Raw genomic sequence first — 57,671 nt, forward strand, 5'->3', positions numbered from 1 at the left:
CCAATCTCCTGAATCGGCTTCTTCTTCGCCTCACGCGCAATTTCGATGTCAGATTTATAGCTCATTGGGTTTCGGTCCCTGATTGAATTCCGTGCAAACCCGACGCAGAACGCCGGCGCTGCTCACTCCATACCGTTGTGTACCAAATTGGTGGCTATGGATTCCGACATAATTGCGCCTTGAAACGTCGTAGCGTCACATCGGCACCTTCCGATCGGAAATTGCGGTCCCTTATGGTGTCCAGGCTCTCTGATCGGGGACAAACAGTGTAAGCTCATCGCCCAGGTTCAGCTCTCCGGGTCTTTCGACCCAAGCCGTGACCCCCCGCCGTCCCTGCGCTGCAGGCTTGAAGGCCGCACCATACCCGGGCAAGTCAGCCTCGATCTCGCGCCCCGGCAGGATACAGGGCCGGTTTTCCATGTCGATCGTCAGCGCCACGCCATTTTCCACCTGCAAACGAGACGAGGGCGGAATATGGGTGAAATCCGGAATGCCGCGCAAGACAATGCTGACCCCCAGATGGGACGGGTCCAGCTTACCCAAGCCCATTTCCTGCGCGATGGCATCAAGTTCTTCTGCGGACAGGATCGATAACTGCCGCACATTGCGAATTTCGGTGCCTACCGGGTACAGGTTTTTGACTCGCACGCAAGAGGTACGATTCACGCCTTCGTGACGCGCGCCTTGATCACCCGAGAAACCCAAATCCAGACTGTCCACGGCATTGGCCCGGAGAGTTTCACCTGCTGGTACGTGGCCCAACCAAACAACTTCTCCCGTGAATTCGGTTTCGCGCAATACCGGCATATTTATCCCTTTTTCAGAACTGACATCTGATGCGGAATAGAGGGCAAACCTTCGCGATTGAAAAGAAAAAAGACCCGGGACAGGCCCGGGTCTTTGAAAGTTTAAGCCGTTGGTTCCGGCTCCATCCCGCCATCGGGCGGAGTTTTCTTAACCTTGGTTTTCGGAATGGCTGTCACGCTGGGGGCGCTGCCCTCATCAGGTTTATCGCCCTCGTCATCGCTTTCGCTGGGCGGCTCGCCATTCATGACGCGTTTGATCTCGTCACCGGTCAGGGTTTCATATTCCAGCAGCCCTTGGGCCAGACGTTCCCATTGCTCGTTCTGTTCTGAAAGGATCTGATGCGCACGCTCATATCCTTGCTGGATCAGGCGCTTGACCTCTTCCTCGATCAGTTCCTTGGTATGGGCCGAGACCGAGAACCCGGCAGTGTTGCCTGAATAGCCATCATGCGCTTCGGCATAGTCGATATTGCCGACCTTGTCCGACATGCCCCAGCGCATCACCATCGCGCGCGACAGTTGGCTGGCCTGCATGATATCGCCCGCCGGACCGTTCGAGACATGGTCCTCGCCATATTTGATCACCTCAGCCGCCTTACCGGCCATGGTCATGGCCAGCTTTTGCTCACACTCATCGCGGTGATAGTTCAGGCGGTCCATTTCTGGCAGTGACACCACCATGCCCAGCGCACCACCACGCGGAATGATCGTTGCCTTATAGACCGGATCACACAACGGCAGCGTCATACCAACAACGGCATGCCCTGATTCGTGATAGGCAGTCTTTTCCTTCTGGTCCTGGGTCAGCACCATCGAGCGGCGCTCGGCACCCATCATCACCTTGTCCTTGGCATTCTCGAAATCTTCCATGGTAACAAAGCGGCGACCGACGCGGGCGGCCATCAGCGCGGCCTCATTCACGAGGTTGGCCAGATCAGCACCCGAGAAGCCCGGAGTCCCGCGCGCGATGATGCGCAGATCGACATCAGGTCCGAGGGGCGTCTTGCGTGCGTGAACGCCCAGGATCTTCTCGCGGCCTTTGATGTCGGGGTTGCCGACAGTCACGTTGCGGTCGAAACGGCCTGGACGCAGCAGCGCAGGGTCCAAAACGTCCTTACGGTTGGTGGCCGCCAGGATAATCACGCCCTCATTGGCCTCGAACCCGTCCATCTCGACGAGCAACTGGTTGAGCGTTTGTTCACGTTCGTCATTACCCCCGCCATAACCGGCACCACGATGGCGGCCAACGGCGTCAATCTCGTCAATAAAGACGATACAGGGAGCGTTTTTCTTGGCCTGTTCGAACATGTCGCGGACACGGGATGCACCGACACCGACGAACATCTCAACAAAGTCCGAACCCGAAATGGTGAAGAAGGGCACACCCGCCTCACCCGCAATGGCGCGGGCCAGCAGCGTTTTACCGGTCCCCGGAGGGCCCACCAACAAAGCGCCTTTTGGAATCTTGCCACCCAGACGACTGAATTTCTGCGGATTGCGCAGGAATTCTACGATCTCTTCCAGTTCTTCCTTGGCCTCGTCGATGCCAGCGACATCATCAAAAGTTACACGGCCATGCTTTTCGGTCAGCATCTTGGCTTTGGACTTGCCAAAGCCCATCGCGCCACCTTTGCCGCCACCCTGCATCCGGTTCATGAAGTAGACCCAGACACCGATCAGCAGCAGGAAAGGAAGAAGAGTGACCAGGAAAGACTGAATGCCCGATTGCTGTTGTTTCACAGCCTGAACCGGGATGCTTTCATCGATCAGCAGTTTGGTCACCTCGGCATCGCCGGGCTTGATCGTGACATAGCTTGCGCCGCTTTGCGTGGTATAGCGAATTTGCTCGCCATCCAATGTCACGTTTTTGACTTCGCCGCCTTCAACAGCGGTCACGAAATCAGAATAGGTTCTTTCATTGCTCTGAAGCGTTCCACCTGGTCCGCTGAACAGATTGAACAGTGCAAGGATCAGCAAAAACAGAACGACCCAAAAGGCGATGTTACGAGCGTTGCCCAAGAAAAATCTCCCAAAAGATTTCGGCAGATGGGGATCTGCCGGGTTGCTCTTTAAAATAGAGATGATTCAAGCAGGTTCAATGCGATAAAACCGAAGAGTGAAACTCGGGCTCTTCTGGCGTCAGTTCTGCAAGCCAACCATTTGAGAAACCCACCATAGGTGCAGATACCAAGACCTCTCCACTCCAGACGGACGGAGACGCCAGAAGCGCGGCGCGCGGTTTTCCAAGTGCACGCCAATCTGGCACGGCCTGCAAACCAGCCGCACCTAACGGGTGAACCTGCGCGTCGGGAATCGCCGGGCCAGACAGGATCCACCGTCCATCCCAAATCTGACCGGGTGCGCCGGTTTCGCTCTCAACGGCATTTAGCTCTCTGCAAATCCACATTTTATCGGCTTTTGGGATCAAGAGGCATCCACCTATCGTCGCCGCCTCACCCTGATCAATCGCGAGCAGCGCCCGGTCTGTTGCAGCCTGACGCGGTGGATATCCGCGGCCCGCAATCCAGCGGACACAACCTGTAAGAAGACGACGTCGAATTTCCGCAGGCAGAGTGGAAAATTGCGCGCGATCGACACAGATATCGCCGCCATCGACACTCAGGACCTGACGGGCGGAATCCTGCGTAATCTGCTCTAATGCTTCACGGGCTTGAGCAAGGTTTTCAGCAACGCGGGACAGAGAATGCGCCGAAATCCCAATTTCGGACAAGCCGGTCAACGCGTCGCGCGCCTTGATACGATCAAACCGCCGGTCGTGATTCGATGGATCCTCGATCCAATCTGCCCCAATCTTGGCAAGATAATCGCGCAGTTGTTGCCGGGTGATCCCCAACATCGGCCGCAGCAGCATGATCCCTTGATAGTTCCGCATTGCGGGCATGCCGGACAATCCCGTCACACCAGCAGCGCGCGCCAATCGCATCAGCATGGTTTCGGCTTGATCATCGGCGGTGTGTCCCAGGGCAATCGCGCCGATCTGCCTGTCACGCGCCCAGTCTGACAGCAACTGGTACCGGGCCTGCCGCGCCCTATCCTGCAGGTTACCTGTCTGGTCCCACCCCTGCCAGTGCAACGTCTCATGTGGAAGGCCCAGACCCTGGGCAAGCTGCGCCACCCAATCTGCCTCCGCCACCGCTTCGGGGCGCAGATTGTGGTTCACCGTGGCGACAAACAGCTCAACCTGTTCCTCTTGGGCGATGTGCTTCAACAAACTCAGCAAAGCAACTGAGTCACCGCCACCGGATACCGCAACGCCTAGACGGCGCGGAAGGTTTTCCGGCAATCGCGCGCGGAGTTCGGATTTCAGGAGTGTGCCTTGTGTGGTCAAGTACAACCCAGTGACGTCATTTCCTGCGTGGCACTGGAGACCAATACCGAGGCCGGGAACCGGACGCTAACCTCGCTCAGTGTGATACACGCCTGTTCGGTCTGTCCCAGACGGCCCAGCGCAGCACCCAGTTCGAACAAAGCCTCAGGCGCATAGGCGCCTTCGGAATCACCCGTGAAGCTGGCCAGAAAAGCCCTTGCAGCTTCGCGGGTGTCGCCAATGCCTTCCAACGCCTGCCCGCGCTTTAGGTGTGCTTCGGGCGCAAGCGGGCTTCCGGGATATGATGTATCGAATACTGCGAACTGATCCGCGGCGGCCTGGAAGTTTCCATCGGCCAGCGCCTGAGCAGCAGCATTGAAATCCGCTTGCTCGCCTACTGCCAACTCACCCAGGTCGGAATCGGTTGGCGCTGTCGGAGCAGCAGGGGCTGCGGATGTGATGTCCGTTTCTCCGCCCAGAGTTGTTGTATCACCGAGCGTACTCAGGTCGCCGCCTTCCAGTTCGACCAAGCGAAACTCAAGATCACCGATGCGGTTGGTGCCGTCGGTTACAATATTCTGTACACGCTGGTTCAACTGCTCGGTCTGGCGCGTCAGGCGCTGCAACTCGGCCTCTATGGCATCAACGCGTTCAAGTATCGAACTGCCGGACAGGTTCGGGGCCGGAGAGCCGGTTGTTGAAAACTCGCGCTTGAGCCGCTGAATTTCCACATGCAGCACCGTCAGTTCCTGCCGGATATCCGCCAAGGTTTGCTGATCCTGTGCTTGTGCCAAACCGGCGGTCGCCAAAACTGCGGCCAGAACCCATCCTGCTAGTTTCATCGGCTTATCCCAACGTTGATCCGGTCAGCACCGTCACTGCACGACGGTTTTTCGAATAGCAGTCCTCGGTGCTGCAAATCTCGATCGGACGCTCTTTGCCAAAGCTGACAGTTGTCAGCCGGTTGCCCGCTACTCCGCGGGAAATCAGGAACTCGCGGGCGGCATTTGCCCGGCGCGCACCCAGTGCGAGGTTATACTCACGCGTGCCCTGCTCATCCGCATGGCCTTCGATCGTTGCCACAAAGTCGGGGTTGGCCATCAGCCAGTCGGCCTGCCCCTGCAGCACTGACTGCGCCTGCGGAGTAAGCGTCGACTGATCGACCGAAAACAGAACCCGGTCACCAACAGTTTGCTGGAAATATGCAGGCGAGCGCGGATCACTTGGAGAGCCCGCGGCCAGCCCGCCGTTTGCGCCATTGCCAAAGCCGCCGCCCAGCGCAGACGGATCGTTATTGGTGCAGGCTGCCAACGCGCCAAACACACCTAGTGCTAGGATTTTGCCCAATACGTTCATCTCAGGTGCCTCGTTGTTTTTTCTCTTTATTGCCGTCTCTGTAGCACAGTGCAGGTTCCTTGTGAACTTTTCCTGCCAGCAGCCGTGATCAATTCTGCAGTGGGCCCCATGACGGATCGCTGCCCCCATCCGGGGTGCGGATCGGGCGCAGGTTGCGTCCCGAGATATCCACCGAATACAGCGTCGCCCGGCCACTTGCGCCCTGGGTTTCTCGGGTGAACATGATCACGCGACCATTAGGGGACCATGTCGGTCCTTCGTCCAGAAACGACGAGGTCAGCAAACGCTCTTCGCTGCCATCTGTTCGCATGACACCGATATGAAATCGGCCTTTGTTCTGCTTGGTAAACGCAACCAGATCGCCACGGGGGGACCAGACCGGCGTTCCATAACGGCCCTGACCAAAGCTGATCCGCGTCGCCTCACCCCCGTTTGCGGGCATGATGTAAAGCTGTGGCGTGCCCGAACGGTCGCTTTCAAACACGATCTGGGAACCGTCTGGCGAATAGCTGGGGGCGGTTTCGATCGCGGGCGTATTGGTCAGCCGCACGCTTTGCCCGGAAGCCAGATCCATTTTCCACAGGTCCGTATTGCCGCCCTGAATAAGTGAATAGACGATCGACCGTCCATCCGGCGAAAACCGGGGCGAAAAGCTCATCGTGCCGCCCTGGGTGTTCAACTCAGTCCGCCTGACCCGCTCGATATCCAGAACATAGATGCGCGGTTGACCGGATTCGTAACTGGTATAAAGCAGTTGATCACCGGCAGGTGAAAAGCGTGGTGCCAGAACAATGGCTGCACTGTCGGTCAGGTACTGCACATTCGCGCCGTCATAATCCATGATCGCCAGGCGCTTCAGGCGCTGATCCTTGGGACCACTTTCAGAGACAAAGGCAACACGACTATCGAAATAGGCGCCCTCGCCCGTTACACGGTTATAGACTTGATCCGCCACTTTATGGGCCATGCGCCGCCACCCTTCAGTCGTCCCGGCAAACTGCAGACCGTTGCCCAGCTCCTGCCCAGAAAACACATCCCAGACCCTGAACCGCACCGTCAGGCGATTGCCCGACACATTCACAGCACCTGTCACCAAAGCCTCGGCATTGATGGCTTTCCAATCCGCGAACCGAACGGGATCTTCAAAGCTGGCCACTTGGCTGATGAAAGCATCAGACAGAATTTCGCGGAACAGCCCTGTTCCGGTTAGATCGGCGGCCACAACCCGCGAGATATCCTGGGCATATTGCGCAGCTGCTGTGCTGTCCGGCACAAAATTCGGAACCGAAAAGGGCAAGGGTTCGATAATCCCCTGATCCAATTCCAAGCGAAGCGGTCCACTTTGGGCGTGAACAGGTGCCGACACCAGTGTCAGGCCAAGCAACAGGCTGGTCAGAAGTCTCATCATTTGATCCGCATCCTCTCGGGATTGAATGTAATCTCAATATCCTGCCAATGCTCGTATTTATCGGTTGGCAGGTCATAACCTTTGGCTCCACAGCGCAAGATGGCACGTCGAGCGGCCTCATAGGCTTGTCTGGCTGCGCCGTCAGAACCGCCTGAGCTGTCGATCATGCGCAAGCTGCCACCAACCACCTTGCCATCAGGGGTCAACGAAAATCCGACAACAACAACTGTCTGCAGAGCATCCGTGGACAAGGACCCAACGTTCCAGCATTGGGAAACAGCCAATCGCATCGCGTCCTTTTCGCCGCTGGTCAAGGGCGGACCAGAGGGTTCACTCCCTTGTCCCAACGCCTCGGCCAGCGCATCGTTGATGGCTGTTTCCGTCTGCGCGGGCTCTGTGGGTTCGGGCTCGGGCGTCTCCGCCACTTCGGGCTCGACCGGCGGTGTCGGGCGGTTGGGACGGGTCCGCGGGCGCGGCGATGTTCGGGGAGCGTTTTCCTTGGGCTCTTCCGCTTCGGTCACAATCTCGTCAGCCTTTTCCTCGGGGGCGGTCTGATCCTGCTGTTCCTGCTGGGTCTCGGCTCCCTCGTCCAAAGATACGGCCGGGGTTTCGATTTCATCAGGCGCGGCCTCGGGCGGAGGCGGCGCAACCGGCACCGGCGCAACATTCTCGGCCGGGCTGGGCTGTGCTTCTGGCCCAGAAGGCACCGTAACGTCGACGATCTCGGGGTCAGGCGTGTCCAACACCGGTGGCTGTTCAATCACCACCGGTTCTGGCGGCGGCTCAACCGGTTCAGGCTCAGGATCCGGGTCCGGGTCGGGTTCAGCAGGTTCCGCCTCTTGCAACGAAGGCTGCTCCTCCACTACCGGTTCCGGCGCTGGCTCCTCTTCTGTTGGGGCTTCGGGCGGCTGTAGCGCTGTTGGCGTTGGCACTTCGGGCGCATCCCGCTGAGCGGTCATTGCCGCAAATTGCTCAGCCGAAATGACCGACACGTCCTGCACGGCCATAGGCAACGGTTCGGACCGGAAGGTACCGCCAAAAAATGCCCAACAAATCAGACTGACATGGGCAATCGCCGAGATCTTGGTGCCGGTATCCACCGTGCGGCCTCACTCTCCACCGTCGTCCAGTGTCGGGCCGCCCGTATCGGTCACCAGCCCCACATTGGAGAACCCACCCGCATTAAGCGCGCCCATTACCTGCATCACCTGCGCATAAGGGATCGCACCATCCGCGCGCAAAAACACTCGGTCGCTACTGCGTTCTGCTGCGATGGCGCGTAGTTTGCCAATCAGCTCTTCGCGCAGAATATCCGTGGTTTGGATTTGCACCCTGCCATCCGCGGTCAGCGTGACGGTCAAAGGTTCCTCGTTATCGCCGGGCAGCGCACTGGCCGCCGTTTTGGGCAGATCAACAGGCACACCAACAGTCAGCAAGGGCGCGGCCACCATGAAAATGATCAGCAGCACCAGCATAACGTCCACAAAGGGTGTGACGTTGATCTCAGCCATCGGCTGCGCGCGACCGCGACGCCGACCCCGCCGGCGTCCATTCCCGCCCGAGGATTGCTGAACCGCAGCCCCCATCTCAGCTGTCCAGCTGGCGCGACAGAATGGTGGCGAACTCATCGGCAAAGGCTTCATAGCCTCCAACGATCCGATCACTATCTGCGCTGAGTTTGTTATAGAAAATCACCGCCGGAATCGCGGCCAACAGGCCCAGGCCGGTGGCCAGCAACGCCTCGGCAATACCGGGCGCGACAACAGCCAGGTTGGTGTTCTGCTGCTCGGCTATCTCGATGAACGCATTCATGATACCCCAGACCGTTCCGAACAGACCAATGAAGGGTGCAGTTGAGCCGACAGTGGCCAGAATGGGCAGGCCCTTTTGCAGCGCCTCGGCCTCTTTCGCGATGGCCACATCCATCGACCGATCAATGCGTGCGGTGGCACCAGATATCAGCCCGCCATCAGTGCGGTGCGAGCGGCGCCATTCGATCATGCCCGAGGCAAATATCTTCTCCGAACTGCCATCGGGTTGGGTACCGATCTGCTCGAACAGTTCATCCAAGGGGTTCCCGGACCAGAAAGCCTCATCAAAAACCTGAGCTTCACGCCTTGCAGCACGGTAATTGATCAGTTTCTGGATGATGATCCCCCAGGACCAGACTGATGCGCCAATCAGCATCAGCATTACCAGTTTAACGATAAAAGTCGCGCGGGCAAAAAGCCCCCACATGGAGAAATCGATCTCCTGCGCCAGCGCCAGCGTTTCAGCTTCCATGAACCTGCTCTTTGTTTTGCCTGACAGCCTTACGGCCTTGTTTTGTCAAACGCTAACGCAGATGGGGGCGAATTGCCAACAGAACCACCCGGGCCCTGCAAATTGTTACAACAATGCGCGAATCTCTGCCGGAAGGCGTACGGGCTTGCCCTGCGCATTCATACAGACGGCGGTAACGATGGCGCGAAAAATCTCCTCTTCGCCCCGTTTGACCACTTGCGCCATGATCAGACGGACACCGGACAGAGACTTGATTTCGGTCTCGATCTCCAGATCGTCGTCAAATTTGGCCGGGGCCAGGTATTCCGCCTCGATCCGGCGCACGACCCAAACGATACCTGCGTCACGCATGGCATTCTGGTCATTGCCCAGGCGCCGCACATAGTCCGACCGGGCGCGTTCGATGTATTTCAAATAGTTAGCGTGATAGACCACGCCGCCCATATCGGTGTCTTCGTAATAAACTTTAACGGAATAGACGTGCTTCATTGCGGTTGATCCAATCTGGCAAACAATCTCAGCGCATGAGAGGCATCCTGCGCCGCGCCCGGCAGGACAGGATCGTATGCCGCCCGGATCAACCCGGCAATGTCTGGTCGCAATATCGTCGCGTCACCCGCCACTGCCAAGGGCGACTGGTTGCGAAAAGCGGTATCGGACCAGAGCAGCACCGTTTGCACCACCTGGCTGAGCGCAAGCGTTTCAGCGGGGACTTGCGACAATTCATTGTCCATCCGCAAAAACACAAAGGCCGCACGAATGGCGCCGTCTTCTTCAAAACGGAATATCCGGTACTGGTTGGCATCGGCCGCGATCAACCGATCAACCAACGGCCCCAGATCAGGGACCAAACGGTCCAGATCGGGCACTTCTGTCAGTTCTTTCCAGTCGCGGAAGAAAAAGACCATGCAGTTGGCGCCAAGCTCGGGGTCGGTTTCTGCCATCTGATGCCCTGCCAGTGTTACCACTGCCTCGAACGCGCCTTTGACCGTGGCCAAACTTTCATCTTCGACCCCAAAGACGATCGGCACGATGGGGCGGCCCCAGCGCGCAAACAGGAACTCTCCGCTTTCGCGGGTGAACAGGGCTTGAATGTCGTCGGGTGTCACGCGCAATCCTCGGCAATCGGACAATGTTTGGCGAAACCCTTAAAAGCTCGCAGGCTCGGCTTCAACCAAACAGATCGTTTTGCCCCTTGGGTGCGGCCATGCCCAGATGCGTCCACGCCTTCTGCGCCAGCATCCGGCCACGCGGTGTGCGTTGGATCAGGCCTTGCTGCAAGAGGAAGGGTTCGATCACCTCCTCCAGCGAGTCCCGGCTTTCCGACAGAGCTGCCGACAAGGTTTCGATACCTACCGGCCCGCCCGCGTAATTCTCGGCGATCAGCTTCAGATACCGGCGGTCCGCGCCGTCCAGCCCCAGATGATCGACCCCCAGCCGCGTCAACGCCCCATCAGCCAAATCGCGGGTGATCCGTCCATCGCCTTCGACGATTGCGAAATCCACCACCCGCCGCAGCAGGCGCCCGGCGATCCGAGGCGTTCCGCGTGACCGGCGCGCGATCTCTCGGGCGCCGCTGTCATCAGCCGGTGCCCCAAGCTTGCGCGCGTTGCGGGTGACAATCTCGTGCAGTTCATCAACGGTATAGAACTGCAGACGTGTCGGGATGCCAAAGCGGTCGCGCAGCGGCGTGGTCAGCAGCCCCATCCGGGTGGTGGCCCCGACCAGAGTAAACGGCTGCAACTCGATCCTCACCGTGCGCGCGGCCGGGCCTTCACCAATCACCAGATCCAGCTCGAAATCCTCCATCGCCGGGTACAGGACCTCTTCGACCGCTGGATTCAATCGATGGATTTCGTCAATGAACAGCACATCGCGCGCTTCCAGATTGGTCAGGATCGCCGCCAGATCGCCCGCCTTTGCCAGAACCGGGCCAGATGTCATCCGAAAATTCACCCCCAACTCACGCGCGATGATCTGCGCCAGCGTGGTTTTGCCCAGACCCGGAGGGCCATGGAACAGCGTATGATCCATTGCCTCACCCCTTTGGCGAGCGGATTGGATAAAGATACGCAGATTGGCGCGCGCCTCGGCTTGACCGATGAATTCGTCCAGTCCCTGCGGGCGCAAGGCGCGGTCATTGTCTTCCGGCAACGGCTCGGGGCGCAGGGTGGGATCGGCATCTACCATTCAATCACCCTTTCGGAGCCAACAGTTTCAACGCAGCGCGGATCAGGTCCGCCTCACCCGCTTCGGGCAAGCTTGCCGCGGCTTCGGCCACGGCTGACGCGGCCTCGGACGGGCCATAGCCCAGATTGGAGAGTGCCGACAATGCCCCGGCAGATGCTGCTGCATTACCTGATGCGCTTATGGTGAGCCGCTTTGGTACAGGTGTCGGTTCAGTCAGTTCCACCACATCCAGCGCGGGGCCATCCAATGCCTCGGTCACCGTGCCGCCCATGGCCATAACGCCGGGTGCCTTGTCTTTGAGGTCCAGCACGATCCGCTGCGCGGTTTTTGGGCCCACGCCCTTGGCTGCCTTGACCGCCCCCCAATCGCCCAGAGCAATCGCCCTGCTGACACCATCGGGGCCCAAGGCGCTGAGGATTGCAAGCGAAACCTTGGCCCCGACCCCTTGCACCGAGCACAGCAGGCGATGCCATTCCTTCTCGACCAGCGAAAGGAACCCGTAAAGCTGCATCAAATCCTCGCGCACCACCATGTCGGTGTAGATCGAGATCGCCTCACCCACGCCCGGCAGCGCAGCCATCGTACGGTCCGAGCAATAGACCAGATAGCCGACCCCACGCACGTCGATCAGCACGTGATCCGCCGCGCGGTAATCCAACCGGCCTGTCAGCTTGCCAATCATGCCCGCACCTGTTTCATCCGCGACTGTGGCGTTGCCCCGTAAAAGGAATGACAGATCGCTATCGCCAGCGCATCCGCGGCATCCGCGCCCTTGGGCTGACAGCCCGGCAGTTGCAACTTGACCATATGAAGAACCTGTTCCTTTTCGGCATGGCCCACGCCCACAACCGTTTTCTTGACTCGATTGGGCGCATATTCTCCCACTGGCAATCCGGCCTGCGCCAGCGTCAACAACGCCACACCCCGCGCCTGACCCAGCTTAAGCGTACCGGCCCCGTCCTTGTTCACAAAGGTCTGTTCGATGGCGGCCTGATCGGGCTGATGCTCGGCAATCACTTCGACGATCTGATTGTGGAGCGATAACAACCGCTCTCCCAGATCATCCCCGTCCGATTTACATAACCCATTGGCAACATGACTGAGACGGCTGCCATGTGATTCGATGACGCCCCATCCCAGGGTCCGTAGCCCCGGATCAATGCCCAGAATTCGCATATATAGCCTCGGCCTGCTCGGGTTTGTGTGTTCTTTTTTACCGACTAGCACGAAACAAGAACATTTTCCAAGCGAATTGACTGATGGTCAGATTGCGACACGGTCGTCCTGTCTCCGACAGAATGGGCTGATTACGACCGGAAAAGGTCGGGTTTCGAGCAGTTTGATGAAGGCAAAATTGCCAATAAATTAAGGCGTTTCCATGTTTTTCGAGCATTGCAAAAAACGCATAGGACACATGCAATTTCTATGCTTGTGCAGTCAGAAAACCATCCCTAAATGCCCGTCAGATCGCAAGATCAGAGTTTAACACAAACCGGAAGGAAACAGGATATGGCTGCACTGGACACAACCCGCACCACCACTGGCTCATTTGGCCTCGTCGGCCGTATCGGCGCGACTTTCGCAATGGTCGTAAACGCCGTTGTCGAATGGAATGATGCCCGCGTTACACGCAACGCGCTGAGCGGTCTGTCGGACCGCGAGCTGGAAGATATCGGCCTGTGCCGTGGCGACATTGAAATCGTCGTTGAAGGCCGCCGTTAAGGCAAAGCAAACCTACCGTTGATTTTCCCCTTCTCCCTCGGGGCAAAGAAGAACGCCGCGTATCCCCGGATACGCGGCGTTTCTATTCAAAACGGAAGAAACTTAGCGGAGAACTTTGCTGAGTTGAGACGAGAGGGCCTGTGATACCGGGTCGATCTGCATGATCCATGCCCCCGCCTTCTCCACTTCGGTCCCTTGCGCAAGGCTATCGACACGATACTGGTAGGCCGACGACCCCAAGCTGGTCAGCAAAAGCGTTTTGAAGGCGAACAGCCCAGCCAAGCAGATCAGCAGAGCCTTTGCAGGCACCGCGGACTGAACCCGCTGTGGTTTCATAACAACCAGGCCATCTTTGCGCATAGTCGCACGATAACCACGGGTCATCTTCGAATGTTTCTTGTTCAGCCGATGAACGCGCTGATCAAATTCAATTTGTTTTCCAGTCATGGCAGCCTCCAAATCAACCGCCCCCCAATTCCACGTCATTGACGGTAAAAACAGATTGCGACAAAAAAGAGGCGAAACCCCACAAAACTCCTGCAAATGGCCCGATTTTAGCCCTGTTTGGTTAAGACTAGCGACGTCCATTCACCAATTTGGTCATTTCTAGAGGCATTGAAGCCATTTTGGAGATAAACGGAAACAACGTCCTCGGCTTGCTCGTTAAGGATTCCCGATAGAATCGCCTTACCCCCAACCCGCAGATTCGCTGAAATTTCGGGCGCCAGGGCCACCAATGGGCCCTTGAGGATGTTGGCGAATATCAGGTCATAGGGCGCAAGAGATTTCAGCTCCGGATGATCAAACCCCGCAGCCTCGACACATTGAACCTTCCCTGACATGCCGTTTGCCTTCAGGTTGGCTTCGGCGACGTCGACGGCGACCTCATCAATGTCGCTGGCGATAATGTCGCCATCCCAAACGCGGGCTGCAGCCATCGCAAGAACGGCGGTGCCGCAGCCGATATCTGCAACTTTTGTCGCGGTAAAACCCTGATCGAGCAGAAAATCCAGAGCCTTGAGACACCCAAGGGTGGTGCCGTGATGCCCGGTACCGAAAGCCATTGCAGCCTCAATCAACAAAGGGATACGGCCTTCGGGCAGCTTGTCGGCATCGTGACAGCCATAGACGAAAAAGCGGCCAGCCTCGACAGGCGCCAATTCACGGCGGACATGGGCGACCCAGTCGGTTTCGGGCAGTTCCGAGATTACAAAGGGTTTGGATCCGAACGCAGCCGCCAGAACCGCCAGTGCCGTTTCATCCGGCGCTTCGGTGAAGTAACCGCCAATCTCCCACAGGCCCGAACCATCTTCGACTTCGAATACGCCCACGCCCGTGGGTTCGGGATCAAGACGCTCCATGGCTTCGCCCAGACCATCGGCTGATTTTTTGCCGGTCAGGGTGGTAAGCGCGGTGAATGTGGGCATGGGAGCCTCCTGTGTCAGCTGACACAGCGCCTAGGGTGCGGGCCCGCGAAGGTCAAGCATTGGCAGCTATTCCGCCGGAGCGGGCGCGTATTTCGACAGTATCGTCTCATTCCCAAGCTCTGGGTGGCGCGGGATCAGCAGCGACAGCGATAACGAAATCAACGCCATCGCTGCAGCCACCGCAAAGACCGCTCCGGGCGAGTACACCCAGAGCAGGCCCAGAAGCGCTGGTAGGAATACCGCGGCGATATGGTTGATCGTAAAGGCAACCGCTGCGGTTGGCGCAATATCTGCCGGATCGGCAATTTTCTGGAAATAGGTTTTAAGCGCCAGAGCCAGCGCGAAAAGCACATGGTCAATCACATAGAGAGTAGCCGCCAGAACAACGCCCCAACCGAACCAATAAATGCCGCCATAGGCTGCAAATACAACTGCCAGGCCTGCATATTCGAAAATCAAAGTGCGACGTTCACCGAATACGGACACAGCTTTGCCTAGCATCGGCGCAACCGAAATGTTGATAACCAGGTTGATCAAGAAAAGACCGGTGAGTTCGTGGACCTCAAACCCGAATTTCTCGACCATCATGAAACCGGCGAAAACGACAAAGATCTGACGACGCGCGCCCGCCATGAACTGAAGCGCATAGTACAGCCAGTATCGGCGGCGCAGCACAATTTTTTTGGTTTGCGGAGTCGGCGCGTCGAACTGCGGATAGGCGACCAGACAGAACAACGCCAGCAAAGCCGTCAGCCCACCCGCAGCCATGAATACAGTGTTATAGGACAGATCGAACCGATCCCACGTCAGGACAATCAGCCCATAGATAACCAATGTCGAAGCTGATCCCATGGCGACCATCCAGCCCAGAAATTGCGGCGCTCGGTCCTTGGGCAACCATTGCAGCTGAAGGGATTGGTTCACGGTTTCATAATAGTGGAACCCGATCGAGCTCAGCAGTGTGACGAACAACAAGCCACCAAGGCTTGGGAACCACGCTGTCACCGCAGTCGCAACACCCAGCATGATCAGCGAGATCATCGCCAGCACCTGCTCCCGAACAAACAAGATCACGGCAATTACGCCTACAGCCAGAAAGCCTGGGATCTCGCGCACGGTATGCAGCAGGCCGATGTCGGCACCGTCGAAATTCGCCACTTCAATAACGAAATTATTCAACAACGCGCTCCATGCGTTGAAAGCAATGGGCATGGTCAGTGCCATCACGAATAAAAGCGTGATGGGACGGCGCCAGAACGGAAGGCTTTGCGCCTCGGAAAGTGGCATGGGTTTCAGCATGAGAGTCCCTCTACGCCCATTTTCAGGTTTTGGCGAGTGGGAAGAAGGGCACGCACATTGGCTCTGCATGAATGCAGAGGTCAGTAGAAATTTTGCGGGTCAATATCAACGGTCAGCCTGATGTCGCCCTTCAGCCGCAGCGGTGCTATCCAACGGGCGATGGCATCCTGAATTGGCGCTCCTTTGGGGGCTTTGACCAGCAGCCGCACCCTGTGTCGCCCGCGGATACGCGCAATGGGCGCAGGCGCTGGACCAAAGACCAGCGCACCGATCTGCCGCAACGGGGCGTCGTTGCGGGCCATGGCGTTGCCGATGTCAAAAACGGGACCGACCTCGGGGCCAGACAGAACGATACCGGCCATGCGTCCATAGGGGGGAACTCCGGCTGCCAACCGCCCGGCCGCTTCGGCTTTCCAGAACCCCTCTTCATCGCCCGACAGGATGGCGCGAATGACGGGATGTTCCGGCTGGAACGTCTGCAACAGCGCCTGTCCGGGCTTATCCGCCCGCCCAGCGCGGCCAGCCACCTGCCGCATCAGCTGGAATGTGCGTTCGGCGGCGCGCAGGTCCGCCCCATGCAGGCTGAGATCGGCGTCAATGACACCCACCAATGTCAGTTTCGGAAAATTGTGCCCCTTGGCCACCAGCTGCGTACCAATGACGATATCGGCGTCACCGGCAGCAATCTCTTCGATCTTTGCTTTCAATGCGCGCGCCGATCCGAACAGATCGGATGACAGCATGGCAATATTCGCCTCGGGAAATGTTGCCTCAGCCTCTTCAGCCAGCCGTTCGATCCCCGGCCCGACCGGGGCCAGCTTGCCCTCGACCTGACAGGAGGGGCAGACCTCGGGCATGGGTTTGGTCTCACCGCATTGATGGCACATCAGACGCTTGAGAAACCGGTGTTCAACCATGCGTGCATCGCAGTGATCACAGGCAATCTGCTCGCCACAAGCCCGGCACAGGGTGACCGGCGCATATCCCCGGCGGTTAATAAACAGAAGGGATTGTTCACCCCGCTCGATCCGCTGATGGACGGCCTGCCGCAGCGATGGAGAAATCCACGTCCCCGGCTGCATCTTCTCGGCCCGCATGTCGATGGGCTTCATCTCGGGCAACACCGCATCGCCAAAGCGCGAAGTCAAATCGAGCCGTTCATACTTGCCCGCCTCGGCATTGGCCCAGCTTTCCAGCGAGGGCGTCGCGCTGGCCAGAATCACCCGCGCGCCACAAATGGCCGAACGCAGAACAGCCATGTCGCGGGCGCTGTAGTGCACCCCGTCTTCCTGCTTGTAGGACGTGTCGTGTTCTTCATCGACCACCACAAGCCCCAGATTGCGGAACGGCAGAAACAAAGCGGATCGCGCGCCGACAACCAGTTGTGCGTCCCCCTGCCCGACCATGCGCCAGACCCGGCGGCGTTCGGTCATGGTCGCGCCCGAATGCCATTCGGCCGGGCGCGCGCCAAACCGTGCCTCGACCCGCGTCAGAAATTCCGCAGTCAGCGCAATTTCGGGCAACAGGACCAAGGCCTGCCGCCCCATGCGCAGGGTTTCGGCGACGGCTTCCAGATAGACCTCGGTCTTGCCGGAACCTGTTACGCCCTTCAAAAGCGTCGTGCCGTAATCACCCGTCCGCTGCCCGGTTTGAAGCCGCAAAACCGCCGCTGCCTGATCTTCGGTCAGGTCCTTGCCCGGCAAATCCGGATCAAGATGCGGATAGGGCAGATCGCGCGGGCTGTTCTCTTCGCGCACGGCACCCTGTTTCACCAGCCCCTTGACAACCGAGGACGTCACCCCCGCCTGTTCGGCCAGTTCCTTCAGCGTAAAGGCCAACCCGCCGTAGTCGCGCAGCACCTCCAACACACGGGTCCGCGCGTCGGTCACCCTGTCAGGGTCCCTGTCGCCAAGCCGATAGACCTTGCGCATCGAAGGCGGATCGCCCAATCCGGGCGCGCGCGTGGCCAATCGCAACATCGCAGGCATCGGAGTCAGCGTGTAATCGGCGACGCGCCCCAGAAACAGGCGCATCTCTTCGCGCATCGGCGCGACCTCCAGAACCCGGATCACCGAGCGGGCCTTGGCAAGGTCAAAGCCACCCTGCCCCGGCCCCCAGACCACGCCCAAGACCTTGCGCGGGCCCAGCGGCACCTCGACAAAAGCGCCCAGAAAGCACCCGCCCTCGGGCGCCTTATAGTCGAGCGTCCGGTCCAGCGGTTGGGCGGTCAGCACCGCCACAAGCTCACCTTGATCGAAAAACTCCTGAGTGCTCAATGCATATCCTTGGCAAGGGGTTCCAGCATGGGTCTCTTTGAGGTAAAGCCATCCGCGACCAAGGCCAACCCATCAAAGGACTGCCCGCATGAAATTCTTCGTAGACACAGCCGAGATCGACGCAATCGCCGAACTGAACGATCTGGGCATGGTGGACGGTGTGACCACCAACCCTTCGCTGATCCTGAAATCGGGCCGCGATATTCTGGAAGTGACCAAGGAAATCTGCGATCTGGTCGACGGACCGGTCTCGGCCGAGGTCGTGGCAACCGAAGCCGACGATATGATCGCCGAAGGTCGCAAGCTGGCCAAGATCGCCCCGAATATCGCTGTCAAAGTGCCGCTGACATGGGCGGGCCTGAAAACCTGCAAAACGCTTAGTGACGAAGGCCAGATGGTCAATGTGACCCTCTGTTTCTCGACCAATCAGGCGATTCTGGCCGCCAAAGCCGGCGCAACTTTCATCTCGCCCTTCATCGGGCGTCTGGATGACATCAACCTAGATGGCATGGACCTGATCGCTGATATCCGTCAGGTCTATGACAATTACGGATATGAGACCGAAATCCTCGCCGCCTCGATCCGCACCGTGAACCACGTGACCGACAGCGCCCGCATCGGTGCCGACGTGATCACCGCACCACCCGCCGTGATCAAAAAGCTGGCCGATCATCCGCTGACCGACAAAGGCCTTGAAACCTTCCTGTCCGATTGGGCCAAAACGGGTCAGAAAATCCTCTGATTCTGCGCGAACCCGCGCGGCGCCAGGGGCGCCGCGCTCGGCCCAGCTGCTTTGAATCTGATCTCGGATCAGATCTCTGCAGACCGGAGTTTTCCCGACCACATTCCCCGCGAAATTCAAATTGACGCTCATTTTTCCCGAGGCAGATCCGGCAAGCCGTGCTATAAGGCCGAAAAATAAAAAAGACCGGACAGGACATGAGCAGCAACACCATACTCAAGGACACCTTGCGCGAGGCGATTCTGGCCGAACCAGATGCCATTCTGGATGACAAGGACCTGATGCAGGCCCTCGTCACCGCAAATGAGCAGGCGCGTGGGAATAACGTCATCGACCTGCGCGGCATAGCCATGCAACGGCTCGAGGCCCGGCTGGACCGGCTGGAGGATACGCACCGCTCGGTCATTGCGGCAGCCTATGAAAATCTGGCAGGCACAAATCAGGTTCATCGGGCCATTCTTCGGCTACTTGAACCGGTCGGATTTGAGGAATTCCTGCAAATACTTGGTGCAGATGTGGCTGACATACTACGTGTCGAACGCATTACGCTGGTTCTTGAAACGACGGCAGTCCAGAAAGACCCGGCTATCTCAAGACAGGCTGGCGTGCTGGCCATCGTCGAACCCGGTTTCGTCGACAACTATCTGACCTTTGACCACAGCGGCCCAGCACGCGAGGTCGTCTTGCGTGAAATCATCCACCCCGCGCACAGGATATTCGGCAGTGATGCGGATCACCTGCGCTCCGAAGCTTGTCTGAGGCTGGATTTGGGCGAAGGCCGCCTGCCTGGCATGATCATCATGAGCGCAAAAGACCCCAGGCACTTTACGCCAAAGCTGGGCACGGATCTTCTGACTTTCTTTGCTGGTGTCTTCGAACGGTCGATGCGCCATTGGCTGTCGTGAGCCTTATTTCTCCGGCTTGTCGTGACGCACTGCAAAACTGGCTTGATGGCCTGGGGGCCTTGTCAGGCCGGTCCGAAAACACGCTGACCGCCTATCGGGGGGATGTGTCCGAATTTCTGTCCTTCATGACACTGCACCATAGCGAAAGTCAGGGGATGGCGGCGATTGCACGGATTACGATCTCGGACATGCGGGCATGGATGGCCGATCAGCGCGCATCCGGCGTTGGCTCGCGCTCGCTTGCGCGCAAACTCTCCGCCGTAAAAACCTTCTACCGTTGGCTTTCGGAGCGTGAAGGGTTTGAGCCGACCGCAGTTCTGTCGACCCGCGCCCCCAAATTTACCCAAAAACTCCCTCGACCCATGGCCGAGGATGCCGCACGTGCGATGATTGAAACGGTCGAGATGCAATCAGCCAGCGACTGGGTTTCTGCCCGCGACGTTGCGGTCGTTACTCTTTTATATGGCTGCGGCTTGCGTATTTCCGAGGCTCTCTCACTGACCGGAGCGGATACCCCTTTGCCCAACTCGCTGCGGATCACCGGCAAGGGCAACAAAGAAAGGATCGTTCCGGTCCTGCCAGTCGCGCAAACAGCTGTAGATCAATATGTAAAGCTGTGCCCCCACCCCCAATCCAGGGAGAAGGCACTGTTTCGCGGGGTTCGCGGAGGCCCCCTGAACCCCCGAGCCATTCAGGGGGTGGTGGCCAAAGCGCGCCAGCAGCTTGGGCTGCCTTCCACTGTAACACCCCATGCCATGCGCCACAGTTTCGCGACCCACCTGCTGTCTGCGGGCGGTGATCTACGCACAATTCAAGAATTGCTGGGCCACGCATCGTTGTCCACCACCCAGGCATATACTGCGGTCGACACGGCGCGCCTGATGGAAGTTTACAACCGCACCCACCCAAAAGCCTGAGCAAACGCTATCCATATTGACCGGGCTTTTGGTTTGCATCTGGCCCGTGCATCATTCAAGAGACACCATGACACACAGATTCAAAGCTCTTTCCGTACATCTATTCACCGCGACCGGCGCCGTATTTGCAATGCTCGCCATGCTGGCCGCCGTCGAAGAGAAATGGAGCCTGATGTATCTGTGGCTGGTCGTCTCGTTTATTGTGGACGGTATCGACGGCCCCTTGGCGCGGCACTATCACGTCAAAAAGAACGCCCCGGAATTTGACGGGGTGCTTCTGGATCTGATCATTGATTACCTGACCTATGTGTTCATCCCGGCCTTTGCCCTGTTCAAATCGGGCTTGATGGACGGCTGGACCGGCTGGTTCGCCATCATCGTCATCACCTTTGCCAGCGCCATGTATTTCGCCGACACGCGGATGAAAACGAAGGACAATTCCTTTTCCGGCTTTCCGGGCTGCTGGAACATGTTCGTCATTGTGATCTTCGCGCTCGAGCCCAGTTTCTGGGTTATCCTGCTGCTGGTGACGCTGCTTTCGCTGGCAATGTTCCTGCCATTGAAGTTCATCCACCCGGTGCGCACTGAACGTTGGCGCAATGTGTCATTGCCGATGGCATTTGCCTGGACCTTCTTCGCCGGATGGGCTGCCTGGGTCGATTTCCACCCCGAAAGCTGGGCCCATTGGGGTCTGGTGATCACCAGCTTGTATCTGGTGTTCGCAGGAATTGCCCAGCAGGTGATCCCGCCACGCAAAGCATAAGGTCACAGGACCTCCTGCACCTCGAACTCGGTTCCGTTATGGGCGAACACATCACCCTGTTGCAGGCCAGCCATCGCCAGGTAAATCGGGCTTTGGGTTGAGATGCCCATATAGGTTTTGCCGTCCACTTCGAACCGCGTGGTCGAGACGCAGACCACAAAGCGCCGGTTGTTGAACTTGACCACCGCACCCGGTTGCACCCTGTCGGTCAGATCAAAATCCGTATTCTCGATTACATCGATCTTGGCATGATGCGCATGCACCGGCGCATCGAAGGCTGCTGCCAGATCGGCATTCTCGCGCGAGGCTGCGATGTCATCCTTGTCATGCCCTTCCCGGTCATCAAGCTGCGAATCTTTCAGGAAAGCGTCGTAATGCGCCAGTGCGGTCGCAAGCTCTTGCTCCTCAAGCGACATAAGGCGGTCGATGATGGCCTTTTTACGAACTGCCAAGTCTGGTTGATCGGTCATACCATGCGATCCTTTGAAATCTCTATTTGAAACAAATTGGGCATCAACCAGCGGGATTGCAACAGAATTCCGCTTGCTAGATCAGCAGACCGGCGGCGCGTTCATGGCGCAACAGCGCGACTTTGGTTTCAATCCCGCCATCACCTGAAAACCCGCCCAGCCCGTTTGCGGCCAGCACCCGGTGGCAAGGGATAATCACCGGAATGGGATTGGCGCCACAGGCCTGCCCCACAGGTTGCGGGGGCTGACCGAGTTCCTTCGCGAGATCACCATAAGTTCTGGTTTCGCCCAGCGGAATGGCAAACATCAGGTCGCAAACCTGACGCAGGAATTCCGACCCCTCGATACGGTAAGGCAGATCGAACCTGTCCAAACGCCCCTGATCATAGGCGCGCAGCTGCGCGGCGGCCTCCTGCAACAGGGGCGTGACTTCGCCCTGATTGCCGCCATTCCAGATCAGACGCGTCACCGCGCCATCTGTTTCTTCAACACCCAAAGTCCCGAAACGGGTCTCAACCGCAATCATTCCCATGCGAACAGGCTGACAGAAACCGCGCGCATCACAACCCGAATTCTGCGGATCCGGATCTTCATCTGGCCAAAAATACCTCGGAGCGCGAGGCAGAGCCTCGCAAAAGACTCCGCCTCTGCCGCAGAACGTCGACTAGTTCAGCGCGTCGTTACAGCGCCCGCACACGCCGTCATGTGCATGGCGCCCCACATCAGGCAGGATTTTCCAGCAGCGCTGACATTTCTCACCCTCAGCCTTTTCGAACACCACGGCCACGCCCTCGATTTCCGGCACGCGGAACGCCTCGGCCGGGGCCGGATCTCCGGTGACGGTCAAACCGGACGTGATGCACATGTCATCGACGTCAAACGTTGCCAGAAGATTGCGGGTTTCACCATCTTCGACATGCACGATCGGTGCGGCCTCAAGGCTGGAACCGATGACCTTATCCTGTCTCTGAACTTCGAGCGCGGCAGTCACAGCGCGGCGGACCCGGCGGATCTTGGCCATGCCAGCCTCAAGCTCGGTATTGCGCCAGTCGGCAGGCGTATCCGGGAAGTCCACCAGATGGACCGAGCTGTCGTCACCCGGGAAACGCTCCAGCCAGACCTCTTCCATAGTGAAGACCAGAACTGGGGCCAGCCATGTGGTCAGACGGTGGAACAGTATATCCAGCACGGTGCGCGCGGCACGACGGCGCAGATTGTCGCCGTCGCAATACAGCGCATCCTTGCGGACGTCGAAATAGAAGGACGACAGATCAACGGTTGCAAAGGTGAACACCGCACTGAACACGCCCTGGAAGTCGAAAGACGCATATCCTTTTCGCACCTGTTCATCCAAATCGGCCAGACGGCTGAGCACCCAGCGTTCCAGGCGCGGCATATCCGCAGGGTCCACCCGGTCGGCCTCAGAAAAATCAGCCAGCGAGCCCAGCATGAACCGCATGGTGTTGCGCAACCGACGATAGCTGTCGGCGGTGCCCTTCAGGATTTCAGGTCCGATCCGCTGGTCAGCGGTGTAATCGGTCTGAGCCACCCACAGGCGCAGGATATCGGCACCGTATTGCTTGATGACCTCTTCGGGCACGATGGTGTTTCCCAGCGATTTGGACATCTTGTTGCCCTTGGCATCGAGCGTAAAGCCATGGGTCACCACGTTGCGATAGGGCGCGCGGCCCTTGGTGCCGCAGGCCTGCAGCATGGACGAATGGAACCACCCACGATGCTGGTCGGTGCCTTCCATATATACATCGGCGATGCCGTCCTCGGTGCCGTCCTCACGGTCGCGCAGCACAAAGGCATGGGTCGAGCCCGAATCGAACCAAACATCCAGAACGTCGAACACCTGATCCCAGTCATCCGGGTTATAGTCATTACCCAGGAAGCGCTCTTTCGCGCCGTCAAGATACCAGCAATCGGCTCCGTCCTGTTCAAACGCTTCTTTGACGCGCGCATTCACGCCAGGGTCGCGCAGCAGAAAATCGGGATCGGTCGGCAAAGCGCCCTTCTTGGTAAAGCTGGTCAACGGTACGCCCCAGGCGCGCTGGCGCGACAGAACCCAGTCTGGCCGGGCCTCGATCATCGAATACAGACGATTGCGGCCGGTCTGCGGGGTCCATTTCACCAGCTCGTCGATCGAACGCAGGGCGCGTTCGCGGATGCTATCGCCCATTTCGCCCATGCCGTCGTCCAGTTTGCGATCGACCGAGGCAAACCATTGCGGCGTGTTGCGATAGATGATCGGAGCCTTCGAGCGCCAGGAATGCGGATAGCTGTGCTTGATCTTTCCGCGCGCCAGCAGCCCGCCGACCTCTACCAGCTTGTCGATGACCGCCTTATTCGCGTCACCTTCGCCACCCTTGCGGGACAGGATGTATTTGCCGCCAAAGAACGGCAGATCAGCGCGGAACGAACCGTCATCCATCACGTTATAAGTGATGACCTGCTCGAGCATGCCCAGATCGCGGTACAGCTCGAATTCCTCCATCCCATGCGACGGCGCGCAGTGAACGAAGCCAGTGCCTTCGGTATCGGTTACGAACTCAGCGGCGCGGAAGTCGCGGATGTCATCCCATTCGCCGTTGCCACCTTCGGCACCGGCCAGCGGGTGGGTCAGTTGAACATTGGCCAACTCATCCGTCGTCACGTCGCGGACGCGCGTCCACTGGTCGTCGTTCAAGCGGGCGCGGCCCAGCACGTCAGCGGCCAGATTGTCCGCCAGCAGGAACTTGTCGCCAACAGCAGCCCAGCATTCCTCTGGCGCATCAGTGACTTCGTACAGCCCGTAGGAGATGTCCTTGCCATAGACCACAGCCTTGTTCGAGGGCATGGTCCAAGGTGTCGTCGTCCAGATCACAACAAACGCGTCATCCAGATCGCCCGCATTCACAACCTTGAACTTCACCCAGATGGTGAAGCTTTCCTTGTCGTGATACTCGACCTCGGCTTCGGCCAGCGCGGTTTTTTCAACCGGCGACCACATGACTGGCTTGGACCCCTGATAGAGCGTTCCGTTCATCAGGAACTTCATGAACTCATCCGCGATCACAGCCTCGGCGTGATAGTCCATGGTGATGTAGGGATCGGCCCAGTTGCCGGTGATGCCCAGACGCTTGAACTCTTCACGCTGGATGTCGATCCAGCCCTCGGCGAACTTGCGGCATTCCTGACGGAAGTCGACAACGTTCACCTCGTCCTTGTTCTTGCCCTTCTTGCGATACTGTTCCTCGATCTTCCATTCGATCGGCAGACCGTGACAATCCCATCCTGGCACATAGCGCGCGTCGTGGCCCATCATCTGATGGCTGCGCACGATCATGTCTTTGATCGTCTTGTTCAGCGCGTGACCGATATGAAGGTGACCGTTCGCATACGGAGGGCCATCGTGCAGGGTAAAGGGCGTGCGGCCCTGTTTTTCACGCAGGCGGTCATAGACACCGATCTCTTCCCAGCGTTCCAGCCATGCGGGTTCGCGCTTGGGCAGGCCTGCGCGCATGGGGAAATCGGTTTTCGGCAGGTTCAGCGTGTCTTTGTAATCAGGTGTTTGGGTCGTGTCGGCGCACATTGGGGGCGTCCTTTGGATGATCTGGTCGTATTGGGATCGAAGCGGTCGGTGCGAGTTCTCAAACACCTTTGCCCGGCGTCTCAGTGGTCAGAGCGCCGGGGAAATAATTCGAATAATGATGGCCAGACGGGCATACATGGCCGCGCTTATAGGACGCCGACAGCTAATGGTCCAGAGGTTCCGCCCCTTGTGGCGATTGGCGCAGCTTTGCCCAACGATTCAGCCACGCCAAACCGGCCAGTGCAAGCCCCAGCGCCAGCAGCGAAAAGACCCGGATCAGGCCGCCCAGCCCGGCGATGTCGATCAGAAATACCTTAGCCACGGCCAGTCCGATCACAGCCAGCCCCACTTTGCGCAACAGGTCGGACCGACGGGCCAAAGATTGATAAAACAGCGCCGCACCTGCAATCAAAAGGGCCAAGGTATAGGTGTAAAGCTCTGGTTGGCTGACCCCAGCCTCGGCATACATGCCATCGGGACCCTGCCAGAAATGACGAATAGAAGCACCCAACCAATATGCTGCAAGCGCACCCGCAAGACCGAAACAGCCCTGCCGCAACCAAACCGGCATCTGTTCAATGCGCCAGGCTGACATGGCAAGGACCCCGGCAGGAAGAAGGTAGGCTATGGCAAGCGTGTTCATCAGCGCAGGTCCCAACACGGGATCACTGTGCAGATAAAGAACAGGATTTGCCTCGGTCAGCGCTTGCGCAAGTCGGAACAGGGCATGGGCGGCAAAGAACGCCGCCAGCCCATAGCGGACATAGTTCAACGGCCCGCCCAAATCGAACCGCCGTATCTGTGCCGCCGCCAACAGCAGCCAGATCACTGCCATCAGGCCCAACCCCCAATGGCTATCCTCCATCCCGCCTTGACCGAACCCTTCCAGCCATCGCAGCAGCAGCAATGACAGCAATATCCCCGCGGTTGCCCAGGCTGCGCTTTCCAGTAGCAAGATTGCAACGGGGCGGTTCAATCCCCGGATCAGGCCCCAGGCGAGAACATATCCAAGGGTGGCGGCGCCATAGACCAACGTCATTTCACCGACCGGCACCGTATTGGCCCAGTACAGGCCCGGGTTCAGGATCAGCCGCACAGTCACCGTGAAGACCCCGGCCCAGATAAACCAACTGAGCTGAGGCAGGTTGAACCGACGATCCAGCGCGGCAGCGGCTACAACGGTCACAACCAGCGCAATCGTCAAGGCGCCAGAACTCAGCACGATGACACAGGCAAATGCAAGACAGGACAGCGCGGATAACGTGGCCAGCGCAGGACGTATACGTTGTTCACCATCCACGCGCGCATAGCGTTCGGCAAAGACCACCATCAAGGCACCCAGAGCCATTGCGTGCAGCCCCCAGAAATACGCGCCCAAAACCTCGGCCGGGCGCCAAGCGATTTCAAGCGCGATGGCAAGTATCGGTGCGGTTATAACCGCCCCAGCCGCCCAGACCACGCCATAGCGCCCCTGCTGCATCGACCGCCACGCCGCCGCAACCGACTGGGCTGCACCCAGTGCCACAAGCAATGTCACGACAAAGGGAAAATCCGCCTCGGGGGTTTCGGCATAGGTCTCAGCAAAACGCTGTGCGACTTTGCCCCGATCCCACCCCTGGAGAAATACGAGCCAGACAAGGCCAACAATCGAGAAAACACTGATGTCCTGAAGCGCCCTCGCCCCGCTTGTCCAAACGGTCATCGCAAAGGTCAGACCAGCCAAAAGCGTCAGGCTCAACCAGAACTCACCGGCAGAATCCGGCCAGTGCAGCGCCAGGATGGCCGAGCTGACCGCAACCGCACCAAATGCCAGACGCGTCGGAAACTCGGGCCATGCCTCGCCGCTTTGGCGTCGGATCATTTCGCTGACCATCGGGCCGGTGTGATCTGGCCAAATTCGCCGGACCGGAATCGCAATAGTGATGAGCGCAAAGGCGGTGATGCAGGTCAGATAGCCCGGCTCTGTCATCGGTTCCGACAGGACCAGCAGCAGACACGAAGAATAACCTCCGACCAGTGTCAGAACCGAAATCCACGCCCATCGGCGGACGGTGTCTATGCCCAGGCCCAGAACCGTTATGGTTAGGAAGTAGCCATATAACCAGGTCGGATCATCCGAAGAGCCACCGACCAAGAACGGGGAGGCAAAGGCACCTGTCAGTCCGACAGCTGCCAATAGCGGACCATGGAACCAACCCAAAACCAACCCGACAGATGCAACTCCAATCATGGCGACAAGCGCAAATTCAGGGCCGATCAAGCCATATAGTTGCCGCGCCGCCAGAACACCGCCAAACAGTGTGACCAGCCCCGCGCCTGAGAACACCGAAGGCAAATAGGCGCTCGCGGAGTCCACGCCATCGCCATAGCGCCTGCGAATGACCTCTCCGCTGACAATCAGCGCCGCGCCAAACAGCAATGCGGCAACGACACGTGCCGACGGCGGCAGTAACCCGTTCTCGACGCCGTATTGCACCAAAAAAATTCCCGCCAGTGCCAGCGACAGTGCCGAAACGACATAGAACCAGTTTTCCTGCAGCCATTCCTGCAGCAACGCGAAACGGTCAGAGCTGAAAACCAGTGCTTCTTGAGGAGATTGCGGGGGGATTGGCTGTTCGGTCTCAGGTTGGTCGGCTATCGGCCACACTGGAGGCGCTTTGGCCGGAATTGTCTGCGCCTTGGACTCGGGCTCTGTCGCGAGTTCTGGTTCAGTATTGGTGCCATGTTTCAGTGACAGGATGTCCGCCTCTAACTGGACGACCCGCCGCCGCAACCGAACCTGACTGACAAGCAGCAGCACAATGGTCAAAGGAATAGCCAGCGCAACCAACGCAAGAAGGACCAGAAGGGATTCCAACCTGTTTCTCCTATCAAGTTCTCTGCAGGCTAACCTGATGCATCAGGTAGAAACAGTCCGGAATACCGTCCTGCATACCGCGACACGGCCTGAAATCAAAACAGGTCTATTGAAGGGCGGGAAACCATCAGCCAGACTATGGCCAAAACGGCCAGAAATGCGGGGATCCCACATGCAAACCAAAGCCGGAACAATATGAAATACGAACGCGGCAAAGCAGCATCGCGATCTGCCGCCTCTTGCGCGAAGTTCCGCATCTTTATCTGCATCCAGACGACCGGCAGCCAGAAGACCCCGGTCAGGACATACAGCAATAGTGACAGCAGCACCCACCCTTCGACCAGTGACCAGCCCAATCTGAAGGCCAGCAAGCCACCTGAAATTGGCTGCAAAACAACGGCGGTTGTGGTGAACAGCATATCGGCCAGCACTACGATTGCCGCCGTCTGGGCGATGAAACGCGGGTCGCGTGACCGATGGGCCATCAGCATGAAGAATGCGATTCCGGCCCCGGTTCCCAACAAGACGCAGGCCCCGATCACATGAAACCAGCGCAAGATCAGATCCGGGTCCATCATCGGCTTTTCACCATTGGCAGTGCGACCAGAGACAACATGATCGCGGGCATGACCTTAACAAGCGGTCCAAGCGGGTCGAGCCACAAGACAGGAGCCGTAATTGAGGCCGCCAATAGGTAGAAAACCGCCACACAAAGTTGAGCGATGCAGGCGCGTTCTGCCCATGGTCGCCAAAGGATCGCAAGCCCCAGAAAGATATCGACACATGACCAGAACAGCACGCTGGCCACAGCGGCACCACTGGTCCAGCCTGCGACGGTTAGGACTTGTGTGGCTTGCGGCAGGCTCAGCAATCCGAAAACACCTGAGAGAACCCAGAAAAGGCTGAGCACCGCAACCGTCAACGGCATCAGCAACGACATCCGTGCAGCCAACCTGTGTTCGCGGGAACAGGCCATGCTGCGATAAATCTCGGGCATCGAACCCATGGATTCGCCTGTCACCCTGCGAAAAGGGGCCGGGTCGCCAAGAACTCCGGTAGCCATGACCGTCATTGCGTTGCTGCGAAGGGGCGAACGCCACCCCAAGCGCCCAAGTTGATCGGCGCAACCGGCGGCGAACTTAGCAACCACAGCCGGTGCCGTTATCCGAACACGTGCCTTCGGGAACCCCATCCAATGGCGGGTTTCGTCCAGAACCTCGGACAGCGAATGAGCCTGATCCTCGACCAGATCATAGGTACCCTGTGGCAACGTCTCATCAACGGCCGCCGCCACGGCGCTGCACAAATCGGCCATTCCAACACATTGAACCAGCGTCTGCGGATAGGCGATCGGTTGCACAAGCGGAATTGCGGCCAGCATGCGCAACAAGGTCGTTCCACCATAGTCAGTCTGTCCGATCACAAGGCCCGGCCTTAGAATCCACAGCGGCACACCACTGGCCTGCAAGGCGGCATCCCCGGAGGCTTTGGTGCGCATGAATTCCGTGTCTGCCTCTGGGCTGCTTCCGGTTGCAGAAATCTGAACCAAAGCAATCTCGCGCGCGGCGCAGGCCTGCCCGAGGGCGGCAATCGCAGTGTGATGCACCGCCTCAAGATCGTCCTTTGGTCCGTCCTGCAACGCCCCGGCGCAGTTCACGATACAATCAAAACCTGACAGAATTTCCCGCCAATCGTGTGGGTTCGTGAGCTGGCGCAAATCTCCCTGAGCCAAAGACATCCCAGGCAGGATTTTCTCACCCAGGTTTGTATCGCGCACAAGGCCGCATACATTGGCACCTCGATCCGAAAGAGACCGCATCATCGCCGCGCCGATAAACCCATAAGCGCCTAGAACAAGTATATTTTTCCCAGAACCTTGCATCGGGCACCTAACCTGCTGAAGTTGCGCCCCAACCTAGCGGGTCGAGCGGCAGCCGTCTGCGGCACCGGGCAAACTGCGACAATTCCGACCGCTAGGGGTGAAACAGTGAACCGACGAAATAGGCGATTGCGGCAGCGGCCCCACCAATCAGCAGCGTTTCGATCCCTGACCGCCACCACGGAGCCAGCGACCAGCGGCTTTTGAGGGCACCAATTGCAAAGAAAACACCCATCGTCATCCAGGCCGAAGCAGCAAATGCCCGGTCCACCGAAAACAGAAACGGCAAAAGCGGAACCATGCCGGCCACAAGAAAGGCAAAAAACGTCGCCACCGCAGCTTTGCGCGGATGCGGATCGACGCTGCCCAGGCCATATTCTCCCTCGATCATCAGGTCGATCCAGTTGTCATGGTTTTCCGTGATCGCATCGGTGGCTTCGTCCAGCACACGGCCCGACAGTCCTTTCTGGGCTAAAATCTCGCGCACCTCGTTCCGTTCACCATCGGGGTAAAGATGTATATGACGCTCCTCGATCGCGCGAATGCGCCGGATGTTATCCAGTTCAGCCTTGGTGCCCGAGTAATTTCCCGCCGCCATCGAAAACCCGTCAGCCAGCACATTGGCCAGCCCCAACGCTATGATGATGAACGGTGACAGCCCCGCCCCGGCAACGCCCGCAACGATGGCAAAAGTGGTGACTGATCCATCGATCCCGCCGTAAACCACATCACGCAAAACGCCACGCCCCGGCGGCGCGTTGATACGTGCCGCGATTTCTTGCTGGCTGTGTCCATGGTCTGTCATGGGTGCCTCCTGCTTTGTTATGATGCGCGGCTGGCAGGAACGCTTTGTCTCAGGTCAAGTTTTCGAAAACAGCCCCGCCAGCGCACGCTTGATCATCGACCGGGTCGAGGGCTTGTGACGGTCCGAGAACGGTAAAGGACGGCAGACCTCCATCGCGGCCACGCCGACGCGCGCGCTAAGCGCCCCGTTAACCAGGCCTTCGCCAAACCGCCGCGACAGTTTGCTCAGGACAGACCCACCCAGCACCGGTTCAAGCAAGTCGTCGCCCATTGCCACCGCGCCGGTTGCGACCAGATGCACAAAGACCGCCCGGGTCAGGCGCCAGCTGCCCAGAAAACCGGCCCTTCCACCATAGATCTCAGCTATGCGCCGGATCATTCGCAACGAGGCTGCCAAAGCCGTCGCCACATCCGCAAGAGCCAAAGGAACCAGAGCGGTCACCGTCGCGACCTGACGCGCTGCGGCCTCGACTTCTCGACTGGCAGCGGCATCCAGAGGGGCCAGCAGCTCGTCCTCGGCCAGAGCCATCAGATCCGAGGCATCGAAAGGCTCGGCGATACGTTCGGCCAGCCTATCGCGGCCCCATCGAACGTCCTCGCGCCCGTTGTAAAATGCCAACAACCGGTTGGTTACGGCGCGGGCTTGCGTCAGATCCGCCTCTGCCAACGCGGTGTCTGCGGCGCGACGGATTCCATCAACACGCGAAAGCCGCCCGATCGCGGCAAGTTCTCGCAAAGCGATGATCAGGGCAACCAGCAGCAACGCGCCAATCAGGCCAGTTACGACCCATCCCAAAACCGGCGCGCGCAACAGCAAAGCGGTCACAAAATCCCATGCCGCCACCGAGACAACCGCGCCGATGACCGCCGCCGCCAGTCCCCAGAACCAGCGTGACAGGGCCGACGGTTTCCGTGCAGCCAGACGCGCGGCGGCCTGCATCGCCTTCCCCTGTGGTTCGCCCGCATCCGGAACGGGCGGTGCCAAAGCGACATCCGCAACAGGTTCCTCGGGATCAAGATCGATCAGAACTGGACCCTTAGCCATCAGAAGCCCTTTCTCTGTTCCAGACAAATTTGATGTCCGGCAGGTTTTCGTCATTATCGGCCCCGTCACCGCGGGCAATCTCTGCAAATCCGTTGCGCTCGTAGAATCTTCGCGCGCCATGGTTGGCCTGAAAGGCGAACAGGGACAGCTTTTGTCGGCCAGATTTCGCCTGATCCAACAGGCGCTGCCCGATGCCCTGATTGCGCGCTGACGCACGCAGGTAAAGCGAATGGACCTCTGAACCATTCAATGCCAGAAAACCAACTACACCATCCTCGTTTTCAGCAACGGTGATCCAGTCGCGATCAATCATCACGCCGCAAAAGGCGATGGTTTCGGCACAGGAATGCAGCTCTGGCATCCACTCATTTTCACAAGCAAAACCATGCAGGATTTTCCCCGTCGCGCCAGCATCCGTGCTGCGCGCAGGGCGGAGCGTTACGGTCATAGCCGGTCTCCGATCAGGAACTGGGCCGCGCGATCAAGCCGGATATGGGGCGGGCCGTCACCCGATCGCAGGGTCAGGTTCGCAGGCGCAAAACTCATGAACCCATAGTCTTCGCCCAGCCAGCTTTCTGCTCCGCTGCGGGCTGCCCCCAACAAATGAGCCGGGTCTTCGGGCAACTCACCGGGGTAGAAGGCCGCCTGCTTGCCATCAAGCAAAGTGCCCCGCACGCAGGCAAGCGGCACTCCTTCATGGGTTCGCATCTCTTCGGTTGTTGCCCGCAAAGCCGCCAGTGACACAGCCGAGGTCTCGGCCCCGGCAAAACTGGCGCGGTCACGGGCGTCGCGTGTCAACGCCTCCATGATGCTGGTCAGACGTGGATGCTGCAGGTGGTGCAAATGATCGGCCTTGGTGGCGGCAAACAAAATGCGCTCGACCCGTTTGCCCAGAAGATACTGGCTGAGCCACGCGTTGCGCCCCGGACGGAAGGCCGACAGGATATCTCCCATCGCCAGGCGCATATCCTCAACCGCTTTCGGCCCTTTGTGAATCGCACCCAGCGCGTCGACCAGAACAACTTGTCGATCGATCCGGGCAAAATGTTCGCGAAAGAACGGTTTGACCACGCGCAATTTATAGGCTTCGTAGCGCCGCGCCATTTCGCGGTGCAGGCTGTTACGGGTGGCGACCCCTTCGACTGGCAGCGGCGCGAAGGTCAGAACCGGTGATCCCGCCAGATCACCCGGCAACAAGAACCGCCCCGGCGTACAATCGTAAAACCCGGCATCGCGCGCCGTGTTCAGATAGCCCGAGAACGCCTGCGCCAAAGATTGCGCCACCGGCTCATCATGTTTTGCCTCTGGCGCGACCGCTTTGGCCTGCGCCAGAAACTCTTGTGCCTCGGCCCGCTCTGTGATGCGGTTCAGCGTTTCGGTTGACCAGTCGTCATATGATTTGTCCAGCAGGGCCAAGTCCAGCAACCATTCGCCCGGATAATCTACAATATCCAGATGCACGGTTCGCGGCCCCTTCAGGCCAGACAGCAGACCGGCAGGGCGAACCTTGAACGACAGGCGCAACTCGGACACGGCGCGGGTGCTTTCGGGCCAATGCGGGTTTGTCCCGGTCAGCGCAGCAAGATGGTTTTCATAGTCGAACCGGGGCACGGTATCATCCGGCTGCGGCTGAAGGTAAGCTGCGTTGATCCGTCCCTCATGCTGCGCAACAAGGCCCGGCATTCGCCCACGGTCCAGCAGATTTGCAACAAGCGAGGTGATGAACACCGTTTTGCCCGAACGCGCCAACCCGGTGACACCAAGGCGGATGACCGGCTCGAACAGAGCTTCGGAAACGCTGTCGCCCACGGATTCCATGCCGCGCACAAGACTGTCTGCCATAGATGAGATGACCAAGCCGTCGCCCCGCTTTTATCGTTTCGCTCAAGATAGGTAGCCACCGTCCGACATGCCAGCGCTTTCCGGCCCCTTGCCCGCCGCCGCGCAGCACGGTACCAGCGGCCCATGCCCAGATACGCGTTGAAAGTCGAATATCACGGAAAGCCGTTTGCCGGGTGGCAAAGGCAGAAAGATCAGCCCTCGGTTCAGGGGGCGATCGAAGAGGCATTGTCGCGGATACAACCCGGGGACCACACGATCGCTGCGGCGGGTCGCACCGATGCCGGTGTCCACGCGCTAGGACAGGTCGCCCATTGCGACCTGATCAAGGAATGGGACCCTTTCCGACTGTCCGAAGCGTTGAACTATCACCTCAAGCCGCAACCAGTGGCCATCGTGAAAGCCGCACGGGTGGACGATGACTGGCATGCACGGTTCTCGGCGCTTGAACGGCAATATCTGTTTCGCATCCTGATGCGCCGCGCGCCTGCAACCCATGACGCGGGGCAGGTTTGGCAAGTCAGTCACCCGTTGGATATTGATGCGATGCAGGCCGCGGCGGACATGCTGATCGGACGGCATGATTTCACCACGTTCCGGTCCACGATCTGTCAGGCGGCCAGCCCGGTCAAGACGCTGGTTGAGTTGCGGGTGGAACAGGTGCAGGGCTTTTCAGGCCCCGAGGTTCATTTCCACGTCCGGGCACGGTCGTTCCTGCACAATCAGGTGCGCAGCTTTGTCGGCACGCTGGAACGTGTCGGCGCCGGGTCCTGGACGCCCGAAGATGTGCGCGAAGCGCTGCACGCTGAGAATCGCGCCGCCTGCGGGCCGGTTTGCCCGCCACAGGGGCTGTATCTTGCGCGGGTCGGCTATCCGAACCCGGTGTTCGACTAAAGCGCGCGCAGTAAAAGGCCACCAGCTATCACCGCAATCAGCAACCCGGCGACCAGTTCGATGGTTGGGGCCAGCACCTGTGCAAACCGCGTCGCTGAGGCCGAGGCCAGCATCCCCCCGCGCAGACCGAATGAGGTCCACCCGACCAGAGTGGTGACAGTCGCAGTGCCCAGCGCCATGCAGAACGCCCCGGCGATGCCAACGATGGCGATGCCCATCTGCCAGGTCAGGATCAACACAAACAGCGCCCCGGTACAGGGGCGTGCGGCGATTCCAGCGATCAGCAACGCCGCCTCGCGCAGGCTACCGACCTGCGCCACCTCATCCGCGGACGGACCATGCCGGTGGCCGCAATCCGAACAGGTTTCGTGGTCGTGGTGATGATGATTTGCACCGTGATCCCGGCTGCGTTTGGCAAAGCTGCGCAAGGCGCGAAACACTAGCCAAAGCCCGATCGCAGTGATCGCCCCATAGCTGACTGGGGCCATGATTTGCTCCGTTGTGTCGACCAGTCTTTCCCGAGACATCTGGAACACCAGCACACCGGCATAGACCAGAACAATCGCGGTTACGGCCTGTCCAAGGCTGGACAACACACTGATCGCTGAAAGCCGCCAGAACGCCACACGCCGGCCAAGCCCATAGCCACCGATCAGGACTTTGCCATGCCCAGGACCGATGGCGTGGAAGAACCCGTAAGCGAAGCACACCGTCAACAAAGTCATGACCGCCTGAGGTTGTTCGGCGCGGGCAGCGCGCAGAGACCGCGCAATCTGGTTCTGAAATGCACGCTGTTCACCGGCAGCCCATGCCGCAAGTTGGTCAAACCCGCCGCTGAACCAGAACCAGAGCAGAACTCCGACCGCCAGAACAAACGGGACAATCAGGTATTTGGACATGAAATTCGGATCTCGGTTGCAAAGTTTTCGCCCACCATCGGGATGTCATTTTCCTCAAGGTCGTAATTGGCATCCAGCGTCAGCAGAAACGCCTGCATTTGGGCAAGCTGTCCGTCGACATCCGGCTCGACGCGGTCAATCTGGCAGGTCTTACTCCCCGAAACCGTCACCGGGCGCGTCAGGTCATATGCGGTATAATATGTCTCATCAAACGCCTTCGCCGATAAGGCGGTGGCCGGTACAGGCCCACCTTCGACACTGCGCAGATGCGAGGTCACGATGCGCCCGTCCTCCATCAATGCTTTCGGCTCCAGTGGGCCAGAAAGCGGCAATACCTCAGACTCGGACCAGACGACCAGATCACCGTTATAGCCTTGATCCCACTGTGCATCGAACCCGGACAGATGATCCTGTTCACTTTTGCTGAGGATACCGTCGCCATCCTGATCCAGCTTCATGTCCTCGAGGACAAGCAAAGAGTAAAACTCGTCATAGGCCCAGGTCACACGGACATGGGTCAGCTGCCCCGAAGCGTCCACGACGAATTCCAGCCCCGTGTCGATAAAGACATGCGGGTGCGTCATCGCCGGGATCGGCAAACAGCAGGTCACTAGGGTCACAAGCCAGCGCATGGGCGAAAGATAGGGTGTCGGCCTGCGCCCGGCAATCCCATTTGGGCCGGGCGCGCAGAAGCTGGCCGATGGCTCAGGCAGGTGGGAACAACACAAGGGTCTGCAGGGCTGTTCCAACCGGCCCTTGGGTGTCATACAAAACCGATTGCGACATGCCGATACCCGAGGGTTGCCAATGGCAGACAGACTCGGAGGCCAGCCAATCCGAGACCGGCTCGCGGTGCACTTGAACCGTCAGATCGGTATTCATGAACCCCATCTCGGTTGTGGGGGCATTCCACGAAATGCCATTGCCGCAATCAGCCAGTGGACACAGCGCCTGAATCGGAGATTGCACCTCGTCCCCAAGCAGCGGAGGCGTGCGCATCCAGATCGTTTTGGGACCGACGCCCTGATTTCCACCCTTGGGATAGAGGACATCGGAATAGGTCGCGAACCCCGGAAGATCGTGCCGAATTTCGCCGATGGGAAATGGGCCGTCCACCGTGTCCGCCAGTTGCGGAGATGAGAGAGCGACATTGGGAACCTGGCCAAGATCGCGGCGGGCAAGGTGCATAGTTGTGGCTACGGCGCATAAAGTGTTGTCCAGATCGTGCACAGTAACCCGAGTGGTCGCTAGCGTTCTGGTGTGCCGCGTCGTCTCGGCCGCAACCCGCAACCCGGACAGGGGCAGCGGGCGCAGCAGATCGACCGTCAGCCGGGTCAGCATCTTACCGGGACCAATTTCAGATTCCGCGGCGCGCACGATCAGACCGCTGACCGGACCAGCATGGCAATGTTCGGCAGACCACGGACCCCGCGCCGGGTCATTGCCGACAAAATCCCCATCCGCGCGAAGTCTGAAATAAGGCAACCTGGACATGTCAGATTTCAAATCCACTTGGGACCTCAGACCTTTTCCTGTGTATGCTTTTTCAGCTCGGTCCGTGCGACCTGACGACGATGCACCGCGTCCGGCCCATCGGCCAGCCGCAGGGTCCGTACATGCGTCCACGCGGTCGCCAGCGGCGTGTCCTGACTTACCCCTTGCCCGCCATACATCTGCACCGCCTCATCAATCACCTTCAATGCGACCCGCGGGGCCACGACCTTGATCTGGCTGATCCACGGGGCCGCCGCGCGCGCATCGCCCTGATCCATGTACCAAGCAGCCTTGAGGCAAAGTAGCCGGGCCATTTCGATCTCCATCCGGCATTCGGCTATGATATCGAAATTCGCCCCAAGCTGCGCCAGCTTCTTGCCAAATGCTTCGCGTTGCAGCGACCGTTTGCACATCTGCTCCAGGGCCATCTCTGCCTGTCCAATAGCACGCATACAGTGGTGAATACGTCCCGGCCCCAATCGACCCTGAGCGATCTCGAACCCACGCCCTTCGCCCAGCAGGATATTCTCGGCAGGCACCCGGACATTGGTAAAGCGAATATGCATATGCCCGTGCGGCGCATCATCATGGCCGTAGACTTCCATCGGGCGCAGCACTTCGATCTCCGGCGTTCCCGCCGGCACCACGATCATCGACTGGCGTTTGTGAACAGGCAGGTCATCACCGCCAGTTCGGACCATTACGATATAGACCTTGCACCGCGGATCACCGGCGCCTGAGGCCCACCATTTCTCGCCATTCAGAACGTAGGAATCGCCGTCCAGCACACAGGACATCGAAACATTGGTGGCATCAGACGAGGCGACATCCGGTTCGGTCATAAGATAGGCCGAACGGATTTGCCCATCGAGCAGCGGCTTGAGCCACTCTTGCTTCATCTTTTCGGACCCGTACCGCTCGAATACTTCCATGTTGCCCGTATCTGGGGCTGAACAGTTGAAGATTTCGGCACCCAGCGGGGTCTTTCCCATTTCTTCAGCAAAAAAGGCGTATTCCACAGTTGTCAAACCCAGCCCTTTTTCACTGTCGGTCAGCCAGAAGTTCCACAATCCCGCCGCCTTGGCCTTGGCTTTCAACCCTTCAAGGATATCCGCCTGCCGGTCGGTATATTGCCAGCGGTCACCTTTGTTGATTTCAGCATGGAACTCTTCTTCCAGCGGCATGACTTCATTTCGGATCATCTCTGTTACGCGGGTCAGCAGTTCGCGGTTTTCCTCGCGCAGGCCGAATGACATGTTCATGAGTTTTCTCCTCCGCCCCGACACGCGGGCATTACCTTTGGGCCGAGAATGACTTAGCCACCGTCATGATGTCCAGTTGGGTGACGGGACGTCACCCACCCCATATGAGATTAAACGGGTGCAGTAACCGGAGACTGGCGACCGTATAGCCGTCAATAACCTGCGTCGCGCGCGGGTGTAGCAACCCAATTAGGGTGTGAAAATCCAGTTACCATTGGCATCCTGGCACCTGCGGGTTCTGATCTCACGGGTCTGCTCGGAACTCGGAGGTCGGATAAAATGCTGCAGATGCACGCAATTATCGCGGACCTCGCGCACACGGACGGTGCCCTTGGCCCCGGTCTCGGTGCTGATCCATTCACTTTCGGCACCAACCTGCGGCAAACCACTGCCCAGCATGGTGTCTGTGGTTGCACTCAGCAATGTGAAATCATCCGGGTTCAACCCCGACTCTGCGATGATGCGAGACAGCGGTTTCGCGCTGCCGGCAACACCAATGCTCAGCACCAGAACACCTGCAACTAATAGTGATCCCCAAATTCTCATACCGCCTCGCAATTCTGCAACCAATTTACATTCAAGGATATACCCGCGAAGGCACAGGGCCAAGCCCTAGTCTGCAACCTTCAAATTATCCCGAAGAAACCTATTGCAACTCTGACGCTAGGCCATGCCGAGCGTCCCTCGCATAGTGCACGAAACACGAACCAGAGGCATTTGATGGCACACCCGACTTATTATGCGCCCCATGGCGGACACCCCGGACAGGACACCCTGTTAACTGATCGCGCCATGTTCACCGAGGCCTATGCCGTTATACCCAAGGGTACGATGCGCGACATCGTCACCAGCTATCTGCCCTTCTGGGAAGACACCCGCCTGTGGGTTCTGGCACGCCCCCTTAGCGGGTTCGCCGAAACCTTTTCGCAATACATCATGGAGGTCCAACCCGGTGGCGGTAGCGATACGCCCGAAACGGACCCCGCAGCGCAGGCGGTCTTGTTCGTTGTCGAAGGGGCGGTCACATTGACGCTTGAGGGAAGTGTTCACGTTTTGGAAACTGGTGGATATGCCTATATCCCAGCTGGTTCCAAATGGGCGTTGCGCAACCATACGGAGCAGCCAGCGCGGTTTCATTGGGTTCGAAAGGCTTATGAGGCAGTGCCCGGCCTGCCCAAGCCGGACCCGATCATCACCAATGAACAAGAGGTCGCCCCGAACGAAATGCCGGGCACCGAGGGTCGCTGGGCCACAACACGTTTCGCGGATCCGCAAGACCTGCGCCACGATATGCATGTCAACATCGTGACTTTTGAACCCGGTGGCGTGATCCCATTTGCCGAAACGCATGTGATGGAGCACGGGCTGTACGTGCTGGAAGGAAAAGCCGTCTACCGGCTGAATCAGGACTGGGTCGAGGTCGAAGCCGGAGACTTTATGTGGCTGCGGGCCTTTTGCCCTCAGGCCTGTTATGCGGGCGGTCCCGGGCGGTTCCGATATCTGCTATACAAAGATGTGAACCGCCAGATGCCTCTTTCACCAGGCGGGCGCTAGGATAAATTCGGCCTTGGCGGGACTGGGCAAGCGCGGTAATCTGGTGGAATAACAAACGGTTTTAGTTCAGGAGATTGTACGATGGCACTGCGCAATGTAACGCTGGCACTGGCGGCTGCAATCGGCCTGACGGCCCTGGATGTGACCCCTGCAACCGCCAAAGAGACAAATACCGTCAACGTCATGAGCCGCACCTGGGCCATTACCCAGGTTTCGGAAGCTCCGGTCGTATACCGTGCCACACGTGATAACAACAATCTCAACCCATTCGGCCCCCCGCCCCGGCTGCGCACTATTCAGGCCATCGCGGCTATTCAGCAGGCAACCGGGTGCAAGCCGATTGTGGCCAGCATGTACCAGAACATCTCGGGCCAGTTCTTTTCACAGGTCAGCTGTAACTGACCCGGACAGGAAACTGGCATTGAGGTTAATCCAAGCCACTGCCATAGCTTGCGCATGAAACTCGCAATTAACGGATTCGGCCGCATCGGCCGCACGATTTTGCGGCAGCTTCTGGCCATGCCGCTCGGTCACGACATCGAACTGGTGCTGATCAACGACATCGCACCGCTAGAGACCTGCGCCTATCTGTTCAAGTACGACAGCACTTTTGGGCCCTATCCGGGCAAAGTGGAACAGGGAACTGCGCAACTGGTTGTCGATGGGCACGCTATTCCTGTTACACACAGCCCCAACCTCAGCCGGGTTGATCTGTCCGGTGTAGATGTCCTGATGGACTGCACCGGCGTTGCCCGGACATCGGATGTTGCTAGTCAGGGCCTGACCGCAGGGGCAAGGAAAGTACTGATTTCCGGCCCCTCGCCTGCGACCGAGGCCACAATCGTTCTGGGTGCAAATGAGGATCAGCTGGGCAATGCGCGGATCGTGTCAAATGCCTCTTGCACCACCAACGGGCTGGCTCCGCTGGTCAAGGTTCTGGACGGGATCGCTGGTGTCGCGTCGGGCCATATGACCACCATTCACTGCTACACCAACAGCCAGCCGATGATCGACGCTCCGCGTGGTGATCTGGCACGGTCACGCGCCGGAGCGCTGTCGATGGTCCCGACCACCACCAGCGCTATGCACCTGATAGACGAAGTCCTGCCCCATCTGGCCGGGCGCATCTCGGGCGCGGCGGTCAGGGTGCCTACGGCAAGCGTTTCCGCGGTTGATCTGATTGTGACGCTGAAGCGCGGCCTGAGCGCCTGCGATTTTGAAACCGCCCTGCGTGCAGCCGTTGCAGAGTCTCCCGTTCTGGGTTGGACGGATGAGCCGCTGGTGTCGTCCGATTTGCGGACGCGGCCGGAATCTCTGATCATCGCAGGGCCAGAAACCCGGCAGATCGGCGAAACTCAGGTTCGTGTTTTTGGCTGGTATGACAATGAATGGGGGTTTTCAGCCCGCATGCTGGATGTCGCTCGTATGATGGCCGACACATAGGCGGACCGCGACCTAACGCGATCCGCCGATTTTCATTTGGTTACTTGCCGGGAAGGCTGCCCGACCCGTGCCCCGACATGCCGCCCGAAACTTCTTCGGTTGCCTCATCGGCCAACTCATCCGGCAGGATCAGATTCAGCACGATGGCGATCAGAGCCGCAGGCAGCAGCCCGCTTTTCATCAGGATGCCCAGAGTATCGGGCAAGTGTTGCACCGCACCCGGCTCGAGCTGGAGGCCGAACCCGATTGACAGCGCGATGGCAAAGATCACCATGTTGCGCCGATTCCAATCCACATCGGACAACATCGAAACACCCGCGGCGACAACCATCCCGAACATGACGATGACGCCACCGCCCAGTACTTCGATCGGAACGGTACGGATGATCGCGCCAACCTTGGGCACCAGGCCGCACAGGATTAGAAACAAGGCGCCGATGGTGACGACATTTCGGCTCATGACGCCGGTCATCGCGATCAGCCCGACATTCTGGCTGAACGACGTGTTGGGTAAGCCGCCGAACACGCCCGCCAGGGCCGAGCCGAAGCCGTCAGCATAGGTTGCACCGGTGATTTCCTTGTCCGTGGCTTCGCGCCCGGCTCCGCCTTTGGTCACACCCGACACATCCCCCACCGTCTCAACTGCCGAAACAAAGGCCATCAGACAGAACCCGATTATGGCGGCGAATGAGAACTCGAACCCATACTTAAAGGGCACAGGCAGGGCGAAAGTTGCAGCGCGGCTCCAGCTTGTTCCGATTGCCTCAAACGTGATCATGCCAACCATCAGGGCATAGACATACCCAACCGCAAGACCAATCAGAACGGCAGAAACCGAAAGCATTCCGCGGGTAAAGAACTTCAGCCCCAGCGTTACCACAACCACGACCAAAGCAGCCGACCAGTTCAGCGCCGAGCCGTATTCAGGCGTTCCAATGGCCGGAACCCCTCCGGCGGCGTATTGAATGCCGACCTTGACCAACGCCAGACCAATCATTGTAACCACAAGGCCTGTGACCAGAGGTGGCAAGGCAAAACGGATCTTGCCAATCACCGTGCCCAGCAGGGCATGGAACACCCCACCGATAATGACACCTCCAAATAATGCGGCCAGACCATCGACGCCTTTGCCAGCAACCAGTGGGATCATGATCGGCAGAAACGCAAAGCTGGTGCCCTGAACAATAGGCAAAGCCGCTCCTACCGGGCCAATCGTCACCGTTTGCAGCAAGGTCGCGACGCCGGCAAACAGCATCGACATCTGGATCAGGTACAGCAGTTCGGGAAAATCGGGGGAGTTCGAACCGAACCCGAACCCGGCGGCCCCTGCAACGATGATCGCAGGCGTCACGTTCGAAACGAACATCGCCAGAACATGTTGAATGCCCAGCGGAACTGCCTTGTGCAGCGCCGGGGTATAATTTGGATCCCGAAGCTGTTCGGGTGTCCCTATTGAAGTGTCAGCCATGAGTTACTGTCCTCTCTGTCAGATTCACGGGGGTCTTACCGCTTATGCTGCGGCTTCATTTGGCTACGACACCACCTGATAAGGGGTATCGAACCAGTATTCTTCCAGGTTGGGCCCATCGCCGATCCGATCAACAACGGCGAACAATCCAGGGCCATGCAATGGTGTCAAAACGCCGTGCCACGTCCCACGATGATAATTCACCGCCTGACCGGGCCGGGTGACAAAGGCACACGGCTCGCCCGGCTGCCCGTCAACATCTGGTGCTACAACGACCAGAAAGGGTTGATGGGTCATGGGAACAAAGGCCTGACTGCCATCAGGATGCCGTTCAACCATATCCAACTGGTACGGCAGGGTTCGGGGGTTGGCGTTGAACAGGCTGATCCCGGCGCGGCCGCCCGCGAAATCAAGGGCCGCCCGGTCATGAAAACGCCCGCACTGGCCCTGGTTGATGATCTTGTCCGGGTCGCCCGATGCCTCGATCACATCTCCGAACGGGGCAAAAGCGTCAGGCGTTAAAGGAACAGTCCGGATCTGTTTCATGAAGGCAGCACATCCCTCAGGCGGAATTCGGCAATACGCTCGACCTGTCGGCAGGCCTCGGCGAATTCGGTTTCCCGGTCCTGATCTATCCGCCGCTGAAACGCCTGCTGGATAGAGGCTTTGTCATGATCACGCACAGCAATAATGAAGGGAAATCCGAACTTGTCGGTATAGCGCCTATTCAGATCGGTGAAGGCATCGCGTTCGGCATCCGTCAACGCATCCAGCCCCGCCGAGGATTGTTCCGCCGTGCTTTCCTGCGTCAGTCGCTTGGCCTGTGCCAGCTTGCCTGCCAGATCCGGGTGCGCGGTCAGCACGCCCAACCGCTCCTCATCCGAGGCCGAACGGAACATGCGCGTCAGTGCGTTGTGCAACCCGCCGGCAGTATCGTGAGCCGCGCCGAGTTCCAGCCCATGGGCGCGCTCTGCAATCCACGCCGAATGTTCGAAGATCCCGCCATAAGCGGCTACGAAAGCGTCCCGCGCCATTTCTGACGGCTTTGGACCTGAAACAGGTGGGTGCTGCGCTGCCCAATGCTGGGCGATCTGCAGACGGGTCGCGAACCAGACATCCGCGTGCCCACGCGCATAATCCAGAAACCGTTTCAGCGCCATGACCCGACCTGGACGACCGATCAGGCGGCAATGCAGACCAATCGACAACATCTTGGGCGCACCGGCTTCACCCTCGGAATAAAGCGCGTCGAAACTGTCTTTGAGATAGGAATAGAACTGATCGCCCGAATTGAAACCTTGCGGCGTTGCAAAGCGCATATCGTTACAATCGAGCGTATATGGTACGATCAGCTGGTCCCGGCCAGAGACCTGCATCCAATAGGGCAGATCATCCGCATAGGTGTCCGCCACATAGGCAAAGCCCCCCTCTTCGGCCACCAGACGCACGGTGTTCTCGGAACACCGGCCGGTATACCAACCATAGGGACGTTCCCCCACGACCTCGGTATGCAGGCGGATAGCCTCTTCTATTTGAGCGCGCTCTTCCGCCTCAGACATATCCTTGTGTTCGACCCATTTCAGGCCGTGACTTGCGATCTCCCAACCTGCGTCTTTCATGGCGGCAACCTGATCGGGCGACCGTGCCAGCGCCGAAGCGACACCGTAAACGGTTATGGGCAAGTCCTGCATCAAGCGGTGCAGACGCCAGAACCCTGCCCGCGACCCATATTCATAGATCGATTCCATGTTCCAATGACGCTGGTCTGGCCATTGCGCTGCGCCGACAATCTCGGACAGAAAGGCCTCGGACGCGGCATCACCGTGAAGCACGCAGTTCTCGCCACCCTCTTCGTAGTTCAGCACAATCTGAACGGCCAGATTTGCTCCGCCAGGCCACTGGGCGTTTGGCGGGTTGGCTCCGTATCCGATCATGTCACGGGGATAGCGAGGGGGCTGCATGAATGTTCCGTCTCAGTTGTGTTACACTACCTACGCTTTACCGCAGAATTGGAAGCAGTATTATCAAATCAATCCGAACGCTGTTTCCTTTTCTTTCGGCATTCCCAAAGTCTCGGGTTTCGCCCCAGACTGCGTCAAACAATACTCGATTGCAGTTTGCGGTTTTCAACAGCCACTCGTTGCGGTGATTGGAATATGAGGAGAAACGCGTGGCAGGATACCTGACAACCCATGTTCTGGACACCGCCAAAGGCTGTCCCGCAGAGGGGCTGAAAATTGCTCTGTACGCGATTACCCAGGACGGACGCCACAAACTGGCTGAGATGCTGACCAATGCAGACGGGCGAACAGACAGCCCAATACTACCGCAAGCAAACTTTGAAACCGGGGAATATGAGCTTGTTTTCAGCGCGGGTGACTATCTGCGCGCCTCTGGCCAGGCGGATGACGAACCGCTGTTCCTGGATGAGATTCCAATCAGGTTTGGTATGTCTGAAGCAGACGCCCACTATCATGTGCCGCTCTTGCTTTCGCCATACAGCTACTCCACGTATCGTGGCAGCTAACTGACCGGGCGAACCTCCCACCCGTCGATCGCCCCTGCCGGGCCTCCTCCTGTTGAGCCGGGCGCCGCACCTGTTGGGCGCGGCGCGGATAGTGACGGTTACAGCTCTTCGAGAAAATTTACGCGCGGCCGGGAGCCTTTGCTAACCGTTAATGTCCGAGTTTTGCACAACCTTGCCAATTCGCGCGATCATGAAATCCATGAACAAACGCGCCTTGGGATCCTGGTGACGTCGATGGGTATAGAGACACGCCATCTGAACAGAGACAGGAGGTGTCTCCTTCGCAACCACCACCAGACGTCCTGCCTTGAGATGTTCCGCTGCCTCAAACACAGGTTTCATCGCGATCCCCTGCCCTGACAACGCCCAATCGGTCAAAACATCTCCGTCATCGCATTCAAACCGGCCCGACACGGCATAACGTCTTGGCCCGTCTGGAGTTTCCAGCATCCACTGAAACTCTGCGGCGCCGGGATACCGCAGGTTAAGACACTCGTGCTTTTCGGACACAAGATCGGCTCCGTTTTGCGGCATCCCCCTGCGTTTTACATAGTCCGGTGCGGCACACAGAACCCGCGCGCAATCCGCGATCTTGCGAATACGCAGGGTGCTGTCCTCGGGCTGACCAATGAAAAAGGCCAGATCCAATCCTTCGGTCGTCAAGTCCACTGACCTGTCGGTCAGGCGCAATCGCACATCAATTTCGGGGTATTCCGAGAGAAATTCCGGCACATGTGGGGCTAATAACCTGCGCCCGACGCCCAAAGGCGCGGCTACGAACAGTGACCCGCGGGGGGCTTCGGTCAGGTGAACAACCTGCGCCTCGGCTTCATCTACAGCATCCAGGACCGCAACCGCTCCGGGGTAAAACGCACGTCCCTGCTCGGTCGGGCTGAGGTTACGTGTAGTCCGCTGAAACAGACGCACGCCCAAATGATCCTCAAGCTGTGATATTCGCGCCGAAGTCACCGCCGGTGAAACACGCAAATCCCTCCCGGCAGCAGACATGCTGCCCAGATCATAGACACGAACGAAGGTGCGAATATTGTCGAGATAGGACATCTTATCGTTTTTTTTGATACAGTTTGACAATATACGGGAATACCGAAGAAAAGCCAGTTTGCCTAGGGTGACTATAACCTACTGGAGAGAACTCTCATGTTTGAATTCGCCGTGTTCTGGGATTGGATGGCATTTGCTGTGCGCTGGCTGCACGTAATCACTGCTATCGCCTGGATCGGATCATCCTTTTACTTCATCGCTCTGGACCTTGGCCTGAACCGGGATATCCCCGGCCCCGCCGACGGGGAAGAATGGCAGGTACATGGCGGCGGCTTTTACCATATTCAGAAATACCTCGTCGCACCCGAGCGGATGCCGGATCATCTGACCTGGTTCAAATGGGAAAGCTATGCCACCTGGCTTAGCGGAGCTGCGCTGTTGATGATCGTCTACTGGGTTGGTGGAGAGCTTTATCTGATTGATGCCCAAAAGGCCGATCTGGCGCTGTGGCAGGGCATTCTGATCTCGGCTGCCTCGTTGACTATGGGCTGGCTTATCTACGACTTCCTGTGCAAATCCGGTCTGGGTGAGCGCCCAACATTACTGATGGTGCTGCTGTTTGTCCTGCTGGTGGTGATGGGCTGGGGGTACAACCAGATATTCACCGGGCGCGCGATGATGCTGCATCTGGGCGCATTCACCGCCACGATCATGACAGCGAATGTATTCTTCATCATCATGCCGAACCAGCGCATCGTCGTAGACGACCTTAAGAATGGCCGCACCCCGGACCCGAAATACGGCAAGATCGCCAAGTTGCGTTCGACTCATAACAACTATCTGACCTTGCCTGTGGTTTTCCTGATGCTTTCGAACCACTACCCGCTGGCCTTTGCCACCCAATACAACTGGATCATTGCGGCGCTGGTATTTCTGATGGGTGTCACAATCCGTCACTACTTCAATACACGCCACGCCCGCGCCGGTGATCCGACCTGGACGTGGCTGGTGACCGCTCTGCTATTCATCGCCATCATGTGGCTGTCCACCGCGCCTATGTACAAACCTCTGGAGGAGGCCGAGGCACAGCCGCTCACCGCATTTGAACAGAAATACGCTGAAGCAGACGGGTTCGAACAGGCACATGATGTCGTTCTGGGGCGCTGTTCCATGTGCCATGCGCGCGAACCGGTTTGGGACGGCATCCTGTGGGCGCCAAAGGGCATTCTTCTGGAAACCCAAGGTGACATCGCCCGCAATGCGAAACAGATTTACCTGCAGGCCGGTGTCAGTCACGCCATGCCACCCGCAAATGTCACCTATATGGAACCGGAAGATCGCGCGGCGATCATTCGCTGGTTCCGCAATGCTGGCCTTTGAACTGGCACTGAGCCATCACTTGTTCCGTTAATTTTCTTGGCCAAACGATAAACGCTTCCCCTACACGATTACAGATGTTCTAACTATCCTTAAGGGGCCGCCACATCCGAAAAGGCGCCGAAATTAATTTCTAGTTGGGGCAGCTGGAGCCAATAGATGCAGCGAATAAGACAATGCAGCTTTGTGAGAAATTGTCTGTTCGGAATAGTCGTCGCCACATTGCCCACATCGCTGGCCGCATTGGAAACCGTCCTCACGGCACCGGGCGCTCCGAAAGCGCTGGTTGAACGGATCGAAGATACCGCATCGGTGACAACCGCAGAATCCCGCGGGCTGGACACGCCGCTTGAACTTTTGTCAGCGGCCCTGTCGGACTATACCACCATTGTACAGATCCTTTATGACGAAGGCTATTTCAGTCCCGTCGTCAGCATTAAACTGGACGGGAAAGAGGCGGCGGAACTCAGTTCACTCAACGTGCCCAATCAGATCAACAAAATCGTGATTGCTGTTAAAACCGGCCCAACCTTCACATTTGGCCAGGCGGTGGTCCGGCCGATCGCAACCGAAACGGTTCTTCCCGAAGACTATGCGTCGGGCAAACTGGCCACCACCGGCGCCATTCAGCAAGCCGCGTCAGCAGGCGTGCAGGGATGGCGTGACGCTGGTCATGCCAAGGCCGAGGTCAGCGGCCAGAAAGTCATTGCCCGCCACGCCCAGGCAAAGCTGGATTCCCGCATTGACCTCGCCCCGGGACCGCGTCTGAGCTTTGGAAAAATGTACATCAAAGGCGACAGCGATGTTCGCCACAGGTCCGTCGAACAAATCGCCGGCTTCCCAACCGGAGAGGTGTATTCCCCCCAGCAGGTGCAAAAGGTCGGAACCCGGCTTCGCCGCACCGGCACGTTTAATATTGTCTCGATCGAAGAGCACGACACTCCCAACCCTGATGGCTCCCTGGATTTCGATGTCTATCTTGAAGACATGCCCAAACGCCGCCTGACCTTCGGTTTGGAAGTGGCCTCGCGCGATGGGATGGAGCTGTCGACGACCTGGACGCATCGCAACGTGTTCCGCCGCGCCCAACGCCTGCGGTTTGAGGCATCGTTGCGCAATATTGGCGGGGCCGAGGATCTGGACGGGCGCATCGGGCTGCGGCTGGATCAGCCCGACCGGCTGGGCCCCGATGACAGTACGTTCTGGAGCGCCCTTCTGGAACGTCGCAACACCGACAATTACAACGTGACGGTAACGTCTCTGGCCTATGGTGCAAGACGCACATTTTCAGACCGCCTATACGCCGAGGCATCCGCCGGGTTTCAGTGGTCGGATGCAGATGACGCCTATGGCGACGGGCGTAAGTTCCGCTATTTCATCCTGCCGTTCCGCTCCGAATGGGATGAAAGGGACAGCAAGGTCAGCGCCGCCAATGGCTATTACCTGGATGCCCGTGTGATGCCATTTGTCGGCCTGTCCGACACAGAAACAGGCCTCAGGATGTTTGCGGACGCGCGTGCCTATACCAGTCTGCGGACGCAAGGTCGTCTCGTGCTGGCCGGACGGGTCCAGATTGGGTCGATTGTAGGACCCGCCTTGGACGGGGTCACACCCGATTTCCTGTTCTTTTCGGGCGGTGCGGGCACTGTGCGCGGTCAGCCCTATGAAAGCCTCGGCATTCCTGTTGGCAATGAGGTTGCTGGCGGCAAGTCTTTCCTCGGTCTATCTGGCGAAGTTCGCGGCAAAATCACCGAGACAATATCGCTGGTCGGGTTTTATGATTATGGTGTTGTCGACACGTCCTCTTTTGTCAGCAGCGCTGCAGAGAGCCATTCCGGCGCCGGGCTTGGTATCAGATATGACCTCGGTGGTTTTGGCCCCCTGCGTCTTGATCTCGCCCTTCCCGTTCAGGGCGGCACCGGGGACGGATTGCAGTTTTACATCGGAATTGGTCAGGCATTTTGACACATCGTTTCTCATATCCAGTTTTGGCGGCTGTTCTGCTGTGGGTGCCCTACCCCGTTCTGGCGCAGGACGAAGGCGGCAGTATGCTAGAGCAGTTTCTGCAGGATACCCTGTCCGGTGATGATCAGAACGTAACCGTCAAAGGCTTGCAAGGCGCCCTCAGCGCACGGGCCACAATCGCAGAGATCACGGTATCGGATGATGAGGGCGTCTGGCTGACCATCAAAGATGCCGAACTGGATTGGAACAGACTGGCCCTGATACGTGGGCGGTTCTCGGTCAATGCGCTGACAGCGCAAGAGATCGACGTAGCCCGTGCGCCGGGCACCACAACCAAAGATGCCCCTCCTCCCTCTGCGGAAACCCAGACATTCCAGCTGCCCGAGCTGCCTGTCGCAGTTGAAATCGGCGAAATCCGCGTGGATCAGCTGTCGCTGGGGCAGCCGCTGATTGGGGTAGCCGCCGACTTATCCGTCACCGGCAATCTGTCGCTTGCTGATGGAACGCTGGACACCAATCTCGACGTGGTGCGGCTGGATCGTGCCGGAGATGAGATCACACTGACCGCCGGGTTCGACAACTCGACAAGCGAGATCAATCTGGACCTGAACGTGGCCGAGGCATCCGGCGGGCTTATTTCGACCGCTTTGAACATTCCCGACAGCCCAACGATCGAGCTGACGGCAAAAGGTGCCGGACCGCTGACGGATTTCACCGCCGATATCGGGCTGAGCAGTGACGGGCAGCAGCGTCTGGCCGGGCAGGTTCGGCTTGGTTCGGCCCCTGACGACACTGCGGAAGGCATAGCATTTACCGCCGATCTGAACGGAGACCTGACACCCTTCGTCGGCCCTGCAATCGACCCGTTTTTCGGGACGGACTCGCGGCTGTTCGTGCAGGGCCAGACCCTGCCCGAAGGGGCGCTGGACCTGTCCGATCTTCAGCTTGCAACGCAGGCCCTGAACCTTGAAGGGAAGTTGGCCCTTGCCGAAGGTGGCACATTGCAGTTTGCCGCCTTGCAGGGACGCATTACCCCTCCGCAGGGACAGGCGGTCACGCTTCCGGTTGGCGGTGGTGACAAAACGATCAAGTCCGCGCAGATCTCGACCTTGTTTGATCAGAAAAATGGCAATCTCTGGGATCTTAGCCTGACAGCAGATAAGTTCAAATCCCCCCAAGCCGAACTTGAGAGCATGCAAATTATCGCGCAAGGCGTGCTCGATCAGACCCTTGGATTTACAGTGAACGGCGATCTGCAAGCCAGCGTCACGGGCATTGATCTGACCGCTCCGAACCTGAATACAGCCGTCGGAGATCGCATCACGCTGGACGGGCAGTTTGAGTATGGTGATGACCAGTCGCTGACATTGTCTGGTTTCGAACTGGTCGGGTCGGATTACACTCTGGCGCTGGACACGCTGATCAGTGGATTGACCAGCGGATTGGCTGTTGATGGCAAGGCTACGCTGGACGCTACCGACCTGTCCCGGTTCTCTGGCCTTGCCCAGTTGGAACTGGCAGGGTCGGCGTCGGCAGATGTTCAGGGCAAGGGCTCTCCGCTTGAGGGCAGCTTTGATGGCAAAGTGGTTGTTCAGGGCAACAACCTATCGACCGGTCGCGACGATATCGACCCCGTAATCACCGGCCAGACCACCATCGCTCTGGATGCTCGTCGTGGGGCGGATGGAATATCCATACGCGAGTTCAAACTGAACGGTCAGGCCGCGCAGGCACAGGCCAGTGGCGAAGTGACCACGCCTGATGGCAATCTGACAATCGACGGTCAGGCCAGCCTCAACGCGCCCGACCTCTCGGTCTTTTCCGGGCTGGCCCAGCGGCAGCTTGGCGGGTCGCTCAGCGCGCAAATGGACGGCAAAGGCACCCTGCAGACGCAAGAGTTTGATGGCACGGCCAGCATTACGACGCAGGATCTGCAGACAGGTATGTCCGAAGTCGATCCTCTGCTTGCAGGCAAAACCGTGATCACCTGGGATGGTGCGAAAACGGGAGACCTTATCGACATACGCAAAGCCACCATCAACGGACGGGCCGTGACAGCACAAGTAAGCGCGTCGATCAATGACCCAACCGGCAATCTAGTTCTTGATGGTCAGGCACAGGTGACAGTCCCTGATCTTTCGCTATTTTCGGATCTCGCGGGCCGGGATCTTGCCGGGTCGGTTACCGCGGATATCAATGGCAACGGAGCTTTGTCCAGCCAGACCTTCGACATAGCCGGCGATGTCGATGCGCAGGACGTCCAGATTGGCATCAGTCTCGTCGACAAACTGATCGAAGGTCGAACGACGCTGCGTGTCGATGCCGAGAACAGTGATCAGGGTCTGAATGTCCAAAACTTCAAACTGCGGGGCACGGCCTTGACCGCAGACGCTTCGGGTCAGGTCAGCAAAGAGACCGGAGGGCTGAGCTATTCGGTAGAGCTGGACGATCTGGCGCGGATTTCCAAGACGTTGTCAGGACCACTGACGCTGGAAGGCAACGCCGCGCCAACAGCTTCGGGCCTTGAAGGAAGAGTCAGCTTGCGTGGGCCGGACAGTTCATACGCGTCGCTGACGGGGTCGGTCGGCTCTGACGGATCGGCAGACTTGGACTTTGACGCCGAGCTAAACAAGGTCGAGCGTTTCGCCCCAGATTTTCCTGGTACAATCACCGCTAATGGGACCGCAAAGCGCAAGGCAGGCGTCTGGACTATCAACTCTTCGGCGCAGGGCCCGGCACAGATCACCGGCAAAATCTCGGGCACCTTCGATGAAACCACAGGAAACGCCGATCTGCAGGCGCAAGGCGGGGTTAATATCGGTATCGCAAACCTGTTCATCACCCCCAACCAAATCGACGGGACTGCGCGGTACGACCTTAGCTTGAATGGCCAACCCTCGCTTGAGGCGCTCAGCGGGTCGATCACGACCTCTGGAACCTCGTTGGCGATACCGGGAGCCGGTCAGACCATTACCGGCATCAGTGGCGCGGTCGAGTTGGCCAACAACCGCGCCAACATCTCCCTAAATGGTGGAACCCGCGCCGGGGGTAATTTCACCGTCGCGGGCCCGATTGACCTGACGCCTCCGTTCAATGCGCAAATTACGACCACGCTCAATCGTCTCGTGCTGACGGATCAGCTTTTGTACGAGACGATCCTGAACGGGCAAATCGCAATGACCGGAGCTTTGGCCGGCAACAGCACAATAGTCGGGCAAATTACATTCGAGGAAACCAATATTAATCTCGCCGCCGCCTCGGGTGCGGTCGGCGCTGCACCCATACCAGAGATCGAACATATCAACGAAAACGCGGCCAGCTATAGGACTCGGGAACGTGCCCGTTTGGTAAAACAGGACGATGCCACCCAAAGCGATTCCCGTATTGCGCTGGACATCGCTCTGCTCGCCCCCAAGGCCGTGTTTGTCCGAGGTCGAGGCGTGAATGCCGAACTCGGCGGACAGCTGTACATAGGCGGAACAACAACCTCGATCATTCCTTCGGGCCAGATCGCTCTAATCCGAGGCAATTTCGACATTCTGGGCCGCAGGCTGGCCCTGACAAAAGGGATCGTGACCCTACAAGGCGACTTGACACCCTATATCGAATTTGAATCCTCAAACAGCACCTCGGACGGGACCGCTACAATCGAAATCGCCGGGCCGCTGGACGCCCCCGAGGTCAACGTGTTCTCGGATCCGGAACGGCCAGCAGAAGAGGCGCTGGCCATGCTGTTGTTTGGCAACCGTTTCTCTGAGCTGTCGCCCTTTGTCATTGCCCAGATGGCGGCTTCGCTGGCGCAGCTCAGCGGTGCAGGAGGGGATGCGACCAAGGGTCTGAGGGAGTCGACCGGTGTCGACACAGTCGATATCGGAGCAACGTCAAGCGGCGGAATTTTGGGCGCCGGGGCGTATCTGGGTGACAATCTCTATACCGATTTCAACGTGAACACCGAAGGAAATACCGAAGTGAACCTCAATCTGGACGTCACCGATAATATCACAATGCGCGGAACCGTTGACGGGCGGGGGGAAACGGGATTGGGTGTCTTTTTCGAGCGCGACTACTAATCCTGCGCGAAACTCTGCATCTGTGACAACAGTTTCGGGCCAAATCACAGGAAGGCAGGGAATTTCATTAACCCCTTTACTATCAATTTCTTAACATGACAGCGAATGCACAAGTCGCTCTATTCATTTCGTGCGACACGAATTTTCATTGCCGTTCGTTTCGAATTTTTGACGTTTCGTACCAATTTCATTGCCAGGTCCGTGCCTATGCAGGAAAAGAAGGCAGCGCCTGGTTTTGCGGCGTCTTTATCGAGTGACTTGTTGACCAGTACGACCTGATTATAGAGGGGGAAAAACTCAAAATCGGGGAAAGCAAAAGATCAAAATTCAAATCCTTTCATTACTAAAAATATTGAACTGCCCACCTTCCCATCCACTGCGTATTCTGTACCCAGCAGCGATGGGAAGGTGGATTATCTAAACGAACCGATAAGCCGGATGTTTCCGCCGAACGATGTCAGGTTTGTTGTTGTGAAGCTTTAACTGTTGCCGGGCTTTCCGCTGACGCCATCTCGGACAGCCAATCACGCACGGCGCCGTGCCGGCTACGGGCGATCGCGATCTTTTTGCCGCAGCCCAGAACCAGATATCCGACTTCATTCAGGCTTTTAGCAATATCCACACACCGATTAGCAACCCAAAAGGACCGATGCACCTGTAGGCCATAGCATTCTGGCATTTGCGATAGGATGCCTTTGAACGTTGAACGCACCAGCACTTCTTTTTCATCTACACGCAGGGTGACATAGTGCTGCTGAGCCTGAACGAACAAGATATCCTTGGCCAAAAAATTTTGCCCATTGGCGGACACTAAACCATTGGCCACAGGAACACGGGATTCCACTCTGCTATCCGGCTCTTCCTCGGGTTGCGGATCGCCGGCGCGCAGGCGGGCCAGATAAGGTGGAAAAACCCAAACGATTACGATCACTTCAATTCCAACGACGAGAAAGTACTGAGGCAGCAAAAGCGGCGAGTTTTCAAAGCTGAAAGACAGAAACGTACTGAAAACCATTGTCGTTGCGAATTGGGCAAACTTCATCGCCCCATACGCAACGGGAAAACATGTCAGCGGGGTGAAAAACCGTTTGATGCCCAGATATCGGCTGCAGACTGCCTCAAAAAGCAACATCAGAACCACCGAACCCATATACCCCAGCAATCCGAACATCCAATAGATCGATCGCCCCAGCCCGTTTAGCGGTTCAGCAAACAATGACGGCGTCGCACCAAGGAGCAACAGCATCAAAGCGGGCAGAAACATCAGGAAGTTTCTGGACAGGAAAAAACTAAGGACTTCGCTCAGGATCGCATCAACCGACATACCCGGCAATACGACAAACGAAAGCTCAGCCTGTTTCAAATCGTTATACACGTCTTGCGGTTTCATTCAGCCCTTGTTGCTCTGATCGCACTACTACCATCTATTTCGGCTTCGGCGCCTAGGCCCGACTGCCCACAGGTTCGGGCCCTGCGCAATCGGTTCCCCAATTTCGTTTCCAAACCCAATCAAGACCTAACCTCACGACCGCAAAATGGGCGCTTGGTGGCGTTTTCTTAGGTTTAAAATTGCTGAAACCAGAGAAATATGGCGCAAATGGCGCAAAGCTGAGTGGGAAATGCCTATTTCCCCGTTGACGTCGCGGAAACCTAAAAGGGCGGCCTCGCAAGGCCGCCCTCAAAAACTCTACTCCGACACTCTTACACAGCCGCGATTACGCCTTCGATCTTTTCAACGCGAATGGCCGAGAATTTGAACTCAGGGATTTTACCATAAGGGTCGATGGCCGAGTTGGTCAGAATGTTCGCCGCCGCCTCGACATAGGCGAACGGAATGAACACCATATCTTCGGCGATCGCCCGGTCGGCTCGAACCATGATCTCGATCGAGCCACGACGGGTGGTGAGACGGATCATTTCGCCCGGCTCAATCCCCATCAGTTTCAGCTGACGAGGGTTCATCGAACAGTTTGCTTCCGGTTCCACAGCATCCAGAACGTTGGACCGGCGAGTCATCGACCCGGTGTGCCAGTGTTCCAGCTGACGGCCGGTTGTGGCAATCATCGGGTATTCCTCATCCGGCGCTTCATCCGGCGGGATGACACTGGCCGGGGTGAACTTGGCCCGTCCGTCTGTCCGCGGGAAGCCGTCACCGAACACGATCGCCTGACCCGGATCGGTCTCACTGAGCGATGGATAGGTGATCGTCTCGGTCTCAAGCCGCTCCCAGGTGATGTTGTCGAGTGACGCCATGGTCAGCTTCATCTCGGCAAAGACCTGAGACACATCCGTGTAGTCCCAGTTCAGCCCGATGCGCTGCGCAAGCTCGACGGTGATTTTCCAGTCCTCACGCGCCTCACCCGGAGGTGCCACAGCCGGACGCACACGCTGAACCTGACGGTTGGTGTTCGACACGGTGCCGTTCTTTTCATACAGCGCCGAGGCGGGCAGGATGATGTCGGCATAGTTGGCCGTTTCGGTCAGGAAGATATCCTGCACGATCATCAGCTCCAGCTTGGCCAATGCTTCCCGTGCGTGACCAACATCCGGGTCGGACATGGCCGGGTTTTCGCCCTGAATATACATGCCCTTGATGTTGCCCGCATAGGCCTGATCGATGATCTCGGTGACGGTCAGGCCCTTCTCGTTAGAGAAGTCGTCCGAGTCCCAGACATTGTTGAACTTGGCCCGAATGCCGTCATCCATAACCGACTGATAATCCGGCAGGAACATCGGGATCAGACCCGCGTCAGACGCGCCTTGCACGTTGTTCTGGCCACGCAGCGGGTGCAGACCCGCGCCGGGTTTACCAACATTGCCGGTCATCAATGCCAGCGAGATCAGGCAGCGGGAATTATCGGTGCCGTGAATGTGCTGGCTGACGCCCATACCCCAGAAGATCAGACCAGCCTTGGCCTGCGCGAAGGTACGCGCGACACGGCGCAGTTGATCCGGTTCAATGCCGCAGATCGGCGCCATCGCCTCGGGTGTGAAGGCGCGCAGATGCTCTTTTTCGGCTTCCCAGTTCTCGGTCCAGCGGTGGATGTACTGGCTGTCGTACAGTTCCTCTTCGACGATCACGTTCATGATCGCGTTGAGCATCGAGACATCAGCACCCGGACGGAACTGCAGCATTTCGTCTGCGAACTTGCGCATACCGACGCCGCGCGGGTCCATCACGATCAGCTTGCCACCGCGCTTGGTGAACTGCTTGAAGTAGGTTGCCGCCACGGGGTGGTTTTCGATTGGGTTGGCGCCGATGATGATAACCACGTCCGAGTTTTCAACCTCGTTAAAGGTCGCGGTCACCGCGCCCGAGCCCACGTTCTCGATCAGCGCCGCCACGGACGAGGCATGGCACAGACGGGTGCAGTGGTCGACGTTGTTGTGCTTGAAGCCCTGACGAATGAATTTCTGGAACAGATAGGCTTCTTCGTTGGTGCATTTGGCCGAACCAAAGCCAGCGACGTTGCGCGGATCTTCATCACGCAGCGCTTTCAGCTTGGTTGCCGCCAGTTCCATCGCCTCTTCCCAGCTCGCTTCGCGGAAATGGGTCGACAGGTCTGACGGATCGACGTTCAACCCTTTGGCAGGCGCATCCTCGCGCCGGATCAGCGGCTTGGTCAGGCGGTGGGGATGGTGGATATAGTCGAACCCAAACCGGCCTTTAACACACAGGCGGCCTTCATTGGCGGGGCCGTTGATCCCCTCGACATATTTCACCTTGCCGTCTTTGACCTTGAGCGAGACCTTACAGCCCACGCCGCAGAACGGGCAGACACTTTCGGTCTCGGAATCATAGTCCTTGCTGTCTCCAACCTGC

Annotated in this window: 52 protein-coding genes (1 of these 52 running past the window's edge); 13 read left to right on the forward strand and 39 right to left on the reverse strand. The window is 58.3% G+C overall.

The features are described 5' to 3' along the window. Window positions 1-231: 231 nt before the first annotated feature. From AC2FJV_RS18485 to ruvC, 14 genes are all read right to left on the reverse strand, one after another. Window positions 232-807 carry an MOSC domain-containing protein gene (locus AC2FJV_RS18485; RefSeq protein ID WP_271952269.1) on the reverse strand — a complete coding sequence of 192 codons (576 nt, stop codon included), beginning with the start codon at window positions 805-807 and terminating at the stop codon, window positions 232-234. 101 nt (window positions 808-908) lie between these two features. After that, a complete protein-coding gene (ftsH, locus tag AC2FJV_RS18490) occupies window positions 909-2,825 on the reverse strand; it encodes an ATP-dependent zinc metalloprotease FtsH (RefSeq protein ID WP_142640196.1) in 1,917 nt (638 codons plus the stop codon). 76 nt (window positions 2,826-2,901) lie between these two features. After that, on the reverse strand, window positions 2,902-4,155 hold the full coding sequence (tilS, locus tag AC2FJV_RS18495) for a tRNA lysidine(34) synthetase TilS (RefSeq protein ID WP_496694666.1): 1,254 nt from the start codon (window positions 4,153-4,155) through the stop codon (window positions 2,902-2,904). Beyond that, the gene (ybgF, locus tag AC2FJV_RS18500) at window positions 4,152-4,976 is read right to left on the reverse strand and encodes a tol-pal system protein YbgF (RefSeq protein ID WP_496714296.1); all 825 of its coding nucleotides are present in this window, start codon (window positions 4,974-4,976) and stop codon (window positions 4,152-4,154) included. Before ybgF ends, tilS begins: the two co-directional genes overlap by 4 nt. Window positions 4,977-4,980: 4 nt before the next feature. After that, window positions 4,981-5,490 carry a peptidoglycan-associated lipoprotein Pal gene (gene pal / locus AC2FJV_RS18505; RefSeq protein WP_281973807.1) on the reverse strand — a complete coding sequence of 170 codons (510 nt, stop codon included), beginning with the start codon at window positions 5,488-5,490 and terminating at the stop codon, window positions 4,981-4,983. Between the two features lie 88 nt (window positions 5,491-5,578). Then, window positions 5,579-6,898 (reverse strand): Tol-Pal system beta propeller repeat protein TolB, encoded by a 1,320-nt coding sequence (tolB, locus tag AC2FJV_RS18510; RefSeq protein ID WP_496714298.1) that lies wholly within the window; start codon window positions 6,896-6,898, stop codon window positions 5,579-5,581. Continuing rightward, on the reverse strand, window positions 6,895-7,998 hold the full coding sequence (gene tolA / locus AC2FJV_RS18515; protein ID WP_496714300.1) for a cell envelope integrity protein TolA: 1,104 nt from the start codon (window positions 7,996-7,998) through the stop codon (window positions 6,895-6,897). The genes tolB and tolA overlap by 4 nt, the downstream gene beginning before the upstream one ends. A 9-nt stretch (window positions 7,999-8,007) precedes the next feature. Further along, window positions 8,008-8,484, reverse strand: coding sequence for a protein TolR (gene tolR, locus AC2FJV_RS18520; RefSeq protein ID WP_142640204.1), 477 nt, complete (start codon window positions 8,482-8,484; stop codon window positions 8,008-8,010). A 1-nt stretch (window position 8,485) separates the two neighbouring features. Further along, entirely contained in the window at window positions 8,486-9,181 is a 696-nt protein-coding gene (gene tolQ, locus AC2FJV_RS18525; RefSeq protein ID WP_496714302.1) for a protein TolQ, read from the reverse strand. Window positions 9,182-9,286: 105 nt separating this feature from the next. Next, window positions 9,287-9,670, reverse strand: a complete 384-nt coding sequence (ybgC, locus tag AC2FJV_RS18530; protein ID WP_142640183.1) for a tol-pal system-associated acyl-CoA thioesterase — start codon at window positions 9,668-9,670, stop codon at window positions 9,287-9,289. After that, window positions 9,667-10,290 (reverse strand): hypothetical protein, encoded by a 624-nt coding sequence (locus AC2FJV_RS18535; RefSeq protein WP_142640181.1) that lies wholly within the window; start codon window positions 10,288-10,290, stop codon window positions 9,667-9,669. Before AC2FJV_RS18535 ends, ybgC begins: the two co-directional genes overlap by 4 nt. A 61-nt stretch (window positions 10,291-10,351) precedes the next feature. Continuing rightward, complete coding sequence (gene ruvB / locus AC2FJV_RS18540; protein ID WP_142640179.1) at window positions 10,352-11,371, reverse strand: Holliday junction branch migration DNA helicase RuvB; 1,020 nt, start codon at window positions 11,369-11,371, stop codon at window positions 10,352-10,354. A gap of 4 nt (window positions 11,372-11,375) precedes the next feature. Then, complete coding sequence (gene ruvA, locus AC2FJV_RS18545; protein WP_496714303.1) at window positions 11,376-12,053, reverse strand: Holliday junction branch migration protein RuvA; 678 nt, start codon at window positions 12,051-12,053, stop codon at window positions 11,376-11,378. Continuing rightward, window positions 12,050-12,547 (reverse strand): crossover junction endodeoxyribonuclease RuvC, encoded by a 498-nt coding sequence (ruvC, locus tag AC2FJV_RS18550; protein ID WP_142640175.1) that lies wholly within the window; start codon window positions 12,545-12,547, stop codon window positions 12,050-12,052. Before ruvC ends, ruvA begins: the two co-directional genes overlap by 4 nt. 333 nt (window positions 12,548-12,880) lie before the next feature. On the opposite strand from ruvC, the gene AC2FJV_RS18555 reads away from it, so the two are divergent. Next, complete coding sequence (locus tag AC2FJV_RS18555; RefSeq protein WP_142640173.1) at window positions 12,881-13,093, forward strand: DUF1127 domain-containing protein; 213 nt, start codon at window positions 12,881-12,883, stop codon at window positions 13,091-13,093. Between the two features lie 102 nt (window positions 13,094-13,195). Here AC2FJV_RS18555 and AC2FJV_RS18560 read toward each other — a convergent pair whose 3' ends face one another. From AC2FJV_RS18560 to AC2FJV_RS18575, 4 genes are all read right to left on the reverse strand, one after another. After that, entirely contained in the window at window positions 13,196-13,540 is a 345-nt protein-coding gene (locus AC2FJV_RS18560) for a hypothetical protein (protein ID WP_142640171.1), read from the reverse strand. A gap of 107 nt (window positions 13,541-13,647) precedes the next feature. Then, window positions 13,648-14,520, reverse strand: coding sequence for a 50S ribosomal protein L11 methyltransferase (locus AC2FJV_RS18565; protein WP_142640169.1), 873 nt, complete (start codon window positions 14,518-14,520; stop codon window positions 13,648-13,650). Window positions 14,521-14,586: 66 nt separating this feature from the next. Continuing rightward, a complete protein-coding gene (locus AC2FJV_RS18570) occupies window positions 14,587-15,819 on the reverse strand; it encodes an MFS transporter (RefSeq protein WP_271952281.1) in 1,233 nt (410 codons plus the stop codon). An 80-nt stretch (window positions 15,820-15,899) separates the two neighbouring features. Continuing rightward, the gene (locus AC2FJV_RS18575) at window positions 15,900-18,095 is read right to left on the reverse strand and encodes a primosomal protein N' (protein WP_496694661.1); all 2,196 of its coding nucleotides are present in this window, start codon (window positions 18,093-18,095) and stop codon (window positions 15,900-15,902) included. Window positions 18,096-18,183: 88 nt separating this feature from the next. On the opposite strand from AC2FJV_RS18575, the gene fsa reads away from it, so the two are divergent. The 4 genes from fsa (at window position 18,184) to AC2FJV_RS18595 (ending at window position 21,422) form a co-directional block, all read left to right on the forward strand. Continuing rightward, window positions 18,184-18,837 (forward strand): fructose-6-phosphate aldolase, encoded by a 654-nt coding sequence (gene fsa / locus AC2FJV_RS18580; protein ID WP_142640163.1) that lies wholly within the window; start codon window positions 18,184-18,186, stop codon window positions 18,835-18,837. Window positions 18,838-19,034: 197 nt separating this feature from the next. After that, complete coding sequence (locus AC2FJV_RS18585) at window positions 19,035-19,742, forward strand: DUF484 family protein (RefSeq protein ID WP_496714304.1); 708 nt, start codon at window positions 19,035-19,037, stop codon at window positions 19,740-19,742. After that, a complete protein-coding gene (locus AC2FJV_RS18590) occupies window positions 19,739-20,659 on the forward strand; it encodes a tyrosine recombinase XerC (protein ID WP_496694660.1) in 921 nt (306 codons plus the stop codon). Before AC2FJV_RS18585 ends, AC2FJV_RS18590 begins: the two co-directional genes overlap by 4 nt. Window positions 20,660-20,726: 67 nt before the next feature. Next, window positions 20,727-21,422 (forward strand): CDP-alcohol phosphatidyltransferase family protein, encoded by a 696-nt coding sequence (locus AC2FJV_RS18595; RefSeq protein ID WP_496694659.1) that lies wholly within the window; start codon window positions 20,727-20,729, stop codon window positions 21,420-21,422. A gap of 2 nt (window positions 21,423-21,424) precedes the next feature. Here the strand turns inward: AC2FJV_RS18595 and AC2FJV_RS18600 are convergent, their stop codons facing one another. From AC2FJV_RS18600 to AC2FJV_RS18645, 10 genes are all read right to left on the reverse strand, one after another. After that, window positions 21,425-21,892 carry a hypothetical protein gene (locus AC2FJV_RS18600; RefSeq protein ID WP_496694658.1) on the reverse strand — a complete coding sequence of 156 codons (468 nt, stop codon included), beginning with the start codon at window positions 21,890-21,892 and terminating at the stop codon, window positions 21,425-21,427. A gap of 76 nt (window positions 21,893-21,968) precedes the next feature. Then, complete coding sequence (locus AC2FJV_RS18605; RefSeq protein WP_281973816.1) at window positions 21,969-22,424, reverse strand: methylated-DNA--[protein]-cysteine S-methyltransferase; 456 nt, start codon at window positions 22,422-22,424, stop codon at window positions 21,969-21,971. 132 nt (window positions 22,425-22,556) lie between these two features. Further along, complete coding sequence (gene ileS / locus AC2FJV_RS18610) at window positions 22,557-25,469, reverse strand: isoleucine--tRNA ligase (RefSeq protein WP_496714306.1); 2,913 nt, start codon at window positions 25,467-25,469, stop codon at window positions 22,557-22,559. A gap of 163 nt (window positions 25,470-25,632) precedes the next feature. Next, window positions 25,633-28,326, reverse strand: a complete 2,694-nt coding sequence (locus tag AC2FJV_RS18615; RefSeq protein WP_496714308.1) for a DUF2339 domain-containing protein — start codon at window positions 28,324-28,326, stop codon at window positions 25,633-25,635. A 95-nt stretch (window positions 28,327-28,421) separates the two neighbouring features. Beyond that, on the reverse strand, window positions 28,422-28,901 hold the full coding sequence (locus tag AC2FJV_RS18620) for a DUF2269 family protein (protein WP_496690495.1): 480 nt from the start codon (window positions 28,899-28,901) through the stop codon (window positions 28,422-28,424). After that, the gene (locus tag AC2FJV_RS18625) at window positions 28,901-30,208 is read right to left on the reverse strand and encodes an SDR family oxidoreductase (RefSeq protein ID WP_496714309.1); all 1,308 of its coding nucleotides are present in this window, start codon (window positions 30,206-30,208) and stop codon (window positions 28,901-28,903) included. Before AC2FJV_RS18625 ends, AC2FJV_RS18620 begins: the two co-directional genes overlap by 1 nt. A gap of 91 nt (window positions 30,209-30,299) precedes the next feature. Beyond that, entirely contained in the window at window positions 30,300-31,010 is a 711-nt protein-coding gene (locus AC2FJV_RS18630) for a VIT1/CCC1 transporter family protein (RefSeq protein ID WP_281973820.1), read from the reverse strand. Between the two features lie 54 nt (window positions 31,011-31,064). Further along, the gene (locus AC2FJV_RS18635) at window positions 31,065-32,054 is read right to left on the reverse strand and encodes a YcjF family protein (RefSeq protein WP_142640202.1); all 990 of its coding nucleotides are present in this window, start codon (window positions 32,052-32,054) and stop codon (window positions 31,065-31,067) included. Further along, on the reverse strand, window positions 32,047-32,502 hold the full coding sequence (locus AC2FJV_RS18640) for a GNAT family N-acetyltransferase (protein WP_271952301.1): 456 nt from the start codon (window positions 32,500-32,502) through the stop codon (window positions 32,047-32,049). The genes AC2FJV_RS18635 and AC2FJV_RS18640 overlap by 8 nt, the downstream gene beginning before the upstream one ends. After that, window positions 32,499-33,911, reverse strand: coding sequence for a YcjX family GTP-binding protein (locus AC2FJV_RS18645; protein WP_496690482.1), 1,413 nt, complete (start codon window positions 33,909-33,911; stop codon window positions 32,499-32,501). Before AC2FJV_RS18645 ends, AC2FJV_RS18640 begins: the two co-directional genes overlap by 4 nt. Before the next feature lie 108 nt (window positions 33,912-34,019). On the opposite strand from AC2FJV_RS18645, the gene truA reads away from it, so the two are divergent. Further along, the gene (gene truA / locus AC2FJV_RS18650; protein WP_496714311.1) at window positions 34,020-34,787 is read left to right on the forward strand and encodes a tRNA pseudouridine(38-40) synthase TruA; all 768 of its coding nucleotides are present in this window, start codon (window positions 34,020-34,022) and stop codon (window positions 34,785-34,787) included. Here truA and AC2FJV_RS18655 read toward each other — a convergent pair. From AC2FJV_RS18655 to AC2FJV_RS18675, 5 genes are all read right to left on the reverse strand, one after another. Then, window positions 34,784-35,686: a nickel/cobalt transporter gene (locus AC2FJV_RS18655; protein ID WP_496679194.1), complete on the reverse strand. Its 903-nt coding sequence runs from the start codon at window positions 35,684-35,686 to the stop codon at window positions 34,784-34,786. The two genes, truA and AC2FJV_RS18655, sit on opposite strands and share 4 nt — an antisense overlap. After that, window positions 35,671-36,318, reverse strand: a complete 648-nt coding sequence (locus AC2FJV_RS18660; protein WP_142640130.1) for a DUF1007 family protein — start codon at window positions 36,316-36,318, stop codon at window positions 35,671-35,673. Before AC2FJV_RS18660 ends, AC2FJV_RS18655 begins: the two co-directional genes overlap by 16 nt. A 73-nt stretch (window positions 36,319-36,391) precedes the next feature. After that, the gene (locus AC2FJV_RS18665) at window positions 36,392-37,198 is read right to left on the reverse strand and encodes a thioesterase family protein (RefSeq protein WP_496714313.1); all 807 of its coding nucleotides are present in this window, start codon (window positions 37,196-37,198) and stop codon (window positions 36,392-36,394) included. Window positions 37,199-37,206: 8 nt separating this feature from the next. Next, entirely contained in the window at window positions 37,207-38,442 is a 1,236-nt protein-coding gene (locus AC2FJV_RS18670; protein WP_496714315.1) for an acyl-CoA dehydrogenase family protein, read from the reverse strand. A gap of 189 nt (window positions 38,443-38,631) precedes the next feature. Next, window positions 38,632-38,988 (reverse strand): hypothetical protein, encoded by a 357-nt coding sequence (locus AC2FJV_RS18675; RefSeq protein ID WP_496694651.1) that lies wholly within the window; start codon window positions 38,986-38,988, stop codon window positions 38,632-38,634. A gap of 174 nt (window positions 38,989-39,162) precedes the next feature. Here AC2FJV_RS18675 and AC2FJV_RS18680 point away from each other — a divergent pair, with 174 nt between their 5' ends. From AC2FJV_RS18680 to AC2FJV_RS18690, 3 genes are all read left to right on the forward strand, one after another. Next, entirely contained in the window at window positions 39,163-39,996 is an 834-nt protein-coding gene (locus tag AC2FJV_RS18680) for a bifunctional allantoicase/(S)-ureidoglycine aminohydrolase (RefSeq protein WP_496679189.1), read from the forward strand. An 81-nt stretch (window positions 39,997-40,077) separates the two neighbouring features. Then, a complete protein-coding gene (locus tag AC2FJV_RS18685; RefSeq protein WP_142640120.1) occupies window positions 40,078-40,398 on the forward strand; it encodes a hypothetical protein in 321 nt (106 codons plus the stop codon). A gap of 54 nt (window positions 40,399-40,452) precedes the next feature. Next, window positions 40,453-41,439: a type I glyceraldehyde-3-phosphate dehydrogenase gene (locus tag AC2FJV_RS18690; RefSeq protein ID WP_496714317.1), complete on the forward strand. Its 987-nt coding sequence runs from the start codon at window positions 40,453-40,455 to the stop codon at window positions 41,437-41,439. Window positions 41,440-41,479: 40 nt separating this feature from the next. Here AC2FJV_RS18690 and AC2FJV_RS18695 read toward each other — a convergent pair whose 3' ends face one another. From AC2FJV_RS18695 to puuE, 3 genes are all read right to left on the reverse strand, one after another. Beyond that, entirely contained in the window at window positions 41,480-42,907 is a 1,428-nt protein-coding gene (locus AC2FJV_RS18695; protein ID WP_142640116.1) for a nucleobase:cation symporter-2 family protein, read from the reverse strand. Between the two features lie 63 nt (window positions 42,908-42,970). Further along, entirely contained in the window at window positions 42,971-43,453 is a 483-nt protein-coding gene (locus tag AC2FJV_RS18700; RefSeq protein ID WP_496690488.1) for an ureidoglycolate lyase, read from the reverse strand. Further along, a complete protein-coding gene (puuE, locus tag AC2FJV_RS18705; RefSeq protein ID WP_496694648.1) occupies window positions 43,450-44,868 on the reverse strand; it encodes an allantoinase PuuE in 1,419 nt (472 codons plus the stop codon). Before puuE ends, AC2FJV_RS18700 begins: the two co-directional genes overlap by 4 nt. Before the next feature lie 209 nt (window positions 44,869-45,077). Here puuE and uraH point away from each other — a divergent pair, with 209 nt between their 5' ends. Then, the gene (gene uraH / locus AC2FJV_RS18710) at window positions 45,078-45,434 is read left to right on the forward strand and encodes a hydroxyisourate hydrolase (RefSeq protein WP_142640109.1); all 357 of its coding nucleotides are present in this window, start codon (window positions 45,078-45,080) and stop codon (window positions 45,432-45,434) included. A 141-nt stretch (window positions 45,435-45,575) separates the two neighbouring features. Here uraH and AC2FJV_RS18715 read toward each other — a convergent pair whose 3' ends face one another. Continuing rightward, window positions 45,576-46,496: a LysR family transcriptional regulator gene (locus tag AC2FJV_RS18715; RefSeq protein WP_496694647.1), complete on the reverse strand. Its 921-nt coding sequence runs from the start codon at window positions 46,494-46,496 to the stop codon at window positions 45,576-45,578. A 96-nt stretch (window positions 46,497-46,592) separates the two neighbouring features. On the opposite strand from AC2FJV_RS18715, the gene AC2FJV_RS18720 reads away from it, so the two are divergent. From AC2FJV_RS18720 to AC2FJV_RS18730, 3 genes are all read left to right on the forward strand, one after another. Then, window positions 46,593-47,816, forward strand: coding sequence for a urate hydroxylase PuuD (locus tag AC2FJV_RS18720; RefSeq protein ID WP_281973832.1), 1,224 nt, complete (start codon window positions 46,593-46,595; stop codon window positions 47,814-47,816). 156 nt (window positions 47,817-47,972) lie between these two features. Then, complete coding sequence (locus AC2FJV_RS18725) at window positions 47,973-49,778, forward strand: autotransporter assembly complex protein TamA (RefSeq protein ID WP_271952324.1); 1,806 nt, start codon at window positions 47,973-47,975, stop codon at window positions 49,776-49,778. Further along, window positions 49,775-53,848 (forward strand): translocation/assembly module TamB domain-containing protein, encoded by a 4,074-nt coding sequence (locus AC2FJV_RS18730; protein ID WP_496714318.1) that lies wholly within the window; start codon window positions 49,775-49,777, stop codon window positions 53,846-53,848. The genes AC2FJV_RS18725 and AC2FJV_RS18730 overlap by 4 nt, the downstream gene beginning before the upstream one ends. A 457-nt stretch (window positions 53,849-54,305) precedes the next feature. Here the strand turns inward: AC2FJV_RS18730 and AC2FJV_RS18735 are convergent, their stop codons facing one another. Further along, entirely contained in the window at window positions 54,306-55,238 is a 933-nt protein-coding gene (locus AC2FJV_RS18735) for a LytTR family DNA-binding domain-containing protein (RefSeq protein WP_496714320.1), read from the reverse strand. Window positions 55,239-55,549: 311 nt separating this feature from the next. Continuing rightward, window positions 55,550-57,671, reverse strand: the 3' portion of a protein-coding gene (gene fdhF, locus AC2FJV_RS18740; protein WP_496714322.1) for a formate dehydrogenase subunit alpha. The gene runs 662 nt beyond the window's last position; the window shows 2,122 of its 2,784 coding nt (coding positions 663-2,784); its start codon lies beyond the right edge, outside the window; it ends in the stop codon at window positions 55,550-55,552.

The organism is Ruegeria sp. CDSA241, from assembly GCF_059611265.1.

What these genes read in the sequence shown, in the direction of transcription:
- AC2FJV_RS18725 (WP_271952324.1), top strand. Translation starts at nt 47,973, where the DNA reads ATGCAGCGAATAAGACAATGCAGCTTTGTGAGAAATTGTCTGTTCGGA.
- ruvC (WP_142640175.1), bottom strand. Translation starts at nt 12,547, where the DNA reads ATGCGAATTCTGGGCATTGATCCGGGGCTACGGACCCTGGGATGGGGC.
- ybgC (WP_142640183.1), bottom strand. Translation starts at nt 9,670, where the DNA reads ATGAAGCACGTCTATTCCGTTAAAGTTTATTACGAAGACACCGATATG.
- AC2FJV_RS18485 (WP_271952269.1), bottom strand. Translation starts at nt 807, where the DNA reads ATGCCGGTATTGCGCGAAACCGAATTCACGGGAGAAGTTGTTTGGTTG.
- AC2FJV_RS18640 (WP_271952301.1), bottom strand. Translation starts at nt 32,502, where the DNA reads ATGACCGTAACGCTCCGCCCTGCGCGCAGCACGGATGCTGGCGCGACG.
- AC2FJV_RS18620 (WP_496690495.1), bottom strand. Translation starts at nt 28,901, where the DNA reads ATGGACCCGGATCTGATCTTGCGCTGGTTTCATGTGATCGGGGCCTGC.
- AC2FJV_RS18700 (WP_496690488.1), bottom strand. Translation starts at nt 43,453, where the DNA reads ATGAAACAGATCCGGACTGTTCCTTTAACGCCTGACGCTTTTGCCCCG.
- AC2FJV_RS18635 (WP_142640202.1), bottom strand. Translation starts at nt 32,054, where the DNA reads ATGGCTAAGGGTCCAGTTCTGATCGATCTTGATCCCGAGGAACCTGTT.
- tolQ (WP_496714302.1), bottom strand. Translation starts at nt 9,181, where the DNA reads ATGGAAGCTGAAACGCTGGCGCTGGCGCAGGAGATCGATTTCTCCATG.
- AC2FJV_RS18735 (WP_496714320.1), bottom strand. Translation starts at nt 55,238, where the DNA reads ATGAAACCGCAAGACGTGTATAACGATTTGAAACAGGCTGAGCTTTCG.
- AC2FJV_RS18560 (WP_142640171.1), bottom strand. Translation starts at nt 13,540, where the DNA reads ATGACTGGAAAACAAATTGAATTTGATCAGCGCGTTCATCGGCTGAAC.
- puuE (WP_496694648.1), bottom strand. Translation starts at nt 44,868, where the DNA reads ATGCAGCCCCCTCGCTATCCCCGTGACATGATCGGATACGGAGCCAAC.
- ileS (WP_496714306.1), bottom strand. Translation starts at nt 25,469, where the DNA reads ATGTGCGCCGACACGACCCAAACACCTGATTACAAAGACACGCTGAAC.
- truA (WP_496714311.1), top strand. Translation starts at nt 34,020, where the DNA reads ATGCCCAGATACGCGTTGAAAGTCGAATATCACGGAAAGCCGTTTGCC.
- AC2FJV_RS18555 (WP_142640173.1), top strand. Translation starts at nt 12,881, where the DNA reads ATGGCTGCACTGGACACAACCCGCACCACCACTGGCTCATTTGGCCTC.
- fsa (WP_142640163.1), top strand. Translation starts at nt 18,184, where the DNA reads ATGAAATTCTTCGTAGACACAGCCGAGATCGACGCAATCGCCGAACTG.
- AC2FJV_RS18675 (WP_496694651.1), bottom strand. Translation starts at nt 38,988, where the DNA reads ATGAGAATTTGGGGATCACTATTAGTTGCAGGTGTTCTGGTGCTGAGC.
- AC2FJV_RS18690 (WP_496714317.1), top strand. Translation starts at nt 40,453, where the DNA reads ATGAAACTCGCAATTAACGGATTCGGCCGCATCGGCCGCACGATTTTG.
- AC2FJV_RS18585 (WP_496714304.1), top strand. Translation starts at nt 19,035, where the DNA reads ATGAGCAGCAACACCATACTCAAGGACACCTTGCGCGAGGCGATTCTG.
- tolB (WP_496714298.1), bottom strand. Translation starts at nt 6,898, where the DNA reads ATGATGAGACTTCTGACCAGCCTGTTGCTTGGCCTGACACTGGTGTCG.
- AC2FJV_RS18660 (WP_142640130.1), bottom strand. Translation starts at nt 36,318, where the DNA reads ATGCGCTGGCTTGTGACCCTAGTGACCTGCTGTTTGCCGATCCCGGCG.
- AC2FJV_RS18630 (WP_281973820.1), bottom strand. Translation starts at nt 31,010, where the DNA reads ATGACAGACCATGGACACAGCCAGCAAGAAATCGCGGCACGTATCAAC.
- tolR (WP_142640204.1), bottom strand. Translation starts at nt 8,484, where the DNA reads ATGGGGGCTGCGGTTCAGCAATCCTCGGGCGGGAATGGACGCCGGCGG.
- ybgF (WP_496714296.1), bottom strand. Translation starts at nt 4,976, where the DNA reads ATGAAACTAGCAGGATGGGTTCTGGCCGCAGTTTTGGCGACCGCCGGT.
- ruvB (WP_142640179.1), bottom strand. Translation starts at nt 11,371, where the DNA reads ATGGTAGATGCCGATCCCACCCTGCGCCCCGAGCCGTTGCCGGAAGAC.
- AC2FJV_RS18625 (WP_496714309.1), bottom strand. Translation starts at nt 30,208, where the DNA reads ATGCAAGGTTCTGGGAAAAATATACTTGTTCTAGGCGCTTATGGGTTT.
- AC2FJV_RS18600 (WP_496694658.1), bottom strand. Translation starts at nt 21,892, where the DNA reads ATGACCGATCAACCAGACTTGGCAGTTCGTAAAAAGGCCATCATCGAC.
- ruvA (WP_496714303.1), bottom strand. Translation starts at nt 12,053, where the DNA reads ATGATTGGCAAGCTGACAGGCCGGTTGGATTACCGCGCGGCGGATCAC.
- AC2FJV_RS18670 (WP_496714315.1), bottom strand. Translation starts at nt 38,442, where the DNA reads ATGAACATGTCATTCGGCCTGCGCGAGGAAAACCGCGAACTGCTGACC.
- AC2FJV_RS18715 (WP_496694647.1), bottom strand. Translation starts at nt 46,496, where the DNA reads ATGTCCTATCTCGACAATATTCGCACCTTCGTTCGTGTCTATGATCTG.
- AC2FJV_RS18605 (WP_281973816.1), bottom strand. Translation starts at nt 22,424, where the DNA reads ATGGGAATGATTGCGGTTGAGACCCGTTTCGGGACTTTGGGTGTTGAA.
- AC2FJV_RS18680 (WP_496679189.1), top strand. Translation starts at nt 39,163, where the DNA reads ATGGCACACCCGACTTATTATGCGCCCCATGGCGGACACCCCGGACAG.
- AC2FJV_RS18685 (WP_142640120.1), top strand. Translation starts at nt 40,078, where the DNA reads ATGGCACTGCGCAATGTAACGCTGGCACTGGCGGCTGCAATCGGCCTG.
- AC2FJV_RS18570 (WP_271952281.1), bottom strand. Translation starts at nt 15,819, where the DNA reads ATGCTGAAACCCATGCCACTTTCCGAGGCGCAAAGCCTTCCGTTCTGG.
- AC2FJV_RS18695 (WP_142640116.1), bottom strand. Translation starts at nt 42,907, where the DNA reads ATGGCTGACACTTCAATAGGGACACCCGAACAGCTTCGGGATCCAAAT.
- AC2FJV_RS18655 (WP_496679194.1), bottom strand. Translation starts at nt 35,686, where the DNA reads ATGTCCAAATACCTGATTGTCCCGTTTGTTCTGGCGGTCGGAGTTCTG.
- AC2FJV_RS18720 (WP_281973832.1), top strand. Translation starts at nt 46,593, where the DNA reads ATGTTTGAATTCGCCGTGTTCTGGGATTGGATGGCATTTGCTGTGCGC.
- AC2FJV_RS18565 (WP_142640169.1), bottom strand. Translation starts at nt 14,520, where the DNA reads ATGCCCACATTCACCGCGCTTACCACCCTGACCGGCAAAAAATCAGCC.
- AC2FJV_RS18595 (WP_496694659.1), top strand. Translation starts at nt 20,727, where the DNA reads ATGACACACAGATTCAAAGCTCTTTCCGTACATCTATTCACCGCGACC.
- pal (WP_281973807.1), bottom strand. Translation starts at nt 5,490, where the DNA reads ATGAACGTATTGGGCAAAATCCTAGCACTAGGTGTGTTTGGCGCGTTG.